General features: G+C 65.8%; 55 protein-coding genes and 1 tRNA gene (2 of these 56 cut by a window edge). 26 read left to right on the forward strand and 30 right to left on the reverse strand.

The genetic code is table 11. The features are described 5' to 3' along the window. The 8 genes from ACZ42P_RS11960 to ACZ42P_RS11995 form a co-directional block, all read left to right on the forward strand. Positions 1 to 22: the final stretch of an ABC transporter ATP-binding protein gene (locus ACZ42P_RS11960; protein ID WP_464897762.1), read on the forward strand. 773 nt of this gene lie to the left of the window's left edge; the window shows 22 of its 795 coding nt (coding positions 774-795); the start codon falls outside the window, past its left edge; the stop codon is at positions 20 to 22. Between the two features lie 13 nt (positions 23 to 35). Next, complete coding sequence (gene nirB, locus ACZ42P_RS11965) at positions 36 to 2474, forward strand: nitrite reductase large subunit NirB (protein ID WP_464897763.1); 2439 nt, start codon at positions 36 to 38, stop codon at positions 2472 to 2474. Continuing rightward, complete coding sequence (nirD, locus tag ACZ42P_RS11970) at positions 2475 to 2783, forward strand: nitrite reductase small subunit NirD (RefSeq protein ID WP_464897764.1); 309 nt, start codon at positions 2475 to 2477, stop codon at positions 2781 to 2783. Next, a complete protein-coding gene (locus ACZ42P_RS11975; RefSeq protein ID WP_464897765.1) occupies positions 2768 to 5515 on the forward strand; it encodes a nitrate reductase in 2748 nt (915 codons plus the stop codon). The genes nirD and ACZ42P_RS11975 overlap by 16 nt, the downstream gene beginning before the upstream one ends. Positions 5516 to 6718: 1203 nt before the next feature. Then, positions 6719 to 7756, forward strand: a complete 1038-nt coding sequence (locus ACZ42P_RS11980) for a DUF2157 domain-containing protein (RefSeq protein ID WP_464897766.1) — start codon at positions 6719 to 6721, stop codon at positions 7754 to 7756. Then, the gene (locus tag ACZ42P_RS11985; RefSeq protein WP_464897767.1) at positions 7753 to 8637 is read left to right on the forward strand and encodes a DUF2157 domain-containing protein; all 885 of its coding nucleotides are present in this window, start codon (positions 7753 to 7755) and stop codon (positions 8635 to 8637) included. The genes ACZ42P_RS11980 and ACZ42P_RS11985 overlap by 4 nt, the downstream gene beginning before the upstream one ends. Beyond that, positions 8634 to 9779 carry a DUF4401 domain-containing protein gene (locus ACZ42P_RS11990; RefSeq protein WP_464897768.1) on the forward strand — a complete coding sequence of 382 codons (1146 nt, stop codon included), beginning with the start codon at positions 8634 to 8636 and terminating at the stop codon, positions 9777 to 9779. The genes ACZ42P_RS11985 and ACZ42P_RS11990 overlap by 4 nt, the downstream gene beginning before the upstream one ends. Then, entirely contained in the window at positions 9769 to 10272 is a 504-nt protein-coding gene (locus ACZ42P_RS11995) for a GDYXXLXY domain-containing protein (protein WP_464897769.1), read from the forward strand. The genes ACZ42P_RS11990 and ACZ42P_RS11995 overlap by 11 nt, the downstream gene beginning before the upstream one ends. A gap of 293 nt (positions 10273 to 10565) precedes the next feature. Here ACZ42P_RS11995 and ACZ42P_RS12000 read toward each other — a convergent pair whose 3' ends face one another. The 3 genes from ACZ42P_RS12000 to ACZ42P_RS12010 all read right to left on the reverse strand — a co-directional run bounded on the left by ACZ42P_RS12000 (position 10566) and on the right by ACZ42P_RS12010 (position 13019). After that, positions 10566 to 10910 carry a SpoIIAA family protein gene (locus ACZ42P_RS12000; RefSeq protein ID WP_464897770.1) on the reverse strand — a complete coding sequence of 115 codons (345 nt, stop codon included), beginning with the start codon at positions 10908 to 10910 and terminating at the stop codon, positions 10566 to 10568. Positions 10911 to 10977: 67 nt separating this feature from the next. Then, positions 10978 to 11823: a DMT family transporter gene (locus ACZ42P_RS12005; RefSeq protein WP_464897771.1), complete on the reverse strand. Its 846-nt coding sequence runs from the start codon at positions 11821 to 11823 to the stop codon at positions 10978 to 10980. Positions 11824 to 11915: 92 nt separating this feature from the next. Continuing rightward, positions 11916 to 13019, reverse strand: a complete 1104-nt coding sequence (locus tag ACZ42P_RS12010) for an aromatic ring-hydroxylating oxygenase subunit alpha (RefSeq protein ID WP_464897772.1) — start codon at positions 13017 to 13019, stop codon at positions 11916 to 11918. A gap of 256 nt (positions 13020 to 13275) precedes the next feature. Between ACZ42P_RS12010 and ACZ42P_RS12015 the strand changes: the two genes are divergently transcribed. The 4 genes from ACZ42P_RS12015 (at position 13276) to folE2 (ending at position 17168) form a co-directional block, all read left to right on the forward strand. Further along, complete coding sequence (locus tag ACZ42P_RS12015) at positions 13276 to 13509, forward strand: exodeoxyribonuclease VII small subunit (protein WP_464897773.1); 234 nt, start codon at positions 13276 to 13278, stop codon at positions 13507 to 13509. Between the two features lie 62 nt (positions 13510 to 13571). After that, positions 13572 to 14417, forward strand: a complete 846-nt coding sequence (locus tag ACZ42P_RS12020) for a polyprenyl synthetase family protein (protein ID WP_464899407.1) — start codon at positions 13572 to 13574, stop codon at positions 14415 to 14417. Positions 14418 to 14419: 2 nt separating this feature from the next. Further along, complete coding sequence (dxs, locus tag ACZ42P_RS12025; RefSeq protein ID WP_464897774.1) at positions 14420 to 16306, forward strand: 1-deoxy-D-xylulose-5-phosphate synthase; 1887 nt, start codon at positions 14420 to 14422, stop codon at positions 16304 to 16306. Positions 16307 to 16355: 49 nt separating this feature from the next. Continuing rightward, positions 16356 to 17168, forward strand: a complete 813-nt coding sequence (gene folE2 / locus ACZ42P_RS12030) for a GTP cyclohydrolase FolE2 (RefSeq protein ID WP_464897775.1) — start codon at positions 16356 to 16358, stop codon at positions 17166 to 17168. Positions 17169 to 17830: 662 nt separating this feature from the next. Here the strand turns inward: folE2 and ACZ42P_RS12035 are convergent. Both ACZ42P_RS12035 and ACZ42P_RS12040 read right to left on the reverse strand, forming a co-directional pair. Further along, a complete protein-coding gene (locus ACZ42P_RS12035; RefSeq protein ID WP_464897776.1) occupies positions 17831 to 18943 on the reverse strand; it encodes a class I SAM-dependent methyltransferase in 1113 nt (370 codons plus the stop codon). A gap of 49 nt (positions 18944 to 18992) precedes the next feature. Next, the gene (locus ACZ42P_RS12040) at positions 18993 to 19652 is read right to left on the reverse strand and encodes a retropepsin-like aspartic protease family protein (RefSeq protein ID WP_464897777.1); all 660 of its coding nucleotides are present in this window, start codon (positions 19650 to 19652) and stop codon (positions 18993 to 18995) included. A 12-nt stretch (positions 19653 to 19664) separates the two neighbouring features. On the opposite strand from ACZ42P_RS12040, the gene ACZ42P_RS12045 reads away from it, so the two are divergent. After that, the gene (locus ACZ42P_RS12045; protein WP_464897778.1) at positions 19665 to 20372 is read left to right on the forward strand and encodes a type 1 glutamine amidotransferase; all 708 of its coding nucleotides are present in this window, start codon (positions 19665 to 19667) and stop codon (positions 20370 to 20372) included. A gap of 33 nt (positions 20373 to 20405) precedes the next feature. Here ACZ42P_RS12045 and ACZ42P_RS12050 read toward each other — a convergent pair whose 3' ends face one another. The 9 genes from ACZ42P_RS12050 to ACZ42P_RS12090 form a co-directional block, all read right to left on the reverse strand. After that, positions 20406 to 20963 carry a DJ-1 family glyoxalase III gene (locus tag ACZ42P_RS12050; protein ID WP_464897779.1) on the reverse strand — a complete coding sequence of 186 codons (558 nt, stop codon included), beginning with the start codon at positions 20961 to 20963 and terminating at the stop codon, positions 20406 to 20408. A gap of 10 nt (positions 20964 to 20973) precedes the next feature. Next, entirely contained in the window at positions 20974 to 21459 is a 486-nt protein-coding gene (locus ACZ42P_RS12055) for a YajQ family cyclic di-GMP-binding protein (protein ID WP_464897780.1), read from the reverse strand. Between the two features lie 13 nt (positions 21460 to 21472). After that, positions 21473 to 22051 (reverse strand): MFS transporter, encoded by a 579-nt coding sequence (locus tag ACZ42P_RS12060; RefSeq protein WP_464897781.1) that lies wholly within the window; start codon positions 22049 to 22051, stop codon positions 21473 to 21475. Positions 22052 to 22078: 27 nt separating this feature from the next. Further along, positions 22079 to 22390, reverse strand: a complete 312-nt coding sequence (ppnP, locus tag ACZ42P_RS12065) for a pyrimidine/purine nucleoside phosphorylase (RefSeq protein ID WP_464897782.1) — start codon at positions 22388 to 22390, stop codon at positions 22079 to 22081. A 9-nt stretch (positions 22391 to 22399) separates the two neighbouring features. Then, a complete protein-coding gene (locus tag ACZ42P_RS12070) occupies positions 22400 to 23617 on the reverse strand; it encodes an argininosuccinate synthase (RefSeq protein WP_464897783.1) in 1218 nt (405 codons plus the stop codon). Positions 23618 to 23626: 9 nt separating this feature from the next. Further along, positions 23627 to 23860, reverse strand: a complete 234-nt coding sequence (locus ACZ42P_RS12075; protein ID WP_464897784.1) for a DUF2283 domain-containing protein — start codon at positions 23858 to 23860, stop codon at positions 23627 to 23629. Continuing rightward, complete coding sequence (gene argF / locus ACZ42P_RS12080) at positions 23857 to 24795, reverse strand: ornithine carbamoyltransferase (RefSeq protein ID WP_464897785.1); 939 nt, start codon at positions 24793 to 24795, stop codon at positions 23857 to 23859. Before argF ends, ACZ42P_RS12075 begins: the two co-directional genes overlap by 4 nt. A 9-nt stretch (positions 24796 to 24804) precedes the next feature. After that, the gene (locus tag ACZ42P_RS12085) at positions 24805 to 25989 is read right to left on the reverse strand and encodes an acetylornithine transaminase (protein WP_464897786.1); all 1185 of its coding nucleotides are present in this window, start codon (positions 25987 to 25989) and stop codon (positions 24805 to 24807) included. 64 nt (positions 25990 to 26053) lie between these two features. Next, complete coding sequence (locus ACZ42P_RS12090; protein WP_464897787.1) at positions 26054 to 26539, reverse strand: urate hydroxylase PuuD; 486 nt, start codon at positions 26537 to 26539, stop codon at positions 26054 to 26056. A gap of 328 nt (positions 26540 to 26867) precedes the next feature. Between ACZ42P_RS12090 and ACZ42P_RS12095 the strand changes: the two genes are divergently transcribed. Next, complete coding sequence (locus tag ACZ42P_RS12095; RefSeq protein WP_464897788.1) at positions 26868 to 27185, forward strand: DUF3579 domain-containing protein; 318 nt, start codon at positions 26868 to 26870, stop codon at positions 27183 to 27185. A gap of 81 nt (positions 27186 to 27266) precedes the next feature. Here ACZ42P_RS12095 and rpsT read toward each other — a convergent pair whose 3' ends face one another. Continuing rightward, entirely contained in the window at positions 27267 to 27530 is a 264-nt protein-coding gene (rpsT, locus tag ACZ42P_RS12100; RefSeq protein ID WP_464897789.1) for a 30S ribosomal protein S20, read from the reverse strand. Between the two features lie 138 nt (positions 27531 to 27668). Between rpsT and murJ the strand changes: the two genes are divergently transcribed. The 5 genes from murJ to ACZ42P_RS12125 are packed head-to-tail and all read left to right on the forward strand — an operon-like array spanning position 27669 to position 33950. Further along, on the forward strand, positions 27669 to 29207 hold the full coding sequence (murJ, locus tag ACZ42P_RS12105) for a murein biosynthesis integral membrane protein MurJ (protein WP_464897790.1): 1539 nt from the start codon (positions 27669 to 27671) through the stop codon (positions 29205 to 29207). A gap of 36 nt (positions 29208 to 29243) precedes the next feature. Further along, positions 29244 to 30197 (forward strand): bifunctional riboflavin kinase/FAD synthetase, encoded by a 954-nt coding sequence (locus tag ACZ42P_RS12110; protein WP_464897791.1) that lies wholly within the window; start codon positions 29244 to 29246, stop codon positions 30195 to 30197. Positions 30198 to 30245: 48 nt separating this feature from the next. Further along, positions 30246 to 33026, forward strand: coding sequence for an isoleucine--tRNA ligase (gene ileS / locus ACZ42P_RS12115; protein ID WP_464897792.1), 2781 nt, complete (start codon positions 30246 to 30248; stop codon positions 33024 to 33026). After that, complete coding sequence (lspA, locus tag ACZ42P_RS12120; protein WP_464897793.1) at positions 33019 to 33498, forward strand: signal peptidase II; 480 nt, start codon at positions 33019 to 33021, stop codon at positions 33496 to 33498. The genes ileS and lspA overlap by 8 nt, the downstream gene beginning before the upstream one ends. Next, complete coding sequence (locus tag ACZ42P_RS12125; protein WP_464897794.1) at positions 33495 to 33950, forward strand: FKBP-type peptidyl-prolyl cis-trans isomerase; 456 nt, start codon at positions 33495 to 33497, stop codon at positions 33948 to 33950. The genes lspA and ACZ42P_RS12125 overlap by 4 nt, the downstream gene beginning before the upstream one ends. On the opposite strand, the gene ACZ42P_RS12130 is transcribed toward ACZ42P_RS12125, so the two are convergent. Further along, entirely contained in the window at positions 33913 to 34131 is a 219-nt protein-coding gene (locus ACZ42P_RS12130) for a cold-shock protein (protein WP_464897795.1), read from the reverse strand. The two genes, ACZ42P_RS12125 and ACZ42P_RS12130, sit on opposite strands and share 38 nt — an antisense overlap. Before the next feature lie 94 nt (positions 34132 to 34225). On the opposite strand from ACZ42P_RS12130, the gene ispH reads away from it, so the two are divergent. Beyond that, positions 34226 to 35146 carry a 4-hydroxy-3-methylbut-2-enyl diphosphate reductase gene (ispH, locus tag ACZ42P_RS12135; protein ID WP_464897796.1) on the forward strand — a complete coding sequence of 307 codons (921 nt, stop codon included), beginning with the start codon at positions 34226 to 34228 and terminating at the stop codon, positions 35144 to 35146. A 114-nt stretch (positions 35147 to 35260) separates the two neighbouring features. Here ispH and ACZ42P_RS12140 read toward each other — a convergent pair whose 3' ends face one another. Genes ACZ42P_RS12140 through ACZ42P_RS12170 form a run of 7 tightly spaced genes read right to left on the reverse strand, consistent with a single transcriptional unit; the run spans position 35261 to position 41997 of the window. Further along, the gene (locus ACZ42P_RS12140) at positions 35261 to 35671 is read right to left on the reverse strand and encodes a type IV pilin protein (protein ID WP_464897797.1); all 411 of its coding nucleotides are present in this window, start codon (positions 35669 to 35671) and stop codon (positions 35261 to 35263) included. After that, a complete protein-coding gene (locus ACZ42P_RS12145) occupies positions 35652 to 36005 on the reverse strand; it encodes a hypothetical protein (protein ID WP_464897798.1) in 354 nt (117 codons plus the stop codon). Before ACZ42P_RS12145 ends, ACZ42P_RS12140 begins: the two co-directional genes overlap by 20 nt. A 13-nt stretch (positions 36006 to 36018) precedes the next feature. Then, positions 36019 to 39447 (reverse strand): pilus assembly protein, encoded by a 3429-nt coding sequence (locus ACZ42P_RS12150; protein WP_464897799.1) that lies wholly within the window; start codon positions 39445 to 39447, stop codon positions 36019 to 36021. Positions 39448 to 39456: 9 nt separating this feature from the next. After that, entirely contained in the window at positions 39457 to 39990 is a 534-nt protein-coding gene (locus tag ACZ42P_RS12155) for a pilus assembly PilX family protein (RefSeq protein WP_464897800.1), read from the reverse strand. Further along, complete coding sequence (locus ACZ42P_RS12160) at positions 39987 to 41006, reverse strand: PilW family protein (protein WP_464897801.1); 1020 nt, start codon at positions 41004 to 41006, stop codon at positions 39987 to 39989. The genes ACZ42P_RS12155 and ACZ42P_RS12160 overlap by 4 nt, the downstream gene beginning before the upstream one ends. Then, positions 41003 to 41491: a type IV pilus modification protein PilV gene (gene pilV / locus ACZ42P_RS12165; protein ID WP_464897802.1), complete on the reverse strand. Its 489-nt coding sequence runs from the start codon at positions 41489 to 41491 to the stop codon at positions 41003 to 41005. Before pilV ends, ACZ42P_RS12160 begins: the two co-directional genes overlap by 4 nt. Then, entirely contained in the window at positions 41485 to 41997 is a 513-nt protein-coding gene (locus tag ACZ42P_RS12170; RefSeq protein ID WP_464897803.1) for a GspH/FimT family pseudopilin, read from the reverse strand. The genes pilV and ACZ42P_RS12170 overlap by 7 nt, the downstream gene beginning before the upstream one ends. Before the next feature lie 222 nt (positions 41998 to 42219). Between ACZ42P_RS12170 and thiO the strand changes: the two genes are divergently transcribed. From thiO to ACZ42P_RS12195, 5 genes are all read left to right on the forward strand, one after another. Further along, the gene (thiO, locus tag ACZ42P_RS12175) at positions 42220 to 43329 is read left to right on the forward strand and encodes a glycine oxidase ThiO (RefSeq protein ID WP_464897804.1); all 1110 of its coding nucleotides are present in this window, start codon (positions 42220 to 42222) and stop codon (positions 43327 to 43329) included. A gap of 37 nt (positions 43330 to 43366) precedes the next feature. Beyond that, positions 43367 to 43786, forward strand: coding sequence for a Fur family transcriptional regulator (locus ACZ42P_RS12180; protein WP_464897805.1), 420 nt, complete (start codon positions 43367 to 43369; stop codon positions 43784 to 43786). A gap of 47 nt (positions 43787 to 43833) precedes the next feature. Beyond that, positions 43834 to 43909: transfer RNA gene (locus ACZ42P_RS12185), tRNA-Thr, on the forward strand. Positions 43910 to 43992: 83 nt separating this feature from the next. Then, positions 43993 to 44427 (forward strand): CBS domain-containing protein, encoded by a 435-nt coding sequence (locus ACZ42P_RS12190; protein ID WP_464897806.1) that lies wholly within the window; start codon positions 43993 to 43995, stop codon positions 44425 to 44427. 162 nt (positions 44428 to 44589) lie between these two features. Continuing rightward, positions 44590 to 46299 (forward strand): hypothetical protein, encoded by a 1710-nt coding sequence (locus tag ACZ42P_RS12195; protein ID WP_464897807.1) that lies wholly within the window; start codon positions 44590 to 44592, stop codon positions 46297 to 46299. 1 nt (position 46300) lies between these two features. Here ACZ42P_RS12195 and ACZ42P_RS12200 read toward each other — a convergent pair whose 3' ends face one another. The 7 genes from ACZ42P_RS12200 to yjgA form a co-directional block, all read right to left on the reverse strand. Next, on the reverse strand, positions 46301 to 46969 hold the full coding sequence (locus tag ACZ42P_RS12200) for an alpha/beta hydrolase (RefSeq protein ID WP_464897808.1): 669 nt from the start codon (positions 46967 to 46969) through the stop codon (positions 46301 to 46303). Between the two features lie 49 nt (positions 46970 to 47018). After that, positions 47019 to 48653, reverse strand: a complete 1635-nt coding sequence (locus ACZ42P_RS12205) for a hypothetical protein (protein WP_464897809.1) — start codon at positions 48651 to 48653, stop codon at positions 47019 to 47021. A gap of 58 nt (positions 48654 to 48711) precedes the next feature. Beyond that, complete coding sequence (locus ACZ42P_RS12210; protein ID WP_464897810.1) at positions 48712 to 50097, reverse strand: T6SS immunity protein Tli4 family protein; 1386 nt, start codon at positions 50095 to 50097, stop codon at positions 48712 to 48714. A 14-nt stretch (positions 50098 to 50111) separates the two neighbouring features. Then, a complete protein-coding gene (locus tag ACZ42P_RS12215) occupies positions 50112 to 52691 on the reverse strand; it encodes a type VI secretion system Vgr family protein (protein WP_464897811.1) in 2580 nt (859 codons plus the stop codon). A 90-nt stretch (positions 52692 to 52781) separates the two neighbouring features. Next, on the reverse strand, positions 52782 to 53549 hold the full coding sequence (locus ACZ42P_RS12220) for an N-acyl amino acid synthase FeeM domain-containing protein (protein WP_464897812.1): 768 nt from the start codon (positions 53547 to 53549) through the stop codon (positions 52782 to 52784). Then, positions 53546 to 54115, reverse strand: coding sequence for a molybdopterin adenylyltransferase (gene mog, locus ACZ42P_RS12225; RefSeq protein WP_464897813.1), 570 nt, complete (start codon positions 54113 to 54115; stop codon positions 53546 to 53548). Before mog ends, ACZ42P_RS12220 begins: the two co-directional genes overlap by 4 nt. A 53-nt stretch (positions 54116 to 54168) precedes the next feature. Beyond that, positions 54169 to 54702, reverse strand: a complete 534-nt coding sequence (gene yjgA, locus ACZ42P_RS12230) for a ribosome biogenesis factor YjgA (RefSeq protein WP_464897814.1) — start codon at positions 54700 to 54702, stop codon at positions 54169 to 54171. A gap of 92 nt (positions 54703 to 54794) precedes the next feature. Here yjgA and pmbA point away from each other — a divergent pair, with 92 nt between their 5' ends. Beyond that, on the forward strand, positions 54795 to 55817 hold the 5' portion of the coding sequence (gene pmbA, locus ACZ42P_RS12235; RefSeq protein ID WP_464899408.1) for a metalloprotease PmbA. It continues 327 nt past the right edge of the window; 1023 of the gene's 1350 nt are visible here — the first part of the coding sequence; it begins with the start codon at positions 54795 to 54797; its stop codon lies off the right edge, out of view.

Below are 55817 nucleotides of genomic sequence, written 5' to 3' on the forward strand. Positions count from 1 at the left end.
GTCCCATCCGCTGGCGGCCTGACGGAGAGAGAGCAATGAAGAAACAGAAACTGGTGATGGTCGGCAACGGCATGGCCGGCTGCCGTACCCTCGAAGAACTCTTGAAGCTCGCCCCAGACCTTTACGAAATCACGGTGTTTGGCGCCGAGCCGCATCCGAACTACAACCGCATCATGCTCTCGCCGGTGTTGGCAGGCGAAGCGAAATTCGAGGACATCGTCCTCAACGACATCGCCTGGTACCGCGACAATGGCATCGTCCTGCATCTCGGCAAGCAGGTCGTGAAGATCGACCGCAAGGCCCAGAAGGTGGTCGCCGCCGACGGCACCGAGGTCAGCTACGACAGGCTGCTGCTGGCCACCGGCTCGTCGCCCTTCATCCTGCCGGTGCCGGGCAAGGACCTGCCGGGCGTGCTCGCCTTCCGGGACATCGCCGATACCGAGGCGATGATCGAGGCCGCCAAGCATCACAGCCATGCCGTCGTGATCGGCGCCGGCCTGCTCGGGCTGGAAGCCGCCAACGGCCTCGCACTGCGCGGCATGGATGTGACCATCGTGCACCTGGCCGACTGGATCATGGAGCGCCAGCTCGACAAGACCGCCGCCGACCTGCTGCAAAAATCGCTCGAGGCCAAGGGGCTCAAATTCCTGCTCGGTAAGCAGACCAGCGAACTGGTGGCCGGAGAAAGCGGTCGCGTGGCCGCCGTTCGCTTCAACGACGGGACGAGCATCCCAGCCGATCTCGTGGTGATGGCTGTCGGCATTCGCCCGAACATCGCGCTTGCGCAAAGCGCAGGCCTCCATTGCCAGCGCGGCATCGTCGTCTCCGACACGATGCAAACCTACGACCCGAAGATCTATGCGGTGGGCGAATGCGTCGAACATCGCGGCGTGACATATGGTCTGGTCGCTCCGCTGTTCGACCAGGCCAAGGTTTGCGCAAACCACCTGGCGCGCATCGGCCTCGCCCGCTATACCGGCTCGGTGACCTCTACCAAACTCAAAGTCACGGGCATCGACGTATTTTCGGCCGGCAACTTTATGGGGGGTGAGGGCTGCGAGGACATCGTGCTCGCCGATCCCGCCGGCGGCATATACAAAAAGCTGGTCATCAAGAACGACAGGCTGGTCGGCGCCGTGCTCTACGGCGACACCGGCGACGGCACCTGGTATTTCCAGCTTTTGAAGGACCAGCAGAACATCGCCGACATTCGCGACCACCTGATGTTTGGCAGTCATCATGTCGGCGACGCGGGTCACGGCGGCCAGAACAAAGCCGCCGCGATGCCCGACAACGCCGAGGTTTGCGGCTGCAATGGCGTCTGCAAGGGCGACATTGTCAAGGCGATCAAGACCCACGGCCTGTTCACGCTGGAGGACGTGCGCAAGCACACCAAGGCATCGTCCTCCTGCGGCTCCTGCACCGGACTGGTCGAACAGATCCTGGCTTCCACCATCGGCGGCGCCTACCAGCCGGCCGACATCCACGACAGGCCGATTTGCGGTTGCACGGAACATTCACACGGCGTCGTGCGGGCCGCAATCCGCGAGAAGAAGCTGTTGTCAATCCCCGCCGTAATGCGTGAGCTCGGCTGGAAGACGCCCAACGGCTGCGCTACCTGCCGCCCAGCCCTCAACTATTACCTGATCTCCACCTGGCCGCACGAGGCCGAGGATGATCCGCAGTCCCGCTTCATCAACGAGCGTGCCCACGCCAACATCCAGAAGGACGGCACCTTCAGCGTCGTGCCGCGCATGTGGGGTGGCCTGACCACGCCGGCAGAACTGCGCGCGATCGCCGACGTGGCGGAAAAATACAGGGTGCCCACTGTCAAGATGACCGGCGGCGCACGCATTGATCTGCTGGGAATCCGCAAGGAGGATCTCCCCAAAGTTTGGGCCGATCTTGGCAAGGCCGGCCTCGTCTCGGGGCATGCCTACGGCAAGTCGATCCGCACGGTGAAAACCTGCGTCGGTGCCGAGCATTGCCGCTTCGGTACGCAGCGCTCGATGGACATGGGCGTCAAGCTGGAGAAGATGCTGTTCGGCATGTGGGCGCCGCATAAAGTGAAACTCGCGGTGTCCGGCTGCCCGCGCAACTGTGCCGAAGCGGGCATCAAGGACGTAGGCGTGATCGGGGTGGACTCGGGCTACGAGATTTATATCGCCGGCAATGGTGGCATCAAGACCGAGGTCGCCCAGTTTCTCTGCAAGGTGAAATCGGACGCCGAGGTACTCGAATTCGCTGGGGCCTTCCTGCAGCTCTACCGCGAGGAGGGCTGGTATTTGGAGCGCACGTGCCACTTCGTCGCCCGCGTCGGCCTGGACTACGTCAAGGCACAGGTCGTCGACAATGCCGCCCGCCGCACCGAGCTCTACGAGCGCCTGCTCTACGCCCTGCAGGGTTACGAAGACCCCTGGGCGGCGGCGGTGAAGCAGCAGCCAGCAGAATATATCGCATTGGAGGTGACCTGAATGAACGAGTGGAGAAAAGTCTGCCCCCTGGAAGAAATCCCCCGTCTCGGCAGCCGCCAGATAAACAGCGCAGGCGGCACGATCGCGGTGTTTCGCACCGCCGATGACGAAGTCTTTGCCCTGCATGACAGGTGCCCCCACAAAGGCGGCCCGCTGTCGCAAGGACTCGTGGCCGGCAAGGTTGTCACCTGCCCGCTTCACTCCTGGAAGATCCAGCTCGAAAACGGCGAGGCGGTCGTCCCGGACAAGGGCTGCGCGAAGGTCTATCCGACCAAGGTCGAAGGCGGGATGGTATGGATTGCACTCTGACCGAGACGCGCAGCGTCTGCTGCTACTGCGGGACCGGCTGCGGCGTCATCGTTCAGGCCGTCGGCGACAGGATCGTCGGCGTGCGGGGCGACCCCGATCATCCGGCCAATTTCGGCAAGCTCTGCTCCAAGGGCAACACGCTGCATCTGGCGGCCGTGCGTACGGGGCGGGCCACCGTACCGCTGCTGCGGGAAAGCCGCACCGCCCGGGCGGTGCCGACTTCCTGGGAAAACGCTCTGGAGGTCGCGGCCGAGCGTTTCGCCGCGATCATTCAGGAGCACGGCCCAGACGCCGTCGCCTTCTACGTCTCCGGCCAGCTCCTGACCGAGGACTACTACGTCTTCAACAAGCTGGCGCGCGCACTCGTCGGCACCAACAACATCGACTCCAACTCGCGCCTGTGCATGTCTTCGGCGGTTGCCGCCTACAAAGCGACATTGGGTAGCGACGCTGTACCCTGTTGTTACGAGGATATCGATCTGGCCGATCTGATCCTGATCGCCGGTTCCAACACCGCCTACACCCATCCCATCGTCTTCCGCCGCATCGAGGGCGCGCGTGAGAAGAATCCCGATCTCAAGATGATCGTCGTCGACCCGCGCCGCACCGACACCGCCGCGGCTGCAGACCTGCACCTGGCCATCGCGCCGGGCAGCGATGCCCTACTCTATTCGGCCATGCTCCATGTGCTGCTTTGGGAGGGGCTGATCGACAACGCCTTCATCAAGGAGCACACCTGCGGATTCAACGCATTGCGCGCCCAACTCGCCGAACTCACCCCCGGCGCTGTCGCCGCCGCCTGCGGCTTGAAGCCCGAGGAAATCGTTACCGCCGCGCGCATGTTCGGCCACGCGAAGGCCCCGCTCTCCTTCTGGTGCCAGGGTCTCAATCAGTCGATCCATGGCACTGCCAATGGCGCCGCACTCATCCACCTGCATCTTGCCAGCGGCAAGATCGGCAAGCCCGGCATGGGCCCCTTTTCACTCACCGGCCAACCCAACGCCATGGGTGGGCGCGAAACTGGCACCATGGCGAACCTGCTGCCCGGCCACCGCGACATCAACAATCCCGACGACCGCGCCGAGCTTGCCGTACTGTGGGGTATTCCCGCTTTGCCCGATCGTCCCGGCAAGACAGCGGTGGAAATGTTTGACGCACTTGCCGAGGGCAGCATCAAGGCGGTGTGGATCGCCTGCACCAACCCGGCCCACTCACTGCCTGATCTCGCGAAAGTGAAACAGGCCCTCACCAGAGCCGAGTTCGTCGTAGTGCAAGATGCCTGGGCAGACACCGAGACGGCTGCCTTTGCCGACCTCCTGCTACCGGCCGCTACCTGGGGGGAGAAGGACGGCACCGTCACCAACTCCGAGCGCCGCATTTCCCGCGTGCGGGCCGCCGTGCCGCCACCCGGAGAGGCCCGTGCCGACTGGCGCATCGCCCGCGACTTTGCACTCAAGCTCTCTGAAAAATTCGGCGCTGGCAGGACGGCAAGCTTTGACTTCCATTCGGTCGAAGAGGTCTTCGCCGAGTACGTCAAAACGACTTCGGGCCGCGATCTCGACATCAGTACTCTGTCACACGATGCGCTCGACCAGCTCGGCCCGTTACAGTGGCCCGTGATCGAGAACAAAGGCACGCAGCGCCTCTACTCCGACCACCACTTCGCCTTCCCCGACGGCAAGGCGAGGTTTATTCCCATCGACACGCGCCTTACCGCCGAGGCGCCCGACGCCCGCCATCCCTTTCGCCTCATCACCGGCCGCCTCCGCGACCAGTGGCACGGAATGAGCCGCACCGGCCGCGTGCCGCGCCTCTACAGCCACGAGCCCGAGCCGCGCATCCAGTTGCACCCCTCCGACCTAAACCGCCGCGGCTGGCAGGAAGGTCAGCTGATGCGCGTGAAGAGCCGGCGCGGCGAGATCGTGCTGCCCATCGCCGCCAGCGAGGAAGTGCGCCCGGGGCAGGCCTTCGTCGCCATGCACTGGGGCGCGCGCAGCCTGTCGCACGACGGCATCAACGTGCTGACCATCCCGGCCTTCGACCCAGTCTCGAAGCAGCCCGAACTCAAGCACGCCGCGCTGCGCGTCGAGCCGGCCACCCTACCGTGGCGGCTGGTGGCGCTGCGCTCGCCGGGCCTGGCGGCAGACGCGCACGAAACCGTGCTGGCCTGGCGCGCGCACCTCGCGCCGCTGCTGGCCGGGTTTGAATATGCCACGCTGACCCTCGACGGCCGCGAACGCCCCCTGGTCGCCCTGCGCGTGGCAACGGCCGAGCCGCTGCCCACCGAGCGCATCGAACAGATCGCCAGTGTGCTGGAGATGCCCGAGGCCGCCTGCCTTGCCTACCGGGATCCGGCCAAAAACGTGATCAAACGCGCAAGGATCGAGGACGAACGGCTGGCCGGCCTCCTGCTCGCCGGCGAAGATCAGGCCTCGAATTGGCTGCGCGCGGCGATGAAGGACGGCGTGCCCATCGATGCCCTGCGCCGCTGGCTCTTCGCCCCGCGCGCCGAACCGCCCGTGGCGGTGGTCGCGCCGCGCAAGGTGATCTGCAACTGCCTCGACGTCAGCGAGGATGAGATCAGACACGAAATCGCTGCCGGCGCAGATTTCGTCGCACTCCAGGAGAAACTGCGCTGCGGTACGGTCTGCGGCTCCTGCGTGCCGGGAATCAAAAGAATCCTGCTGAAGTCGCCGAAGGGCGTCCAACATCCATCCCTTGCGGCCGAATAACCATGGACCACAAAACGATACCCGGTGAATTGGACAACTCGTTGCATACACAGGATGAAGATGAAGGACTTACGGAAGCGGATGTTTGCAATGCAATGCAACACATTCAATGCTATATAGACATTTCGATAAATGACTTCCTCGAAATCTATCGCCTTGCCCGATAATGCGCCCGGCAGTGCTAGTCAGGATCCGCCGATCTTTGGAATCGTCAGGCTAAACGGACGTTCCCAGCGGGTTCGTGAACAGTCGTTCTGCGGCGTAATGCCTCGTGGGGCCCTGTTCAGATGCAGTCGGAAGGCCAACTGGGCGGCTCTCCCGGCCATTCCCCCGCCTTTGGGCGGAATCCGGCGAATTTCGCCTTACACATGATGCGCATCCCACCGGCCGGAGAAGTGGCCAATGCGAAACGGGTTGCAGGCAAAAACACGAAGGCGCCTGGCCCGCCAACCTTGCCCGCCCAATGAAGCGCATTTTGCACACGCGACCCACTGTCTTTAGCCAGAGGGCTTCCTCAATCCGTTTACGTGCCTTCAGCGAGATCTGGTCGCCGGTATGCCGCGTCGTCGGCCCGGCAATCGCGGAACCCGTCTTCTTCTGCACCAGGTGCGGTGTGATGCCCAGCTACCGGCAGCCTGCCACAAAGTCCGCTGTGTCATAGCGCCCACCGTCGAGCTGCGTCTGGCGTGCCTAGCGAGAAGCTCCAAGGCCGCCTGGCGTTTCGCTTTGCCGTTTGCTTCGGTGGTGACCACATCCACCACTAGGCCGTTGCGGTTCTCCATCAGCACGTGGCTCATGTGACACAACCGGGAGCCCGTGCCTTCAGCTTTCTTGAACAGCCGGGCGTCCGGGTCGGTGACCGCGGCCTCTCAGCGGCCGGCGGCTGGTTCTTGCTCGGTGAAAGTGACTATTTCCTGAACCGTGGCTGATTCGGGTCAGGCGCGACTTCAACCGGCTGGCGCCCAATGAATGGTGTCCCACCGGAACTGGGGCAATGAGGCGCTGTCGGCGATCGCCCAAGCGTGGTCCGCGCAACGGGCCCGCAATCCCGGGCCAGGGTGTTTCCACCGGGAGCTTTCGTCCCCTGGTCCATGCAGGCCGATTCCTGCCCGCCCGGGTATTCCGTTGGCATTTGGCTTGCGCTTGGCGTATATTCTCCGCGTGGCCCTTTGCCATGACAATCGGGTAACAGGGAGGAACCCCGTGCAAGCACTTCACCAGCCCGCCACGGCGCGCCGTCTGCGGGACCTCTATCACGCCGGCGTCCTCGACGCGGACGCCTTCGAGCGCGCCCTCGAGCTCGCCGGCATCACCCCCGATGCGGCCGCCTGGCGCCGTTTTCTCGACTGGCTGCTGGCCGGGCTGGGAGCGGTGCTGGTGCTTGCCGGCATCGTGCATTTCTTCGCCTACAACTGGGCGGCACTCCATCGCTTCGCCAAATTTGCCGTGGTGGAGGCGGCATTGCTCGCCGCGGTCGCGCTGGCCGGGCGCCTGGGGCCGGATTCCCGGGGCGGGCGTGTCGCGTTGCTGGGCGCGGCGGTGCTGCCGGGCGTGCTGCTGGCCCTCTACGGCCGGACCTACCAGACCGGCGCCAACTTCTACGATCTGTTTTTCACCTGGGGGCTGCTCATCACGCCCTGGGTATTCATCGGCCGCTCCGCAGCCCTGTGGCTGCTGTGGCTGGTGCTTGCCAATCTGGCGTTTGTGGGGTGGCTGGTGCCCGACCATGTATTGACGATTGGTGATTTCTTGCTGGCGTGGGCAACACTGGGGATGCCGGCGGCGCTCAATATCGCGGCGCTGGCAGCCTGCGAACTCTCTGCGGCTCGCAGGCCGTGGCTGTGCGGGCGCTGGATGCCCCGGGTGATCGCGCTGATGGTCCTCGGCAACCTCACGCCCTGGGTGGTGGTGTGGGGGATGGCGGTGTGGGTCTTCTACCAGGAGGACACGCTGCTGGTGCCCTTTTTCTACACGCTGCTGGTGCCCTTTTTCTGGCTCGGCATCACCGCGTTCGGCGTATGGGTGTACCGCACCTGGCGGCGCGACCTGTTCATGCTGACCGTGCTGGCGCTACAGGCCATCGTCGTCGTTACCGTCTTTGTGGGTCGTGGCATGTTTGCATACGGATGGCTTGACATTGGGTCCAGGCTGCTGTTATTGGCGCTGCTGGTGATGCTGATGACGGGCGCCGTGGTTTCGTGGCTGCGGCGGACCGCCCGCGGCTGGGAGGAGGAGGCATGAGCGCACGCAGCATCAATGCGGCGCTGGTCGGGTTGGGGGCGGTGCTTGCCGGCATCGTGTACTTCTTCGCCTACCATTGGACGGCACTCCATCGCTTCGCCAAGTTTGCCTTGGTGGAGGCGGCATTGCTCGGCGCGGTCGCGCGGGCCTGGCGCCTGGGGCCGGGTTCCCGGGGCGGGCGTGTCGCGCTGCTGGGCGCGGCGGTGCTGCCGGGCGTGCTACTGGCTCTCCACGCCCGAACCTACTATACCGAGCCGGATCTCTACCTGCATTTCACCTGGGGGTTGCTCATCACGCCATGGCTGGTCATCGCCCGCTCCGCAGCCCTGTGGCTGCTGTGGCTGGTGCTTGTCAATATGTGGTTGCTGCGGTGGTATCCCGGCTACCGCGATCTCTCCGATGTCCTGCTGTGGATAGCCTGGCCGATGGGTTTCCTTGTATTCACAATCGATATCGCAGCGCTGGCTGCCTGCGAACTGCTTGCGGGCCGCTGGCCCCGACTGTCCGGGCGCTGGCTGCCCCGCCTGATCGCCCTCTTGGTCCTCGGGATCCTGATACTCTGGATGACATCGTGGCTTCTCCATCCTGATTACAGCGGGCTGTGGGGGCCGCTGCTCTGGCTCGGCATCACCGCGTTCGGTGTGTGGGTGTACAGCACTTGGCGGCGCGACCTGTTCATCTTTCTTGCATTGGCGGTTCACGTCATCGTCTTCGCCTTCATTGCCTATGGTGGTGAGAACAAAATCGTTGAAGGTGAATACCACCTCGGCATAGGTGGGCTGTTTTTACTGCTGCTGGTGCTGGGGGCGCAGGCAATCCTGTTAACGGGCGCTGCGCTCGCGTGGCTGTGGCGGGCCGGCCGGGGCGGGGAGGAGCCATGAACGCAACCAGCATGAACGCGGTGCTGGCTGCGCTGGTCGGGGAAGGCCGGCTCGATGCATCTGGTGCGGCCCGGGCGGCGGAGGCGTTGTCCAGTCCCGCCACGGCCATGCCCTGGTACCTGCGGATGCTGGCGGGATTCGGCGGGTGGCTGGCGGCGCTGTTCCTTATGGCCTTTTTCCTGGTGATGCTTTTCCTTTCCGAATCGGGTTTGCGTTCCCTGTCGGATCTGCCGGCTTTCGGTATCCTGCTGCTGGGCGGGGCGATCCTGCTGCGGCGCGCGGAGCGGGGTACTTTTTCCAATCAGATGGCGCTCGCCGTGAGCCTCACCGGGCAGGTGCTGGTGGTGGTCGGCGTGCAGCCAATCAGCACGGCGGGCTCCGCGCTGCTGGTACTGGTGATGCAGGTCTTCCTCATGGTGCTCTACGTCGACCAGATCCACCGTGTCCTGTCGACCCTGGTTGCCGTCTTCGCCATCCCGGTGCTGTTATTTGACTCCGTCCGGTGGTGGCATGATTTGCCGTTGGCCAGCGTTGGCGGCGCGCTCCTGGTCGTGACTGTCTTGGCGCTGCCAGGCGTGCTCGGCCTCGTGTCGATGCGCCTCTGGCTCAGGGAGACCGCCTCCGCCCGCCCCGGTCTTGCGCGGTTGCTGCGGCCCATTGCCTATGGCCTGGTCATGGGGATGTTCGGCCTGCTGCTGCCGCCGGCATACCTGTTCCAGTACGGCTGGCCGGGGTGGGGCATGTTCTTCTGGGAGCCAATGTGGCCAAGCGCAATCCTCCTCGGCGCCGGGCTGCTGTACCTGGTGCACACGCTGTTGAAGGAGCGCGGCTTGCCGCCCTTTGGTGCCTTTGCGCTGTCCGCCTATGGCGCGGTATTGCTGCTGCTTTGGCCCGCCCTGCACGCGCCGGGGCTCATTGCCGCCGTGACCGTGCTGCTGCTGGGCTTCCGCCGCGGCGACCGGCTGCTCATGGGGATCGCGCTGGTGTTTCTGGCGGTATTCCTCAGCGCCTACTACTACAGCCTGTCCCTGTCCCCACTGCTGAAATCGCTGGCCCTGGTGGGCAGTGGCGCGGGGCTGCTTGGCCTGCGCTGGGTGCTTCTGAAACAGCTTTCGGGAAGGGAGACTCTACATGCGCACTAAACTGCTGTGGGGCACGGCCTTGGTCGTGCTCCTGGTGGTGAACTACGGCATCTGGAAACAGGAACGACTGCTGTCTGGGGGACGTACCGTCCTCCTGGAACTCGCGCCGCTCGACCCGAGCTGGCAGATTAAGGGCGACTCCATGCCTCTGATGTACCGGCTCACCGACGACATTCGCGCCCAACTGCCCCCCCAATTCCCCGGCGACGGACTGGCGGTGGTGCGGCTGGACGGCGCGGGCCGGGCGGCGTTCGACCACGTTTATCGGGTGGGCGAAGCGCTGCGGCCGGATCAGGCGCTGATCCGATTCGGGAAGAGCGGCGAGACTGTGTTCGTCAACCCCGACAGGTTCTTCTTCCAGAAGGGGCAGAGGCATATCTATGAGGCGGCCAGGTGGGCTGAACTAAAGGTCTCGCCGGAAGGGGAGGCGGTCCTCAACGGCCTGCGCGACGCTGCGCTGGCGCCCTTGGGCCCACGCCTGGTGGAACGCTAAGGGCGCTGTACCGGCATCCCGCGGCCCGTACCGGGCGGGATGCTGCGAAAAAAACCGGCGGGAATAACGTAACCGCTTGCCCGCCTGTCTCTCTACGCCTCGTGGGGAGAGTCAGGGGGGCAATGCCGGCGGAGCCCTATCGCGACAGCGCGCAACCGCCCAGGCCGCCGGTCGTGCTGCTCGGGGTTGTGGGTCGAGACCGCGCGCATCGTGGCGAAGCTCAAGGGCGGCCCGCCTTCTTGCCGGCCTCGGTCACCTGTACCCATGCCCCAGGCGCGGCTGGTGCCGGACGGTCACTCTCCGGCCACCCAGGCCATGGCCTCGTCGTAGTCCCCGAATACCTCGATGTCCGCATCCACGAACAGGCGCTGCAGCCAGGCGCTCCACGCCAACCACTGGTTGTCCGTCACCACAGCCACCTTGTCGAAGTCGTACTGGTGCGCCCGGGAGAACTTGATTTCCTCCCACACCACGTCCAGGGTATAACCCACCATGTCCCGCAGGTCGATGAGCAGGTTGACCGGCCCCAGCTTCGAGGCATACAGCACGTGCTCCTCGAACTGTCTGAAATCGTCGAGGGTGAATTCACCCAGAACCGAGAGGATGACGACGTTTTTGTCCACGGAGATGCTGATCATGGGGGCTGCCTGGTGGAGAAGCGACAGGCCATTGTATGAAGCCGGACCCCGGCCCGGCAAGCACAGGTCAGTCCGGCCTGCGGCTGGTGACGGCGCTGCTGATGGCGCCGCTGGCGACGATCAGGGCGATGGCCAGCCACGACACGGGCGCTAGCACCTCACCCCACAGGACGATGCCGAACAGGCTGGCGAAGACCACCGTGCTGTAGGCCAGGCTGCCCACCGCCAGGGGATGGCCCAGCCGGTAGGCGCGGGTCATGGCCAGTTGCGCCAGGGTGGCGGTCAGCCCGAGGCCCAGCAGCAGGGGCAGGTCGCCCCAGCCAAGCCCGTGGAACTCGTGCACCAGCATCCAGAAGCCCGCGCCAACGGTGCACACCAGGGTGAAGTAGAACACCACACGCCATTCCGGTTCGCCCGCTGCGCCCAGTTGCCGGACGTTGAGGTAGGCCACGCCGGCGAGGAAGCCCGATGCCAGGCCCAGCACACGGGGCAGGAAGTCCGTTCCGTCGAAACGGGGATTGAGCAGGAGCACCACTCCCACGAACCCCAGCAACAGGGCCGCGGTCAGCCACCAGGCCGGCTTCCGGCGCAGGACCAGGCTGAGCAGCAGGGCCAAAAACAGGGGCGAGGTGTAGTTGAGAGTGATGGCGGTGGCGAGCGGCAGGGTGCTGATGGCATAGAAGAACAGCATCAGGGCCAGGAAGCCGGACAGCCCCCGCCAGAGGTGCAGGCGCAGATGGGGCGTGGCCAGGCTCAGACGCTGCTGGCGCACGATCGCGTAGATAACGGCGAGGCCGATCAGGGAGCGGTAGAACACCAGCTCCGCCGCCGAAAAATGGCGCGCGCCCAGTTTGACGAATACGCCCATCAGGGCGAACAGAAACCCGGCCACCAGCATCCAGCCGGATTTCATGGGGCTTCAGCGCGCAGACAGACGGGCACGGAAAGGGCGGGCGCGGCTCGTGGCGATTCCGGTATTCCCGGCGTCAAGGCGCGGCGGGCGCGTTACAGATGGGGCTCGAGCTGGCGCCGCAGGAACTCGTGGAAATGCAGCATGCCGTCCTCGGTGGGGGACTGGTAGGGTCCCACCTCGTCGGCACCCCGCAGCCAGAGGGCCTTGCGGCCATCCTGCATGCGCTGGCAGATTTCCTCGTCCTCCACGGCCGTCTCCTGGTAGGCGGCCTGCTCGGCTTCCACGTACTCCCGCTCGAACAGCACGATGTCCTCGGGATAGTAGAACTCCACCACGTTCACGCAGGATTCGATGCCGGTGGGCCAGACGGTGCTCACCACCAGGGTGTGGGGATACCACTCCACCATGATGTTGGGGTAGTAGGTGAGCCAGATGGCGCCATGGGCGGGCAGCCGGCCCTCGTCGTAGCGCAGCACCTGTTCGTGCCACTTGCGGTACACCGGCGTGCCGGGCTTGGCGAGGGCGTCGGCGATCCCCACCGTCTGCACGCTGTACCACTCGCCGAATTCCCATTTGAGCTCGTCGCAGTTGACGAAATGGCCGAGCCCCGGGTGGAAGGGCACCACGTGGTAATCCTCGAGATAGACCTCGATGAAGGTCTTCCAGCTGAAGTTGTAGGGCTGGATGTGGACCCGGTCCAGCATGTAGCCCTCGAAGCTCAGCTCGGCTGCCACGCCCAGCCCGGCCAGATCGCGCGCCACGTCGCGCGGGCCCGCGAACAGCATGCCGTTCCAGTTGGCAAGGGGCGTGCGTTCCAGGTTCAGGCAGGGATTGCCGGCGAAGTGGGGCGCGCCCATGAGCCTGCCCGAGAGATCGTAGGTCCAGCGGTGCAGCGGGCAGACGATGTTGCGTGTGTTGCCCCGGCCGTTGAGCATCACGGCCTGGCGGTGGCGGCAGACATTGGACAGCAGTTCGATGCCCTGTCCGGTGTTGACCAGCACCTTGCCCTTGTTCATCCAGTCCAGCACCTGGTAATCGCCCGCATTGGGCACCATCAGCGCGTGGCCCACATAGCCGGGCCCCTGGTCGAACAGGAGTTTCTTCTCCAGCTCGTAGATCTTCGGATCGAAATACCAGTCGATGGGCAGCTGGGTGGGGGTGCGCTTGAGCGCGCTGCTGGCGGAAAGGTCGGACATAGGCCCCTGACGGAATGAACGCGTTGGATCAATACCCCGGGCGGCCGGCGCAGCCGGACCGTAAGGCGACCATTATGTCCGAATTTTCTGACCCGGGCAAGGGCGATGTCGCGAATAGTGTTGCAAAATCAAGACCCGGGTTTGGTTGGGACACCCGTGCCCGGGGCGGCTGCGGAGCAGGCCCGCGCCGCTCGCTCGATTGACCGGCGCCCCCCGCTTGGGGTACTTTTAGTCCCTTTTCTGTGCAGGGCCCGTGATGAGCAAATCGTCCAAAGCGCCGAGTTTCGAGGCCGCGCTGGCGGAGCTGGAGAAGATCGTCGCCAGCATGGAGAGCGGGCAGCTTTCCCTGGAGGATTCCCTGGCCGCCTACAAGCGCGGCACCGAGCTGCTCAAACTGTGTCAGCAGCAGTTGCAGGATGCGGAGCAGCAGGTGCGCATCCTCACCGAATCCGGCGGGCTGGAGCCCTTCTCCGGCGAAGCAGCCAAGTGAACGACGCCCGCGTGATCGTCTCCCCCGCCTTCGAAGACTGGGCCCATCGCCTGCAGGCACGCATGGAGGCGGCCCTGGCACGCCATCTGCCTGCCTCCGACATCGCCCCGGTGCGCCTGCACGAGGCCATGCGCTATGCCGTGCTGGGGGGCGGCAAGCGGGTGCGGCCGCTCTTGGCCTTTGGCGCAGGCGAGGTGGCCGGCGCCCATCCGGACCGGGTGGAGGTGGTGGCCTGCGCGGTGGAGCTGATCCACGCCTATTCCCTGGTGCACGACGACCTGCCCTGCATGGACGACGATGTGCTGCGCCGGGGCAAGCCCACCGTGCACGTGGAATTCGACGAGGCCACGGCCCTGCTGGTGGGCGATGCCCTGCAGAGCCTGGCCTTCCAGCTGCTGGCCCAGTATCCCCTGGCCGACGATCCCCAGCGCCAGCTGGAGATGGTGGCGCTGCTGGCGGTGGCCGCGGGTTCCCGCGGCATGGCCGGCGGCCAGGCCATCGATCTCGCCAGCGTGGGCAAGCATCTCACCCTGCCCGAGCTGGAGTTCATGCACGTGCACAAGACCGGCGCGCTGATCCGCGCCTCGGTCATGCTGGGCGCCCTGTGCGGGGATCTCGCCGAGGGCGACGTGGGCCGCCTCGACCACTTCGCCAAGTTCGTCGGGCTGGCCTTCCAGGTGGTGGACGACGTGCTGGACGCCGAAGCCAGCACCGCCACCCTGGGCAAGACCGCCGGCAAGGACGCCGAGCAGAACAAGCCCACCTACGTGAGCCTGCTGGGCCGTGCCGAAGCCCGCCGGCTGGCCCAGGAAATGCGCGACGAGGCCGTCGCCGCCCTGGCCCCCTTCGGAAAGCGCGCAGAGCGCCTGCGCGAAATCGCCGATTTCATCGTGCTGCGCCGTTTCTGAACATGCCGGAATCCCTGCTCAAGCGCATCGACGATCCGGCCCAGCTGCGCCGGCTGGAGCGCCGGGAGCTGCCGCGGCTCGCCGCCGAGCTGCGCGAATTCCTGGTGGAGAGCGTCTCGCGCACCGGCGGCCATCTCGCCTCCAATCTCGGTGCGGTGGAACTCACCATCGCCCTGCATTACGTGTTCAACACGCCGGAAGACCGCCTGGTGTGGGACGTGGGGCACCAGAGCTACGCCCACAAGATCCTCACCGGCCGGCGCGAGGCCATGGCCACCCTGCGTCAGCGGGGCGGCATCGCCGGCTTTCCCAAGCGTGAGGAAAGCCCCTACGACACCTTCGGCACCGGTCATTCCAGCACCTCCATCTCCGCGGCGCTGGGCATGGCAGTGGCGGCGAAGCGCGCCGGCTCGGAGCGCCGCACCGTGGCCATCATCGGCGACGGGGCGCTCACCGGTGGCATGGCCTTCGAGGCACTCAACAACGCGGGGGCGTCCGACGCCAACCTCCTGGTCATCCTCAACGACAACGAGATGTCCATCTCGCCCAACGTGGGCGCTCTCACCAACTATCTGGCGCGGCTGCTCTCCAGCCGTTTCTATACCGAGGTGCGGCGCCGCGGCGGCGAGGTGCTGAAGGCGCTGCCCCCCATCCGCGAATTCGCGCGGCGCGCCGAGGAGCACTTCAAGGGCATGGTCACGCCCGGCACCCTGTTCGAGGAATTCGGCTTCAACTACGTGGGGCCCATCGACGGCCACGATCTGGACGTGCTGATCGACACCCTGTCCAACATCCGGCGGCTGGAAGGTCCCCAGTTCCTGCACGTGGTCACGAGGAAGGGGCAGGGCTACAAGCTGGCGGAGGACGATCCCTGCCTCTACCACGGTGTGGCGCGCTTCAATCCGCGGCAGGGGGTGGCGGGCAAGGCGTCCGCCCCGCGCACCTACACCCAGGTGTTCGGCGACTGGCTGTGCGACATGGCGGAACAGGATCCGCGCCTGGTGGCCATCACCCCGGCCATGCGCGAGGGGTCCGGCATGGTGGCCTTCTCCGAACGCTTCCCGGAACGCTTCCACGACGTGGGCATCGCCGAACAGCATGCCCTCACGTTCGCGGCGGGACTCGCGTGCGAGGGCCTGAAGCCGGTGGTGGCCATCTATTCCACCTTCCTGCAGCGCGCCTACGACCAGCTCATCCATGACATCGCCCTGCAGAACCTGCCCGTGATGCTGGCCATCGACCGCGCGGGACTGGTGGGGGCGGACGGCCCCACCCATGCCGGCGCCTTCGACCTGTCCTTCCTGCGCTGCATCCCCAACCTGACCATCCTCGCGCCCTCCGACGAGGACGAATGCCGGCAGATGCTCTACACCGCCTATACCCTGGACGGTCCCACGGCGGTGCGCTATCCCCGCGGTGCGGGGGTGGGGGTGCCGGAGCGACGGCAGATGCAGGCTTTGCCGGTGGGCAGGGGGGAAGTCCGGCGGGAGGGCAGGAAAATCGCCCTGCTCGCCTTCGGCAGCATGCTGGCGCCGGCCCTGGCCGCGGGGGCGGAACTCGACGCCACCGTGGTCAACATGCGCTTCGTGAAGCCCCTGGACGACGACCTGGTGCGGGAGGTGGCGCAGTCCCATGACCTGCTGGTCACCCTGGAGGAGAACGTGATCCAGGGTGGGGCCGGCAGCGCGGTCCTGGAATCCCTTCAGAAACAGGGAATTGTGAAGCGGGTCCTGCAGCTGGGGCTGCCCGACCGGTTCGTGGAGCATGGGGATCCGGCGGGGCTGCTGGCCGAGTTGGGACTGGATGCCGCCGGGGTCGTGGCCGCCGTGAAAAATCATACCCGAGCTATTTACTCGGGTATTGAGCTCGCTTATACTGTCAACTCGTGAGCTCGTCCGGGCGCTGCCCGGGTCCGCCCATCAGCAGAAGGATTCCCCCATGAACCAGTGCGAAACCCTGCCCATGGCCGACGTCCAGTCCTCGGCCGACACCCGCCAGATCGCCATCGACAAGGTGGGCGTCAAGTCCGTGCGCCATCCCATCCGGGTGGCCGACAAGAGCGCCGGCGTGCAGCACACCGTGGCCGTGTTCAACATGTACGTCTATCTGCCCCACCACTTCAAGGGCACCCACATGTCCCGCTTCCTGGAGATCCTCAACGGCTACGAGCGGGAAATCTCCGTGGAGAACTTCGAGCACATGCTGCGGGAGATGGTCACGCGCCTGGAGGCGGAATCCGGCTACATCGAAATGACCTTCCCCTATTTCGTCAACAAGACCGCGCCCGTGTCCGGCGTGCAGAGCCTCATGGACTACGAGGTCACCTTCATCGGCGCCATCGAAAAGGGCGTGTTCCGCCAGACCATGAAGGTGGTGGTGCCCGTCACCAGCCTGTGCCCCTGTTCCAAGAAGATTTCCGACTACGGCGCCCACAATCAGCGCTCCCACGTCACCATCACCGCACGCGCCAACACTTTCGTTTGGATCGAAGATCTGATCCGTGTGGCGGAGGAGCAGGCGTCCTGCGAACTTTTCGGCCTGCTCAAGCGGCCGGACGAGAAATGGGTCACGGAACGGGCCTACGACAATCCCAAGTTCGTGGAGGACATCGTGCGCGACGTGGCCGCCGCCCTCAACCGCGATCCGCGCATCGATGCCTACGTGGTGGAGGCGGAGAACTTCGAGTCCATTCACAATCACTCGGCCTACGCGCTGATCGAACGGGACAAGACCAAGCGGCTCGCTGCGTGACTCGAAGCCCCCGCCGGCGGGGTCGCATCCCCGCTTCGCGGGGCCCCTGCTCCGCCCGCCGGCGGGGGGACTTCTCCTCCATTCCCAATCACTCGGCCTACGCGCTGATCGAACGGGACAAGACCAAGCGGCTCGCTGCGTGACTCGAAGCCCCCGCCGGCGGGGTCGCATCCCCGCTTCGCGGGGCCCCTGCTCCGCCCCCCGGCGGGGGGACTTCTCCTCCATTCCCAATCACCCGGCCTATGCCCTGATCGAACGGGACAAGACCAAGCGGCTTGCTGCGTGACTCGAAGCTCCCGCCGGCGGGGTCGCATCCCCGCCAGGGCGGGGCCCCTGCTCCGCCCGCCGGCGGGGGACTTCTCCTCCATTCACAATCACTCGGCGTGTGCCCTGATCGAACGGGACAAGACCAGGCGGCTCGCTGCGTGACTCGAAGCTCCCGCCGGCGGGGTCGCATCCCCGCCAGGGCGGGGCCCCTGCTCCGCCCGCCGGCGGGGGACGTCGCTTCCCACACCTTGTGGGAGCGGCTTCAGCCGCGACAGACGATTGGGTGCCTGCCGATGGGCGCCAGAGGCTGTTTCGCCCTCTCGCATTCTCTTGCCAAAGGGGCGCAGGTTCGCGCCAGCCGCCTCGGCCCGGAACGGAACGGCCTGCCATTGCAGTCAGGCGCTGCCCCAGGCCGCGAACAGGGGGTCGCTGAAGTCACGCTGGCCGCTGTAGGGGTCGTCCACCGGGCGACGCAGGCCCCGCAGGGTCTCGGTATGGAGCCCGGCGAAGCCGGCCTGCTCCAGCAGCCACCGGACCAGGCCCAGGCGCTCGAAGGGATGCAGCTCGCTCCACACCCGGATCGCCTTGGTCGGGAACCAGCGGTCGGAAAAGGTCACCACGAACCGGCCGCCGGGCCTGAGCACGCGTCGCACCTCGGCGAACACCGCAGCCGGATGGGTCAGGTATTCCACGGAGGCTGTGCAAAGGACGAGGTCGAAGCGGGCGTTGGCGAAGGGCAACTGCGGCACCCGGTTGAGGTCGTGCACCACCCGCTGGATAAGCCTGGGATTGGCTGCCAGCTCGGCAGCGTTCATGCCCAGCCCGGTGACATCGAGGTCGGCCGGGCTTTCGGGCAGGTGGCTCTCCCAGCTGGACATGAGGTCCAGCACGCGTGCGCCCGGTTCGAGAAACCGGGCGTACAGCTGCGCCAGCGCGCCCCGGCAGGCGGCGTCGAGATGATGCACCAGCCGCGGCCGGCCGTAGAAGACCGCATCCGGCCCTGCGTCCTCGCGGTCCAGGGCGCCCTCGGGAAAGTAACAGGCGGCGGGCTGGACAGGAGGCGCCTGCATGCCGGGGCCGGTGAAGAGTTCCGGAAAGCGTGAGGCAGCCGCTTCCCGGTCGCTTCCCTGCAGGATGAGCTGCACGGCCCGTCCTGCCAGGGGATGGTTGAGGTCCACCACGAGAGCCGTCTCGTCACACGCCAGCAGCCGGCAGGGGCGCAAGTCCCGCCGGCCTTCCGCCAGGCCGTGGAAGGCCAGGCGGGGGTAATGGCGCCCCGCGAGGGGCGCGACCCCCAGGCGAAACTCCCCGCGCGGGAGGGTGTGGGGCGGCAGTCCCAGCGGCATGATCCAGGGCTGCGGGTCGAGTGTGACCTGCGGCAGGGATGCCATGGCCGCGCGCGCCTGGATCAGCGCGGCGCCGCTGGCCAATGCCCATTCCGGCAGGATCAGCCGGTCGCGGTGTGTGGCCTGCCCATCCTCCCACCGGAGCACCGCTTCGAGACTCATGGGAATGGGGCTCCCCGGTGAGGCGTGGCACGGGCCACGGGCGCTGCCTTCAGTAAGTCTGCGTCAGGGTCAGCACGTTGCCTTCGCGGTTCATCTGCACCCGCGACAGGAAGCTGTTGCCCAGGAGGGCGAAGCCGTCCGGGAGATTGTCCACCACCGTGGCCTCGACGAAATTGAGGGAAATGGCGCCGACCTTCACGTTGTCCAGGGTGACCTTCCACGCCCGCACCATGCCGCCGGCGGTGGAGACCATGCCCTGGGGCGCGCGCGCGAGATCGATGCCGAACTGGCGCGCGGTGTTGCTGCTGAAGGACACCATGGTGGCGCCGGTGTCCACCAGGAAACGGATGGGCCGGCCGTTGATGGAACCCATGGTGGAGAAATGGCCGCCGCTGTCCGCGACGAGCTTCACCGTGGGTTTGCCGCCCCCGGCGAAGCTGGTGGCGATGCGCTGGCCCATGCCCACCTTCCTGCGCTGACCCTCCACCTCGAACACGGCACCGCCGGAATCGGCACTGATGAGTTTCACGCCCTCGGGCGAGGTCTGGCCCGCACTCATCACCCGCGGCGGGCCGCCATTGATGGAGACCATGGCCTTGTTGGCGAACAGTCCCGTGACTTCGATGTCCGTGGCCCACGCCGGCGCACTGGCCGCCAGCAGCCAGGTCAGGATCGACAGCGTAAAATGGCGGCTTGCCTGCGTTCCCATGAAAGGTCTCCCGTGAAACCGGTTGCAGTGTTCCGTCATGCGCCCACCGAGGGCCCGGGCTATTTTGCCAGCTTTCTTTCGGCGCGGGGCCTGCCCATGAGGCTGATTCCCATCGACGCGGGCGCGCCCGTCCCCGGGGAGGTCTCGGCCTTTTCGGGCCTCGTGTTCATGGGCGGGCCCATGAGCGTCAACGATGACCTGCCCTGGATTGTCCCCGTGCTGCGCCTCATTCGCCAGGCAGTGGAGCGGGGCGTGCCGGTGTTGGGCCATTGCCTGGGCGGCCAGCTCATGGCCCGGGCCCTGGGTGCCAGCGTAGGACCGAACCCGGTGAAGGAAATCGGTTGGGGCGAGGTTCGGGTTCTCGACAATCCCGAGGCGCGTCGGTGGTTCGGCGATGCGCCCCGGCGTTTTCTGGCCTTCCACTGGCACGGCGAGACTTTCACCCTGCCCGAGGGGGCGACCCGCATCCTGGAATCCCCCTTTTGCGCCAACCAGGCCTACGTGCTGGGTCCCCACCTCGGCATGCAATGTCACGTGGAAATGACGCGGGAAATGGTGGAAACCTGGTGCACGGTGGGGGCTGGGGAGATCGCCGCAGCGGGCGGGCCGGCGGTGCAGACGCCGGAGGCGATCCGCGCGGATCTGGACGAGCGTATCGCCCAGCTCAACGCCATCGCCGAGCGCCTCTACAGTCGCTGGATCGCCGGGCTCACCCCCTGAGGGCAGCCCTGGCGCGGCACGCTCTGCCCGCTCTCAATGCGCGGGGCGCAGCAGGGCGGCTTCCACTTCCTGGCGTTTCGCCGGCCCGGCCAGCACTTCGATCAGGGTCAGGGCGAAGTCCATGGCGGTGCCCGGTCCGCGCGAGGTGATGACCTTGCCGTCCTGCACCACCGGCTCGTTCACGTAGGTCACGTCCGGCAGCCCCATCCTGTCCACGAAGCCCGGGTAGCTCGTGGCCCGGCGGCCGCGCAGCAGTCCCGCTTCCGCCAGTACCATGGGCGCGGCGCAAATGGCGCCCGTGAACTTGCCGGCATCGGCCATGCGCCGCAGCAGAGCCTTCACGCGGGCATCCTCGTTGAGGTGTTTCGCGCCGGGCATGCCGCCGGGCAGCACCACCATGTCGTAGTCCTCCCCGAGGGCCTGGTCGAGGGTGGTGTCCGGCACGAGCACGGTGCCGCGGCTGGCCTTCACCGGGCCGGGCTGAAACCCCGCGGTGACTACCTCCACGCCGGCGCGGCGCAGCAGATCGATGATGGTGACGGCCTCCAGTTCCTCGAAACCTTCGGCAAGCGGTACCAGCACGCGGGCCATGATGCCTCCTTCAGTCGCGGAAGTTGGTGAACTGCAGCGGAAAATCGGTGATGGAGCGGCGCACCAGGGCGATGGTTTCCTGCAGCGTGTCCTTCTTGGGGCCGGACACGCGCACCGTGTCGCCCTGGATGCTGGCCTGCACCTTGAGCTTGCTGTCCTTGATGAGCTTGACGATCTTCTTGGCGAGCTCGGTTTCGATGCCGGTTCTCACCGTGACCGTGCGCTTGACCTTGTTGCCGCTGATTTTCTCGGGCTTGCCCAGCTCCAGGCATTTGATGTCGATGCCGCGCTTGATCAGCTTGGCATTCAGGATGTCCTGCACCTGGTCCAGCTTGAATTCGTCATCGGCATAGACGGTCAGCACGTAGTCGGCCTGCTCGACGCGGGCATCCGAACCCTTGAAGTCGAAGCGGTTGGCGACTTCCTTGTTGGTCTGGTCCACGGCATTGCGGACTTCCTGCTTGTTGACTTCCGAAACGATGTCGAAGGAAGGCATGGCTCCTCCTGGATCAGCGGCGTGCCTCTTTGAGCACGTGACTGGTGATGGGCGCCCCCGTGCTGTCGTCGAACTCGATGGCGCACTCGATGGCAAGCCGCGCCAGGGCGTGGGCATCCAGCTTGGGATTGTCGTAGGACGCCCAGAGCGCGCCCATGGCGTATTCGCTGCCCGCGCCGTAGGCGTAGAAGCGGGAAAACTCCTGCACCGTGCGATGGGCGCCGACACCGAAGATACCGTGGGGATTGGCGATGAGCACATGGATGCGCGAGCTTTCCAGATCGTCTTCCTTGTCCTCCGTGGGGTTGAGGAAGTAGCGTTCCTTCATGGCCGCATGGAGTTCCTGCCAGGTGCGGAAGATGGCCTGCACGGAATCGAGACGGGGCGGCGCGTCCAGGCCCGCGAAGTAGTCACGCAGGATGAGGTTGAAGGTGGTGGTGCCGGTGATGGCGATGTAGCTGTCGCCGACGCGAATGATCTTGTCGTGGTTGGCGATGTAGGTCGCGGATTCCTTGGTGGTGCCCCACTTGGTGAGGGTATCCGCCGCAATGGCGATCTGGCCTTTCTTTTTGACAACCGCGAGCGTGGTCATGATTGTCTCCTGTCAGGCAGCGATCCTCTATCCGAAGTGACAGACGTAATCCAGTGTCTCCAGGGTCTCGATGTCGAACTGGCTGTTGCCGGGCACCTCGAACGACTCCCCGGCACGATAGGTTTTCCACTCGTCCTCGCCGGCGAGGCGCACCCGGCACACACCGGCGTTGATTTCCATGCGCTCCGGCGCGCCGGTGGTGAAGGTGAGGGTGCTGGGAAAAATCACGCCACAGGTCTTGCGCGTGCCATCCGGAAACAGCACCGTGTGGGAGACGCACTTGCCGTCGAAGTAGATGTTGGCCTTCTTGACCACGGAAACGTTGTCGAACCGGGACATGGCTGATCCTCAGCGTTGTTTGCGCTTGGCCGCGATACGCATGCGCAGCGCATTGAGGCGGATGAAGCCGCTGGCGTCCGCCTGGTTGTAGGCGCCCTGATCGTCCTCGAAGGTGGCGATGGCGGGATCGAACAGGGAGTCGGTGGGGGAATCCCGGCCGACGACCATGGCGCTGCCCTTGTACAGCTTCAGGCGCACCCAGCCGTTGACGCGTTCCTGGGTGTGGTCGATCAGGGTCTGCAGCGCCTTGCGCTCCGGCGACCACCAGTAGCCGTTGTAGATCAGGCTGGCGTAGCGCGGCATCAGGTCGTCCTTGAGATGGGCCACTTCCCGGTCCAGGGTGATGGACTCGATGGCCCGGTGTGCCTTGAGCAGGATGGTGCCGCCCGGCGTTTCGTAGCAGCCCCGGGATTTCATACCCACGTAGCGGTTCTCCACCAGGTCCAGGCGGCCGATGCCGTGTTTGCCGCCCAGGCGGTTGAGCTCCGCCAGCAGTGCGGCCGGCGACAGGCGCTGGCCGTTGACGGCCACCGGATCGCCCTGTTCGAATTCGATTTCCACGTATTCCGGCTGGTCGGGGGCCTTTTCCGGCGAGACCGTCCAGCGCCACATGTCCTCTTCCGGTTCGGCGGCGGGGTTTTCCAGGTGCCGGCCCTCGTAGGAGATGTGCAGCAGGTTGGCGTCCATGGAGTAGGGCGAGCCGCCGGCCTTGTGTTTCATCTCCACGGGGATGCCGTGCTGCTCCGCGTAGGCCAGGAGCTTCTCGCGCGAGTTGAGATCCCATTCACGCCAGGGCGCGATGATCTTGATGTCCGGGTTGAGGGCGTAGGCGCCCAGCTCGAAGCGCACCTGGTCGTTGCCCTTGCCGGTGGCGCCGTGGGCGATGGCATCGGCGCCGGTGAGGGCGGCGATCTCGATCAGGCGCTTGGCGATCAGCGGACGGGCGATGGAGGTTCCCAGCAGATATTCGCCCTCATAGACCGTGTTGGCCCGAAACATGGGAAACACGAAGTCGCGCACGAATTCCTCGCGCAGATCGTCGATGAAGATTTCCTTCACGCCCAGTTTCCGGGCCTTTTCCCGTGCGGGCTCCAGCTCCTCCCCCTGACCGATGTCGGCGGTGAAGGTGACGACCTCGCATTGATAGCGGTCCTGCAGCCATTTCAGGATCACCGAGGTGTCCAGGCCGCCGGAGTAGGCAAGAACGACTTTTCGGATGCTGCTCATGGCATAGCCTCAGTGGGTGGGATTCTGTTTGGTCAGCACGTCCACCTGGCCGGGGAAGTTGCCGACGTTGAGATAATCCAGGTTCACGCGCTCGCTGGCCTGGTCGATCTGGATGCCCACGGGTTCGCCGTTGGCGGCATAGTTAATGGTGATGCCGGGTGCCGGTTCCCAGGCGGTTTCCGCCTCGCGGGGTTTGAGCTCGATGTAGAGGGCATCCATGTCGCGGAAATAGACGATGTTCATTTCGGGGTCTCGATGCGGCCGAGGAGGAGGTATTCCAAAAGCGCCTTCTGGGTGTGCAGGCGGTTTTCGGCCTCATCCCACACCACGCTTTGCGGGCCGTCGATGACCTCCGCCGCCACTTCTTCGCCCCGGTGGGCGGGCAGGCAGTGCATGAACAGGGCATCGGGCTTGGCCACGCGCATCATGTCCGCGTCCACCTGCCAGTCGGCGAAGGCGCGGCGCCGTTCCTCGTCCTCCGCCTCGAAGCCCATGCTGGTCCACACGTCGGTGGTCACCAGATCGGCGCCCCGGGCGGCCTCCATGGGATCGGCGAACTGCTCGTAGTGGTCGGTCCCGTACAGGCCGGCGCGCTCCGGCTCCACTTCGTAGCCGGGCGGGGTGGAGACGTGGACGTTGAAATCGAACACCTCGGCCGCCTGCAGCCAGGTGTTGCACACATTGTTGGAATCGCCGATCCAGGCCACCGTTTTGCCCTGGATGGGACCGCGGTGCTCGATATAGGTGTAGATGTCGGCCAGGATCTGGCAGGGATGGTATTCATTGGTGAGGCCGTTGATCACGGGCACCCGGGAATGGCGCGCGAAGCGCTCGATGATCTCCTGCTCGAAGGTGCGGATCATGACGATGTCCGACATGCGGGAGATCACCTGTGCCGCGTCCTCCACTGGCTCGCCGCGGCCCAGCTGGGAGTCGCGCGTGTTGAGGTAGATGGCGGCACCGCCCAGCTGGTGCATGCCGGCCTCGAAGGACAGGCGTGTGCGCGTGCTCGCCTTCTCGAAGATCATCACCAGGGTGCGGTCGTGCAGCGGGTGATAGGTCTTGTAGGCCTTGAACTGTTCCTTGATCCAGCGCGTGCGCTGGAACAGGTATTCGAACTCCTCGCGGGTGAAATCCTTGAACTGCAGAAAATGCTTGATCGGCTGCTGTTGTGGCATGGCGCCTCCTCAGGCCGTGGTGGCTGTGCCCGGAAACGCGCGGATCACGGGCACCAGGCCGTCGATGAGATGTTGCGCCTCGGCTTCGCGCAGGATCAGGGGCGGCACCAGGCGCACGATGCGGTCCGAGGTGACGTTGACCAGCAGCCCCTGCTCCAGGGCGCGCGTGACGATCTCGCCGCACGGCCGGTCCAGCTCGATGCCCACCATCAGGCCGTGGCCGCGCACCTGCACCACTCCCGGCAGGTCCTTGAGCCCGGCCGCCAGCCCGTCACGCAGGTAGCTGCCCACGCGCACCACGTTCTCCAGCAGCTTCTCCTCCTCGATGACGCGCAGCACCGTCAAGCCCGCCGCGCAGGCCAGGGGATTGCCGCCGAAGGTGGAACCGTGGTTGCCCGGCTTGAATACCTCCGCTGCCGGTCCCCGGGCGAGGCAGGCGCCGATGGGCACCCCGCCGCCCAGGCCCTTGGCCAGTGCCATCACGTCGGGTTTGATGCCCGCGTGCTGGTGGGCAAACCAGGTGCCGGTGCGGGCGATGCCGCTTTGCACCTCGTCCAGCATGAGCAGCAGACCCTTCTCGTCGCAGAGCTGGCGCAGTCCGGTGAGATAGTCCGGGCTGGGAATGTTGATGCCGCCCTCACCCTGCACCGGCTCCACCAGAATGGCGACGATGTTGGGATTGTGGTCCACCGCATGGCGCGCCGCTTCCACGTCGTTGTAGGGCACGCGCGCGAAACCCGTGACCAGGGGCTCGAAGCCGGCCTGGACCTTGCGGCTGCCGCTGGCGGTGAGGGTGGCCAGGGTGCGGCCGTGGAAGCTTTTCTCCATGACCAGGATGGTGGGCAGGTCGATGCCCTTCTGGTGGCCGTAGAGGCGCGCCAGCTTGATGGCCGCCTCGTTGGCCTCCGCGCCGGAGTTGCAGAAGAAGGCGCGGTCCATGCCCGAAAGCTCGCACAGCCGGGTGGCCAGCGCCTCCTGCAGGGGCACCTGGTAGAGGTTGGAGGTGTGGATGAGTTTCTGCGCCTGCTCGCACAGCGTGGCGGCGAGCTTGGGATGGGCATGGCCCAGGGTATTGACCGCCACGCCCGCCACGGCATCCAGATAGCGCTTGCCGGTGGTGTCCCACAGCCAGACGCCTTCGCCCCGTTCGAAGGCGACGGGCAGGCGGGCGTAGGTGTTCATGAGGTGCGACATTTTCGATCCACCAAAAAGCACACGGCGGCCAGAGCCGCCGTGCGTGTCCGCGGAAAGGCCTAGTTTAGCCGAAAACCACGCCGCTGTGCTGCCAGCCGTAGGCCATGAAGAACAGCATGGGCATGGACAGCATGGTGTTGAAGCGGGAGGCCAGGAAGGCCACGCGACGGGCCCTGGCCTTCTCCTCGTCGCTGGCCGGGGCCAGACCCAGGATCTTCTTCTGGTTGGGCCAGATCAGCACCCAGACGTTGAACAGCATGATGGTGCCGAGCCAGGCCCCCAGGCCGATTCCGGCAAAACCCGGCTGCAGGGTGAACGCCGGCACGAAATGCTGGCCCAACAGCGCCGCGCCGGCCAGCCAGGTGACCACCGCGGCCCAGCGGAAGAACAGCAGGGCACGCGGCGCCACGTGTTTGGTGATGCCGGCGGCGGTGCCGTCCTCGGTGGCGGCCTTGAGGGCGGCGACCTGGACGAAGTTGAAATAGTAGAGCAGGCCGATCCACATGACTCCGGCCAGGATATGGATCCAGCGGGCGAGTACGAGTTCCATGGGGTCTCCTCCCTTACATGAGAAAGTTTTTGACGATGACGTAGAGCACCAGGGTCAGCACGAGCCCGGAAATGACCGTGCCCCACAGGGAGTCCAGCGGGTTTTTCATTGTTCGTTCCTCCTCGGATGTTGGGATGGTCGGGAAAAACTAAGCAATTCCCTCGGATATTTTTCAGGAAAGTGCGGTCTCATGCAATGAAACGGCGGGGCGTGACGGGCTCACGGGCCGGAAGGCCCTCAAGGAACGCCGGCCCGAACCGAAATTTTCCTTTGACTCCATGAAAATTTTTGCTGGCCGGCCAACCAAATGTGATAGAATCCGAATATTATGAAAATCTCAACGAACGATCTCATCATCAAGGGTGTCACCACGTCCGGACGCAGGTTCCGGCCGAGTGACTGGGCAGAACGTCTGGCCGGTGCGCTGGCCGCCTTCGGGGACGACAACCGGGTGAGTTATTCCCCCTACGTGCGGCCGGTCACCCTGGAGGGGGTGGGCTGCGTCGTGGTGTCGCGCGCCCTCAAGGACGTGGACCCCCGTGCCTATGAGTTTCTCGTGGGTTTTGCGCGGGACAACGACCTCACCGTGATCGACGGGGCGGTGTGGGTGACCACCCGCGGCGCCGAAGTGGCTGCGGGCGACTGAAGCGGGACACGGCAGCCGCAGGCTGCCTCCGGGCACAAAAAAGCCGACGCTTGCGTCGGCTTTTTTGCGTGATGGGCTGGTTCAGGCCATGGCCTTGATGGCGGCGGACAGGCGGCTTTTGTCGCGGGCGGCCTTGTTCTTGTGCACGATCTTCTTGTCGGCGATACGGTCGATCACGCGCTGGGCCTCCCGGAAGACTTCCTGGGCGGCAGCCTTGTCGCCGGCGGCAATGGCCTTGCGGACCTTCTTGATGGCGGTGCGCAGGCTCGAGCGCAGGCTCGCATTGTGCATGCGGGCTTTCTCCGACTGGCGCGCGCGCTTGCGGGCTTGTGCTGAGTTGGCCATGTGAACTCCTGAAGATGCGAACTGGAAAAGGCGGCAATTCTACGGGAGCCCGGCACGATTTGCAATGCCGCCAGGGGCTTGCGCCTCGCCGCGGCGGGGCAAAGGGGCTACCATACAGGCTTTTTCTGCCGCCCGTCCATGAATCTGCTCAAAGCCCTGGCCGCCGTGGGTTCCATGACCCTGCTGTCGCGCATCCTGGGCTTCGTGCGCGATGCCGTCATCGCGCGTGCCTTCGGCGCCGGCGCGATGACGGACGCCTTTTTCGTGGCCTTCCGGATTCCCAACCTGCTGCGGCGGCTGTTCGCGGAAGGGGCCTTTTCCCAGGCCTTCGTGCCCATCCTGGGGGAATACCGCGCCACGCGCACCCCGGAGCAGACGCGGCTGCTGGTGGATCACGTGGCCGGCATGCTCCTGCTGGCGCTGTTCGTCGTCACCCTGCTGGGCGTGCTGGCCGCGCCCTGGGTGGTGTACGTGAGCGCACCCGGCTTCAGGGACGAACCGGACAAGTTCGCCCTCACCGTGGCCATGCTGCGCATTACCTTTCCCTACATCCTGTTCATTTCCCTGGTGGCGCTGGCGGGGGGCATTCTCAACACCTACAGCCGTTTTTCGGTGCCCGCCTTCACGCCGGTCCTGCTCAACCTGGCCATGATCGCGGGGGCCCTGTGGCTCGCTCCCCATCTGGATCCGCCGGTGCTGGCCCTTGCCTGGGGGGTGTTCCTGGGCGGGGTGCTCCAGCTTGCTTTCCAGCTGCCCCACCTGGCACGGCTCAAGCTTTTGCCGCGGCCCCGGCTGGATTTCCGGGACGAGGGGGTGTGGCGCATCCTCAGGCTCATGGGCCCGGCGGTGTTCGGTGTGTCCATTGCCCAGCTGTCCCTGCTCATCAACACCATCTTTGCCTCGTTCCTGGCGACCGGCAGCGTTTCCTGGCTTTACTACGCCGACCGGCTGATGGAATTCCCCACCGGCATGTTGGGGGTGGCCCTGGGGACCATCCTGCTGCCCAGCCTGTCGCGCCACCACGCCACCGCCTCCCATGAGGAATACGCCAAGCTCCTGGACTGGGGCTTGCGGCTCACCCTTTTGCTCGCCCTGCCCGCGACGCTGGCCCTGGCGCTCCTTGCCGTGCCCCTGATCACCACTCTGTTCCATTACGGCGAGTTTTCCGCCCACGACGTGTGGATGACGCGCGAGGCCCTGGTGGCCTACAGCCTGGGGCTGCTCGGCCTGATCATGGTCAAGGTGCTGGCACCCGGCTTCTACGCCCGCCAGAACATCCGGACGCCGGTAAAAATCGCCGTGTTCACCCTGCTTGCCACCCAGGCCATGAACCTGGCCTTCATCGGCCCCCTCAAACACGCCGGACTGGCCCTGGCCATCGGCCTGGGCGCCTGCATCAACGCGGGACTGCTGTACCACCATCTGCGGCGGGCGCAAATCTACCGGCCCCAGCCGGGCTGGGGTGCCTTCCTTGCGCGGGTGCTGTTGGCCCTGGCCGTCATGGGGGCGGTGCTGGCCGGGCTCACGGGACCGGCGGCGGACTGGCTCGCCGCCCCGGCCTGGCGGCGGGCGGCGCATCTTGGGCTGCTGGTGGCGGCCGGCGCCGGAGCCTATTTCGGAGTGCTGTTCGCCCTGGGCATGCGGCTCAAGGACTTCGTGCGGCGCGCCGCCGAATAGACCGCGGCGGCGGCTCGCGGCTAGAATCGGGTGCTTATGCTGAATGTGCTGAAACTGACCGAGCGTGCTTGCCGCGCGGACGCAGGCGTGGCGCTCACCATCGGCAATTTCGACGGCGTGCACCGCGGCCACCAGGCCATGCTGGCGCGTCTGAAGGAAGCCGCGGCGCAGCGCGGATTGCCCGCCGCGGTGATGACCTTCGAACCCCATCCGCGGGAATTCTTCACGCCGGATCAGGCGCCCGCGCGGCTCACCAGCCTGCGCGAGAAACTGGAACTGATGCAGGCACTGGGGGTGGACCTGGTCTATCTGTGCCGGTTTGGTCCGCGCTTTGCCGCCCTGACCGCCGAGGAGTTCATCGCCCGCATCCTGCACGAGACGGTGCACGCGAAATGGGTGCTGGTGGGCGACGATTTCCGCTTCGGCGCGCGCCGGGCCGGCGACTTTCCATTGCTGCGCGCCGCGGGACAGCGTTACGGTTTCGAGGCGGAAACCCTGCCCAGCGTGCGGGTGGACGGCACGCGCGTGTCGTCCACGGCGGTGCGTGAGGCGCTGGCCGCGGGCGACATGGAATGGGCAGCGAAACTCCTGGGACGGCCCTACAGCATCAGCGGCCGTGTGGTGCATGGCGACAAGCTGGGCAAGGCGCTGGGTTTCCCCACCGCCAACATCCAGATGAAGCACAACCGGCCGCCGTTGACCGGCATCTTTGCGGTAGAATTGTGCGGTCTCGACGGGGCCTGCCTGCCCGGCGTGGCCAGCCTGGGCGTGCGGCCCACGGTCAAGGACAATGGTGCGCCCACCCTCGAGGTTCATGTCTTCGATTTCCACGAACGCATCTACGGCGCCCACGTGCGGGTGAATTTTCTGCACAAGCTGCGCGACGAGGCGAAATACCCCACGCTGGAAGCCCTCATCGCCCAGATCGAGCGCGACGTGGCGGAGGCAAAGCGTTTTTTTCTCGCAAGGACGCAAAGTGCGCAGGGATAGGACCGCTTACCCCCGGCGCTCTTTGCGTCTTTTGCGTCTGGATCCTCTATGGCCGATTACAAGCACACGCTGAATCTCCCGGACACACCCTTCCCCATGCGGGGCGACCTGGCCCGGCGCGAACCCGCCATGCTGGCCCGCTGGCAACAGCACCGCCTCTATCAGCGTATCCGCGAAGCGGCGAAGGGCCGCCCCCGGTTCATCCTGCACGATGGACCGCCTTACGCCAACGGCGACATCCACATCGGCCATGCGGTGAACAAGGTGCTCAAGGACATCATCGTCAAGAGCAAGACCCTGGCCGGCTTCGATGCGCCTTATGTTCCGGGCTGGGACTGCCATGGCCTGCCCATCGAGCTGCAGGTGGAAAAGGAACACGGCAAGGACATCGACCCGGCGCGCTTCCGGGAACTGTGCCGGGCCTACGCCGCGAGCCAGATCGAACGCCAGAAGAAGGATTTCATCCGCCTCGGCGTGCTGGGAGACTGGGACCATCCCTATCTCACCATGGATTACCGCTTCGAGGCGGACATCATGCGTGTGCTGGGCCAGGTGCTGGAGAACGGCTACCTCTACCAGGGCCTCAAGCCGGTGCACTGGTGCGTGGACTGCGCTTCCGCCCTGGCCGAGGCGGAAGTGGAATACGAGGACAAGACCTCGCCCGCCATCGACGTGGCGTTTCCGGTGAAGGATCCCGCGGCCCTGGCCGGGCGTGTGGGCCTCGCCACCCTGCCGGAAGCCACCTACGCCGTGATCTGGACCACCACGCCCTGGACCCTCCCGGCCAATCAGGCCATCAGTGCCCATCCGGATCTCTACTATGACCTGGTGCAGACGCCAAAAGGCGTGCTGCTCATCGCCCGCGATCTGGTGGAAGCCTGCATGGCACGTTACGGCATCGCGACTTGGGAGGTGCTGGCCAGCGTGAAGGGCGTGGCGCTGGAGGGCGTGCTGTTCCGCCATCCCTTCTATGGGCGCGAAGTGCCCATGATCCTGGGCGAGCACGTGACCCTGGAAGCGGGCACGGGCCTGGTGCACACCGCGCCCGGCCATGGTCTGGAGGACTACCTGGTGGGCCTGCGCTACGGCCTGCCGGTGGACAATCCCGTGGGCGACGATGGGCGCTTCCTTGCCGACACGCCGCTCGTGGGCGGCCAGTCCGTGTGGGCGGCCAACCAGACGGTGACCGAAACCCTCTCAGCCGCCGGGCTGCTCCTGTGCCAGCAGAGCCTGAAGCACAGCTATCCCCATTGCTGGCGCCACAAGACGCCCATCATCTTCCGCGCCACGCGCCAGTGGTTCATTGGCATGGACCGGGCGGGGCAGGGCGGCCAGACCCTGCGCCACCGTGCGCTGGCGGAGGTGGCGCACACCCGCTTTTTCCCCGCCTGGGGCCGTCCGCGGCTGGAAGCCATGATCCGCAACCGGCCCGACTGGTGCGTGTCGCGCCAGCGCAACTGGGGGGTGCCGCTGCCTCTGTTCGTGCACCGGCAGACCGGCGAACTGCATCCCCGCACCCGGGAGCTGATCGAGGAGGCTGCACGCCGCGTGGAGCAGGCCGGCATCGAGGCCTGGTTCAGCCTCGATCCCCGGGAGCTCCTGGGCGAGGAGGCGGCCCATTACCACAAGGTCACGGATACCCTCGATGTGTGGTTCGACTCCGGTGTGACCCACGCCTGCGTGCTCAAGCGGCGGCCGGAGCTAGCCCATCCCGCGGATCTCTACCTGGAAGGCTCGGACCAGCACCGGGGCTGGTTCCAGTCCTCCCTCCTCACCGGCTGCGCCACCGACGGTCACGCGCCTTTCCGAGCCCTGCTCACCCACGGCTTTGTGGTGGACGGCCAGGGGCACAAAATGAGCAAATCCCGCGGCAACGTGGTCGCGCCCCAAAAGGTGATCGACACCCTGGGTGCGGACATCCTGCGACTGTGGGTGGCGGCCACTGACTATTCCGGTGAGCTCTCCATCTCGGACGAGATTCTCAAGCGGGTGGTGGAAGCCTACCGCCGCCTGCGCAACACCCTGCGCTTCCTGCTGGCCAACCTGGCGGACTTCGACATCGCGCGCGACGGTTTGCCGGTGGACGAGTGGTTCGACCTGGACCGCTATGCCTGGGTGATGACCGGCGACCTGCAGGCGGAGCTGGAACGGCACTACGACGAGTTCGAATTCCACCATGTGGTGCAGAAGCTGCAGACCTTCTGTTCCGAGGATCTGGGCGGCTTCTACCTGGACATCCTCAAGGACCGGCTTTACACCAGCGGCCAGAACTCCCGCGCGCGCCGTTCCGCCCAGAACGCGCTCTACCACATCACCCACACCCTCACGCGGCTGCTGGCACCGGTGCTTTCCTTCACCGGCGAGGAAGTCTGGGCGGTGCTCACGGGACGCGAGGACGACAGTGTCTTTTTGCACACCTGGTACCGCCATCCCCTGCCCAGGGATGCCGCGGCCCTGCGGGCCAAGTGGCAGGCCATCCGCGAGGTGAAGGCCGCGGTGCAGAAGCGGCTGGAGGAGGTCCGCGCGGCAGGCGGCATCGGTTCCTCCCTCCAGGCCGAGGTGACGATCCACGCCAGCGGCGCCAAATACGCGGTGCTGCGCGAACTGGAGGACGATCTGCGCTTCGTGCTCATCACCTCCCGCGCCGAGGTGATCGAGGTGCCGGATGCCGCCCTGGAACGCATCGAGGTCACCCCCAGCCCCCATCCCAAATGCGAGCGCTGCTGGCACTGGCGGGCCGACGTGGGCAGCGACCCGAGCCATCCCACCCTGTGCGGCCGCTGTCTGGCCAACCTGTTCGGTGGCGGGGAGCTGCGCCGTCATGCCTGAGGCGCGACTGCTGCGCTGGTACGGTCTGGCCCTTCTCATCATCCTGCTGGACCAGGGGAGCAAGGCCTGGGTGAGCAGTCACTTCCTGCTGGGGGAGCAGCGTGCCGTGACCCCCTTCTTCAACCTGGTGCTGGCCCACAACACCGGCGCGGCCTTCAGCCTGCTGGCCCAGGCCGGCGGCTGGCAGCGGCTGTTCTTCATTGGCGTCGCCCTGGTGGCGACCACGGTGATCGTCTGGCTCCTGCACCGGCACCGCCAGGAATCCCGCTTCTGCCTCGCCCTCGCCGGCATCCTGGGCGGCGCCCTGGGCAATCTCATCGACCGGGTGCGCCTGGGCTACGTGGTGGATTTCCTGGATTTCCATGCCGCGGGCTGGCACTGGCCAGCCTTCAACGTCGCCGACATGGCCATCACGGGTGGGGCGGTGCTCCTGGTGTGGGACAGCCTGCGCCGCGGCGCGCGTGGGAAATGAAGCGCGTGAGCCTGGGGGACACCATCGCCCTGCACTACCGCCTGACGGCGGGGGGCCAGGTGGTGGAGAGCACCTTCGACGAGGAACCGGCCTTGGTCACCCTGGGTGCGGGGGCGCTCGCGGAGAATCTGGAACGCTGCCTGATCGGCCTCGCGCCGGGTGATACCCACGTGTTCCTGCTGGAGCCGGCGCAGGCCTTTGGGGCCTGCGACCCGGCGCGGGTGCACCGCCTGCCTCTCTCCACCTTTCCGCCGGACATGGCGGTGACGCCGCGGGCGTTGATCGAGTTTGCCCTGCCCAATGGCAGCCGGTTATTGGGTACGGTGCTGGAACGGGACGCAACCCACGCCGTGGTGGACTTCAACCACCCCCTGTGCGACTGCCCCGTTCAGTTCGAGGTGCAGGTGCTGGAGATCAGGCCGCCGGAGAATCCGGAGCCGGCACCACGTTGATGGCGTGGGCGCCCTTCTCGCCGTGGGAGATGTCGAAGGTGACCCGCTGCCCGCCACGGAGCGTGCGGTAGCCCTCCATCAGGATGGACGAGTAGTGGACGAACAGGTCCTCCCCCTGCTCGGGCTGGATGAAACCGTAGCCCTTGCTGTTGTTGAACCATTTGACGATGCCCGTGGCCATGGCGGTCTCCTCCTATACTTTTTCGACAGTCCGGCGGATGCCGTAAAAGCTTGTTATTATTGAAAACTGCGTATTTAAAACATTCGGGGCGAATATGCAAGTGATTCTGGCCAACCCGCGGGGCTTCTGCGCCGGCGTGGACCGGGCCATCGAGATCGTGGAACGGGCGCTGGACCGTTTCGGCGCGCCCATCTACGTCCGCCACGAGGTGGTGCACAACCGCTTCGTGGTGGAGAGCCTCAGGGCGCGCGGGGCGGTGTTCGTGGACGAACTGTCCGAGGTGCCCGCCGGCGCCACCGTGATCTTCAGCGCCCATGGTGTTTCGCGCGCCGTGCGCGAGGAGGCGGAAGCGCGGGGGCTGCGCGTGTTCGATGCCACCTGCCCGCTGGTGACCAAGGTCCACGTGGAAGTGGCGCGCATGCACGCAGCAGGCAGGGAGATCATCATGATCGGCCACCAGGGCCACCCCGAGGTGGAAGGCACCATGGGGCAGGCCGACGGTGGCATGTATCTGGTGGAAAGCCCCGAGGACGTGGCGCGGCTGGAGGTGAAGGACCCGGACAACCTCGCCTTCGTCACCCAGACCACCCTGTCCGTGGACGATGCCGCGAAGGTGATCGAAGCCCTGCGGGCACGCTTCCCCCGCATCCAGGGACCCAGGAAGGACGACATCTGCTACGCCACGCAAAACCGCCAGGATGCCGTCAAACGCCTTGCGCGCGAGTGCGACCTGGTGATCGTGGTGGGCTCGAAAAACAGCTCCAACTCCAACCGCCTGCGGGAAGTGGCGGAGAACCTGGGCACCCCCGCCTACCTGGTGGACGGTGCCGCCGACCTCGACCCCGCCTGGTTCGTAGGCAGAACCCGCATCGGCGTGACCGCCGGCGCCTCGGCGCCGGAGACGCTGGTGCAGGAAGTCGTGGCCTGGCTGCAGGCGCGCGGCGCACGGGTGTGCGAGCTCGAGTCCCCCCCCGAAGTGGTGCACTTCCCCCTGCCCAGGGCGCTGGCGGGATAGACAGCTGCGGCTTGGGCCTGCAACAGCGTCCCATCGGGAAGACGCGGGCAAGCGGCCAGACAGGGAAGGGACACATTCGCCCCCGGCTCCCGTGCCCCTGGGGAAGGGCCGGTCCTACCAGCAATCGGCCACAGAGAGAGTGCCGCCCGAGACGGATTTGACGCCTTGTTCGTCGATCTGAAAACTTCCACAGGCATCGCCAGCCTGGGGCCCCACCGGGGTGGCCGTTAGCCGGTACGAGGTTGCCGTGGGGGTGACCAAGGTCAGGGTGTAGAACCCGTGTTCGGACCTGTCGGGAAAGATGCCTCCGCTCCCCAGCGTGGCAGTCGCGTAAGTGTTGCGCTCGGTGTAATAACGTTCCAGAGCCTGGACCGCCCCCGAGAGCGCAGCCCTGGCCTCCGCGCGGCGGGACTTTTGCAAGTACTGAACGTAGGACGGATAGGCAATGGCCGCCAGAATGCCGATGATCGCGACGACGATCATCAGTTCGATCAGGGTAAATCCTTTATTTTTCCAGCCAGACATTTTTCGCTTCCCCCGTTTTCAGATCGACGTCCGCGCTGACAACGAGGCCCGGCCGCAACTCGTAGCGGGAGCTCTGCCGTCCGTCGGCGAAAACCTTCGTGCGGGCCACCACGCGAAAAGTCGCGCCACTCTGGAGACGGACCAAACCGCTGTTGCTGTCGGTCGTGCCGACGATCCCGCGCAAGTGGGCCAAATCCCCGGAAGGGAGTGAGCGGGGATTGGTGGGCGCCGACCCTGCTGCGGGCGTCGGGGCGGGACCGACGGCCTGCATGGCCCAGGTGGGACAGGCTAACAGCATCAGGATACCGAAAAAGGGGAGATAGTGCTTCATCATGGCCGTGCTCCGATCAATCCTTGAAGATTTCAACCCAGGAGGTGCGCCCCTGTCTTACGTTGCCCCCTGTCTCCTTGACGGATTCGACATTGCCGGCGGAGGTGTTGACATATTTGTTCTCGGTCGGGTTGATTCCCGGCTGTAACCTGTCGCGCAGAAAGCCCGGCATCATCGGGATGCCTGCAATCTTTCTGCCGGACACATGTCCACCTGCGATCATGTCGGCACTCGTAATGAGTCCGTCTCGGTTCACGTCGAACACGCCGCTGGTGATGCGGTTGCCGGTATAGATATCGAATTCCTGGATCCAGCCATCTCCGCCATAGGAGCACAATACGGTGCTTGGAATCACGGTGGCAAAAATGCTTCGACCCGCCCGTATCACCGGGTCAGACACCACCCTTTCGGCAATCGCCCCTGGGCCGTATTGGGGCAGTTCCATGAACCAACCCTTCTTGCCTGCGTAATAGGCGCTGGTGGAGATCGTGTTGTCGCCGGTAAAGGTTGCGTCAGTGGGTACACCCACTGCATGAGTTGTCCGCCGGTAGGTGTTCCCATCCGGTCCCGTGTAAGTGCCGATGATGGATTGCTGTACCAGGTCCGAAGGGCTGACTTTGTCGCTCGAGCTTCCCGTGTTCTTGTCCCAGATACCGTAAATGGCCTGTACGTACGTGGTGGTGTTGTCCCCCGTGGCAATGTACGAGCCCGTCCCGAACGTGACGAGATAGCCACCCTGGGGATGTTTCGCGACATCGGGGCGGACCATGATGGGTCTGTTGGCCGCCCCTGTGCTAAAGAGAGGTTGCGGCGTCGAACCGCTCATGAAAGCGGACTTCCAGGTGGAGGGGTTGTTCGCGGTGAGGTCGAATTTCCACAAGTTCCCTTGCAAGTCACCCGCGTAAACGTAGTCCACGATGTAGTCACCATCGACGTCGATCGCAGCCGGAGTGGCCAGGCCGTTGGGTGTCGTCGTCGAACCGGTTTTGGTGGTGATCTTTGCGATCAGCTGTCCGTTTTCGATGTTGACCACATAGAGCACGGCATGCCCCGTGGTGCTGGCTGCGCCGTCGGCCTCCGTGTTGTTGTAGCCATTGCCGAAAATGGCCGCCCACGCGCTGGTGCTGGCTCCGGTGCGCACTTTCACGATGATGGCCTGGCCGTAGGTGTAACCCAGGTCGGAATCATTCGCGTCGGTGAATTCCCAGCGCACGATGTTGCTGGCATTGGCCTCACTGAAGGTGCCGGGGTCGGTGATGTCGAGGGCGAAGATGCCCTGTCCTCCTCCACGCAGGCTGCCCACGAGCACGGTGTGCCAGGCACCGCCGTAAAACACGTCCCCCACCGTGGGCGTGCCGTCCACAAAATAGCGGTGTGAATATGCCGGATCGGTGAAGGCTCCAAAATTCTTGTAAACCGCGGTGGGAATGTATGCGAACAGTTCACGGCCGCTGTTGGCGTCGAACGCATGGAGCATGCCATCATTGGCCCCCACATACAGCACCGGCGTCCTGCTGGCGCGTGCACTGTAGAAGGTCGCGTAATCGACCGACTCGAGTGTCGGGGGATAAGCGAACGGCGGCGGCCCCACGTACACCGGCGATGAGGTGGCGATATCCCCCAGCTTGCTGGTCGGGCGCGGGCGGAAGCGGGGGCTGCAGGTCAGGCACTCCTGCGAGTCGTCGCCACGAATGTATTTCAGACGCAGCTGTCCGTAGCCATCCACGGTACCAGCCATATTCTTGTTCAACCACGTGGTCTGCGCGCTATCAAGCTCGGTAGGGCCGGGGCTGGCCGGATTTGCAGGCCAGCGGAAAGGGATGCCACGGCTTCCGAAAGCAGCCGAGGGTTTGTAGGTAAGGATTTGGCGACCCGTGTCCCAGTTCTGGGTGTTGACGACCTGACCTGCATCCCAGGTGGGGGTGGTGGCGAGCGCGCCGCCGGCGCCGACCGAATAGGCCAGCAGTTGCCCGCTCCAGTCTCCGGAATTGAAACGGGCCTGATAGACAAAGGCGCCCGCGTTCCACGTGCCCGTGTTGAGGGTTACCGCGCTGGCCGCTCCTGTCCGCGAGGTGATGTCCTGGGCAATGGTGGAGAAAGCATTGTTGAGGGCGGTCGGGTCGCTGGCGAAAAAGGCATTGCTCGTGCCTCCGGCCTGGGCCATGGCGTTCATGGCCGCCACTGCGGTGGCGTTGGCGACCGAATCTCCGAGGGCGACCACATAGGTGTTGATGTCGAAGGGCGTGCCGCCGACGCTGACGCTTCTGAGGCTGGTGATCGCGTCGAGCACCCCCTGGACGGCGGGTCTCCAGCTCCAGGTGCCCGTAGCGGGATTGTAGCTGCCGCCCTGGTCCGAAAGGGGCCACATGTCGCCGTTGGTTTTGGCGGTGGGCATGCCGTCGGTGGCCAGCACGACGAAGTTTTTCTGACAGCTTGCCTGGATGGGAGTGCTCCCGCCGGAAAAGTAATTCTTTGCCGAAATCAGGCTGCCCTCCAGGGGGGTAAAGGTCGCCGCGTTCTTGATCTCGGCACTGGTGGGCGTCCCGGGGGTGGTGGCGGGGCTTTCCGTCTCCGGCCCGAGCAATGTCATCAGCGTGTTGAAATGAGCTGTGGAATCGTTCTGTACCGCTTCAAGGAGGGTGCCTCGACCAGTGACGCCGGAGGGGCTGATGTATCCCCAGCCGCGCAGAAGGTTGAGCTGCCGTTGAAAGGGCGCGGCGGTAAAGCCGCAGGCATCGGGTGCGCCATAGGGCGTGGTGGTGAAGCCGGCATCGGTCGGGCAGAAAGCAAGGGTGCCCACTGATGAGCTGAAGTTCGCTGCTGCCCAGCCGCCCCCCGGGTTGTGGGTGCTGTAGGCCCTGTAGGACCTTTCCGTTGGCGCAGCGGAATTGGGGATCAGCCACAGGGAGGAACCGAAATTGGTAGACGTGTAGAGCACGTCCAGGATGTCCACGTCGTCGCTGGCGCGAGCGAAGGTCACATAATTGCCGCCCGGGAACGGCTGGGGATTGGCCAGACAACGCAGACCGCCATGACTTGCCGAGGTGCCGATTCCGTCCGGTCCGATGCCCGTGCAGTCGTCGGTGAATTCCATGGTGCCGGGGTTGCCGAGATAGTAGGGGTAGGTAAACCATTTGCGCGGAGAGCCGGCCAGTTCGAACGTCATGAGCCCCCACCGGAAGGCCGTGCGGTAGTTGTTGATCACCTGCCGCAGAGCCTGGCGGGCGATGTTGCCGCGCGTGTTGGGATCATTGCCATTGATGATCTTTCCGGACATGAGGGCATCCATGGACTGGCTGTTGTCATAGATCACCAGGACATTGGGCGTGACGCTGCTGCTCAGAAAGAGCGGGTACTGGGCCAGGGGAATCGGCGCGCCGGTGGCAGTGCCGGCAAACCCAAGCAATACGGTGAAGACCAAACCGTTGGAAAGCGATGTCCTCATGGCCGTCTCCTATTGTTGGCGAACATAGGTGGATTGAAGCATGACCCGTGTCTCGTTCCGGGCGCCGAACCCCAACGCCGTAATGCGGTAGCCGCTCCGGTTCGCCGCGGGCCTGATTCCCAACGCGGCCGACTCACCCACCGCCGCAGCCAGTGGCGGCAAGCGTTCGATGATGTACCGGGGTTGCTGTGTCACGCCCGCCAGCGGTGGCGCACCGGTGAAAGCGCCATATGTGCGGGTGACGCTGCTGTCTGTCCAGTCAATGGCCAGGTGCTGGGGTATGCCGCTCGTCGCATAGGTGCAGAGTCCGTTGGCACAGGTGGGGGAGAAAACGGTGGCTGTGGTGATGTTGGCATCGATGTCCCGTTCGGCATCCCTCAACGCGGCTTCGGCTGCCTGGAATGCAAGGTTGCGGTCGCGACTGTTGCCAACGATCTTTTCCTGCACAGTGGTAGAGCTTAGTGCAGCCATGGCCAGCACGCCGATGACCACGACGAACAGCAGACCCATGACCAGGGAAAAACCGTGTTCTCGGTCCTTCATGGCGTTCGATTCCTCAGGTTCACCACCACCGAGAACGCGCTGCGGAAGCGCCGATCGGCGGGTGTGATCGTGGTACCGTCAAACGTGTAGGGCTGTGGACTCGTCGTTACGTTGTTTTCCGCACTGACCAGCAGCAGGTTGACGCGCGCTGCCAGCACGTTGTTCCAGTCCGCCACCATTCCGGCTGTACGCCACACATTTATCACCTTGTCCCCATCCGTGTCTTCCCCGTATTGGACTTGGAGATTGTCCACTCCGGTGGCCACTTCTTCCGGTTGCGGCGCACCGGTAAGAGAGGGCACGGAGTAGCGCCACAACGCGTTGATTCCTGGGTGAAGTTGACTGGGCGCAACGTAGTAAGTAATGCTGCTAAGGCGCAAGATGGTGGCATCAGGTCCGAACACGTGCTGCAGGTTCTTCGTGGAGTTGCCGGGCACGCCCAGTCCCATGTTGTGAACCACGCTGCCACTGGTCGAGGGGTTGGCATTGGTAATTTGCATGATGGCGCTCGCGGAACAGTCCTGCACCACCACCACGTCGAATTGCTGCAGCCTGTTTCCAGGGGCCACGTGGATGTCAGCCGAAGTGTTGGGCATGTATGGCTCGGTGACCTGGGCAGCGGCATCGAATGCAGCCCAAACGGTGACCACGTCCCGCCCGGGCAGTGGTGCGGGGGACAGCCCTGATATGGCCGAGTCGAGCGCCGGACTCCAGCTTGCCCCGGAGGCATCGTTCCCCAAGATTGCCTTGCCGTAATCGTAAAGGAACGCACTGCTGTTCAGTGTATTCACCGGCGTGGTATCGGTGCCGCAGCCACGGTATCCGGCGTGGCGGATGTCCCTCGCCATTTCATCAAGCGCAAAACGTGCCTGCTCCTGTAATCTGGCAAGCGCCGCGTTGCTGCGCCAGACCCCCTTGCTGTTGACGTAGACCGTGGCGATGACCGCCGTCAGAAAAAGGCCGATGGCGACCCCGATCATCAATTCCACCAGTCCAAAGCCGCGATAGCGTGTCATGGCCGCACCAGTGCACTGAAGAACTTGAGTTGGCCGGATTTGTCATCCGTCCACCAGACCTTGACCGCCAGGCTGTCGCCGGTTCCATCGCAGGCAGGCGCAGCAGGCGTGCCGTCCTCCGGTGTCGAATCGAGACAGACCACACCGGTGCCATTGGGTAACGCGGCAGAGAGATCTTGACGCCACGCCCAGTAATCGTATTGGGCCACCTGGGTCGGCGTGCATCCGCTGGCAATGCACCCGGGATCGCTGGGCGTGCCGGTAAGGTTCGCGTAGGCGCCTGTGCTGAAACCGCCAATGTTGGCACGCGCGCGATCTCCTATGTCATAGGCCAAGGCAATCGCTTTGGTCCGCAGAACGCCGGATGCATTGTTTTGCATGGACAAGGTAAGGGCGCCCGCCAGACCGAGCAGCCCGAAGGCAATGATCAACACCGTGATCAGCGCTTCCAAAAGGGTGAAACCTTGCGCCGGCCCCCTCAGCATGTGAAGTTCTCCTGCAGATCGACTGTCCCCGCGGGGGTCAAAACGATCCGTCCACCGGTGACACCCGGGCGCCCGTCGCAAACGGTCAAACTCTTCCACGCGCCAATGAGGTAGCCACGTTCGGAGAAGCCGACAGAGGTGAACGTTCCACCGGTCCCGCTGTCCAGCGTCGCGATCACGATGGAGGGCGCGTACGCCTCGTGCTGGCGGATCGTGGGCTCGCCAGCGTCCAGCGTGGCGTTGCGATTGGTGTCTGCCCAAACCCGCCACCCCCCGGCGAATTCGTTGCCCGATGCAGTGCCCAAGGCGGTCACATAGACAGGGGTTCCTCTTTTGAGTGCTTCGCTCTTGGCGAGAGTAAAGGCTCCTGTGAGGTCCGTGCGCGTGGCCTGCAAGCGGTTGTTCATCACCATCGTTCGAAAGGATGGAATCGCAACACCCAACAGGATTGCCAGAACTGCAACCGTTATCATCACCTCAACCAAAGTGAAGCCGCTGATCTTCACGAATCGTCCCCGCGAGCTGTTCATATCGTGCTGCACAATGTCGGCGCCGCTTCACAAGCCTGGGCGGAGGTTAGCCCCGGGACCGTGCTGTGTTCAAGAGCAAGCCGATGGACGGTCAGGACAGCGGAATAAATGGTTGGCTTGCGGCGCAGGATGGGTCCGGGTTGTCGGACGGGGGCTGGGGCGTTGTTAGAATGACGCAACGACCTGGGGGCAAGTTCTTTGAGTTCCGACTTTCTCATCATCGGCGCCGGCGCCATCGGCTGTGCCACGGCCCTGGAGCTGGCTACGGCCGGGGCGCGGGTGACCGTGCTCGAACGGGGCGCCGTGGGCGGCGAGTCGTCCTGGGCGGGGGCGGGGCTGCTGTTTCCCCTGCTGCCCTGGGATTACCGGCCGGAGGTGGCACGGCTCGCCCAGGCGGGGCGCCGCCTGTTTCCGGCCTGGGTGGCGCGGCTGGCGGCGGCGTCCGGCGTGGACCCCGAGTATCTGGAGAGCGGCCTGCTGATCCTACCCCCCTATGACCGCGACGCGGCCTTGGCCTGGGCGGCGCGGGAAGGCGAGGCGCTGGCGGAGGTGAACCCCCGGCTGGTGGAACCCGCCGTGGAGGCGGCCGGTTCCGCCCTGTGGCTGCCGGGCGTGGCGCAGGTGCGCAATCCCCGGTTGCTGGCGGCCCTGCGCGGGAGCCTGGTGGCCCAGGGCGTGGACATCGTCGAACGGGTGGGCGAGGTGCGCCTGCAGGTCGCGGGAAATCGGGTGGAGGCGGTGGCGGGCGAAGGGGGGCGCTGCTGGCAGGCGGGTGCCTACATTCTGAGTACCGGGGCCTGGACTGGCCGCCTGCTCGAGCCGTTGGGGGTGCCTGCGCCCGTGTATCCCGTGCGCGGGCAGATGGTGCTGTTTCGCCTGGCGCCCGGCAGGCTCAACCGGATGCTGCTCAGGGAGGGCCGTTATGTGATTCCCCGGCGGGATGGCCACGTGCTGGTGGGCAGCACCCTGGAGGAGACCGGCTTCGACAAGTCCGTCACCGAAACCGCCCGCAACGCGCTGGTGACGCTGGCCCAAACCCTGGTGCCGGACCTGCGTGGCCAGGCGCCCATCGCCCAGTGGGCGGGGCTGCGGCCGGGCAGCCCGGACAACGTGCCCCTCATCGACCGCCATCCCACCGTGCCCAACCTGTGGGTGCACACGGGCCATTTCCGCTATGGCGTGACCATGGCGCCCGCCTCGGCCCGGCTGCTGGCCGACCTGCTGCTGGGGCGTCCCCCCCTGCTGGACCCGGCGCCCTATGCCTGGCCGCGGGGAGGGGCCTACAGTCTTCCCGTTTCAAGCCGATGAATTAGACACGGTCCAAATCCTCGGCTATCATAAGCGTATGAAAAAGCATTACTATTCCCGCGACGAGATCGCGGGTTTGTTGCGGGCCCACGGCATCAATCCGACCCATCAGCGGATCGAGATTGCCTATGCCCTGTTCGGGCGTCAGGCGCACCTGTCCGCCGACCAGATCATGGCCATCGTCAACGACCGCCACAGCGAGACGTCCAAGGCCACGGTGTACAACACCCTGAACCTGTTCAAGCAGCACAAGCTGATCCGCGAAGTGATCGTGGATCCGAACAAGGTCTTCTACGACCCCAATACCGAGCCCCACCATCACTTCTACAACGTCGCCACCGGCGAGCTCACGGACATCGACGGCGCCGAGGTGCGCATCGAGGGCCTGCCGCCCCTGCCGCCGGGCCTCGCCGCCGAGGGGGTGGACGTCATCGTGCGTATCCGCCCCGCCGCCTGAGCGGGTTTGCCTAAGCCCCGCGCCAAGCCCTATAATCCGCCCTTTCCGCCGGTGTAGCTCAGCTGGTAGAGCAGCGCATTCGTAATGCGCGGGTCGGGAGTTCGAATCTCTTCACCGGCACCAATCCTCCCGCCCTGGCTTTGACAGGGCATTCCCCCTTTGCCTACACTGCGGCGTTGCGACGTCATTCCCGAGCGAGTCCCGCCGTGCTGATCAGTGAAATCCTCTCCCTCAAGGGCAATGAAATCGTCTCCGTGCCCCCGGACTGCACCGTGCAGGAAGCCGTGGCACGCATGGTGGAGAAGGACATCAGTTCCGTCGTCGTGATGGAGGGCGGCACCATGGTGGGGCTGCTCACCGGTCGCGACCTCCTGCGCGGCATGCACGAGCGCGGTTGTGACCTGGGGCGTCTCAAGGTGAGCGAGGTGATGGTGACCGAGCCCATCATCGGCAATCCGGACGACACCGTGGATTACGTGCGCGGCGTCATGACGGAAAACCGCATCACCCATCTGCCGGTGATGGAGGGGGAGCGGCTGCTGGGCATCATTTCCTTTCACGACGTGGCGCGGGCTTGCCTGTCCGAGGCCAGGCTGGAAAACCGTCTGCTCAAGCGCTACATCCGCCACTGGCCCGAGTAGGACCTGTCGGGTTTCCGACAGGGGCGGCGCGCGGACGCCGTCGGCCCCCTACTTCCCTGCAGCAAGTTTCTGATAGACAGCGAGTTTTTGGGTCTGCCCGCCCATGCTGGATGGTGGCATGTTTCCTGCTTCCATGCGGGCGATGCCTCCCCGGAGCGTTCCGTGTTCGAGTTTTTCTCCTTCAAGCGCAAACCGACGGACCCGCTGACCGACGTCCAGTCCGCCACACGCTGGATGCAGGAGCTGCCCCTGGGCGATCTTTATGCCGCCAATGAGCGGCTGGTGCAGACCCTGCGTGAATACAACCGGCAACAGCTGCCGGCAGGCAGGGAGCGCATCGCGGCGCTGCTCACTCTCGACGAGGGCGCCCAGGAGATCCTGCGGGGGCTGCACGGACAGTACCTGCTCAATCCACGCATGTCGCGCGCCGTGGAGAGCCGGCTGTGGAATGCGGTGTTCGCCTACTACCAGGAGATCCTGCATGCCTACCACGCGCTGGTGATGGACTATGTGGGCAATCCCAGCGGCAGCAGGGTGAAGGCTTCCCTTCCGCTCATTCTCGCGCGCACCGTTCATTACATCGGGCTGGATGCCAAGTGGTGCTACTTCCGCTACGAGCGGATCAATCCCAAGCTGTGGAAACGCCTCAACAAGCTTTACCACCTGGCGGAATACGAAGAGATCGAGCGCGAGCCGCTGAAACTCTACGAGACCCATGACGAGCGCGGCACCAGCATCGTCGGGCGCTATCTGCGCATCCTGATGCTGGACGTGATCAACAACGGCACCCTCTTGCCGCGCCAGATCGACCTGGTGGACCAGTGGCTTGCGGACTTCACCCGTGAGCTGGTGCTGGAGAAGGCGTTCAAACCCGCGCGGCACACGTTCTATGTGGATCTGGCGGAGGCGCGCGGCGCGCGCCGGGTGCGTCGCCTGGAACCCTCGGAAACCAAGCGGTACTGGGATACCTTTGCCCTGAAGGCCCATATCGACGGGATTCGCGCCAGGCTCATGGCAGGTGAGGCGCCGGTGCGGCTCGGGCTTACCGAGGACTGCAAGCTACCCGCCTGTCTGGAGCTTCTGGACAAGGTGGCAGCCCTCTGGTCCCCCACCGTGAAGCGGGCCCAGCGCGCCCACGAGCGCAAACGGGTCATGCAGCAGATCGAGGTGGTGCGTGGGCTCGACATGATCTGCGCCAACGTCAAGCTGGACAACGACCAGGTGCAACTGGGCGCCGCGGGCGATGGCCTCACTTACGAGGAGATGCTGGACATGCATCTCTACGGTTTCGTCACCCAGCGCACGCGGATGAAACTCGCGCAGGCGCGGGAGGGCCAGCGGCCGCCCCTGCAGGAGCATGAGCGCTGGATCGTGGAAAACGAAAGCGAGGGCGGTTTCGGCGCCCTGATCAACGTGGAACGGGACGACTGGATTCGCCTGGGCAAGCTGGTGGGCGTGAAGCCGGAACGGCAGGGTCACTGGGTGGTGGCGGTGATCCGGCGCATGGTGCACGTGAGTCCCGACCAGTACGCAGTGGGGCTGCAGATCATCTCCCAGCGGCCGGTGGCGCTCCTGTTGCGGGCCACGCACGAGCAGGGGTCCGGCTACACCATCGATGGTGTGGATGCGGTGGACGTGGTGTTACCCATTCCCGCCCTCTACACCAAAGGTGAGCGGGAGGCCGGCCAGCCCGACAGCCTGATCCTGCCCAGCGCGGAATTCGCCAGTGGCCGCCATTTGTGGTTCAGTCTGCGCGGCACCACCTACCACATCGTCCTCAACCAGGCGTTGGAGCGCGGCGATGACTGGCTGCGCGTGAGCTTTCGCCTCGTCACCAAGGTGCCCGCGGCGGGTGCGGCCGTGCGCGGCTGAGTCAGGCGAGCACCTGCCGCAGCCAGTCGCCGATGTCGGCGATTTCTTGTGCGCACACCGTATGCGCCATGGGATAGGTGTGCCAGGCCACGGGATGGCCCAGGGCCTCGAGCCGCCGGCGGCTGGCCTCGGCCAGGGTGAGGGGGACGATGCCATCCTGGCTGCCGTGGGCCATGAAGATGGGCAGATCCCGGTTGGCAGGCGCCGCCTCATCGGGCAGGGAGGCGGCCAGGGGCAGATAGGTGGAGAGCGCCAGCACTCCGGCCAGGCGCGCCGGATGGCGCAAAGCCGTGAACAGGGCCACTGCGCCGCCCTGGGAAAATCCCGCCAGGACCACCTGCCGCGGCGCGATGCCGCGCCCCACCTCCCTTGCGATCAACGCTTCCACCCGGCGTGCGGAGGCGCGCAGGCCCGCCTCGTCCTCCGGTGCGCCGGGCCCAATGGCGATGATGTCGTACCACGCGGGCATCACGTAACCGTTGTTCCAGGTCACCGGCATCATGGGTGCGTGGGGGAACACGAAACGCAGGTCGGGCAGCCCGTGCAGGTCCAGCTCCCTGACGATGGGCACGAAGTCGTAACCGTCTGCGCCCAGACCGTGCAGCCAAATCACGCTGGCGCCGGGGTGCGGGCCGGTAGTGACCTCGACGGGCGGCGGTGTGTCTGCCATGGCGGAGGGGGTGACGGCGGAACCGGCGCTTGTCCTGGGTGGCCCGCCCTCAGGCGTGATGGCGCGCGAGCACCTCGAAGGTCACCCGTGCATAGTCGTCGCCGACGGCCAGCGCCTTTTGCAGGCGGATGGTATAGGCCTTGCCTTGGGCCTCCAGACGCAGCAGCCGACCGGGCTCGTATTCCTGGCGGGCGAGCAGCAGACTGCGCGGTTGCTGGGCCTCCGGCAATTCCATGAGGTAGATGCCATCGGTGCGCTGGGGCGCATGCTCCCCATTGGGCAGGGTGAGGAGGTCCACCGGAATGGGGGTCTGGCTGAGGGTTTCGATGCCTACGTAGGTCTTGGCCGCAGGATTCTTGTTGATGCGCCGCACCACGCCGATCAGGAAATGGCGCGCGCTGTCCGGCTTGAGTCCCACCAGGGTGCCGATCTTCAGGGGCTGGGCGTTGACATCTGTGGTGGCGCCGCAGCCCGACAGACTCTCGTTTTCCATCACCCACTTTTCGAGCTGCGGCTGAAACAGATGGGGCTCGCTCTGGGTGGTGGCGTCGATGGGGGTACCCCCCACGGTGTAACCCGTGACCTGATAGTCGATCAGCGGCCCCGTGGGGCGGCGCCGGCGTTTTTTGGTTCCCGGCCTGAGCTGGGCCACGATGTCGTGGAAGCCCTGCACGACCTGCACCACCTTCACCTGGGGTTTGCGCTCGTGCTTGCGCTCCACGTTCTTGCGTGACCAGCGGTTCTTGACCAGCTCGATCAGGTCCAGGCACTGGGGCAGCCGGCAGTCTTCGGTGAGCCCAATGCGTGCGGGCACCTCGCCTGCCCTGAGCTGTTCCAGTGCCTTTTCGATTTGCACCAGCAGCAGGCCGACGCCAAAGTAGCGGTATTTCTCCCCCAGCATGTTGCGCCGCAAGGCACGCGCCGGTTTGGTGTCGCCCAGGTTGACCGCATACAGCTGGCGGTGGGGACGGAACTCCTGTTCCAGGGCGACACTCTTGGCCCACTGGTCCAGCCAGCGATCCACCAGGTCGATCTGGGCGGGCAGCAGGCTGTCGGGGCTGACCAGCTGCAGCAACTGCGCGTGCATGTACTGGGCAACGCAGCTGGTTTCCAGATCCGTGTCGGGGAAGGGTCTGTAGAGATTCTTCTCGAAACCCTCGCGCTCCGCGAACAGGTAGAGCCGGTTGAGATTGCGCCACACCGTGGCCTCCACCGGCAGGTAGCGCAGATGCGCCCACTTTGCCTGCATGCCGTAGTAGTACAGCCCACGCAGGGTGATCACGTGGATCTGTGGCCAGAACTTGCTGACCGGCTCCTGGGCGAAGCTGCGGATGCAGATCTGGTAGGCGCTCGCCATTTCCTCCCAGAAGCCGAGAATGGTGGCGAGGTAGCCCTTTTCCGGCGCGTGGGGCAGATCGATCACCGCCAGATAGTCGCGGCAAAGCTGGGCCTGCAGGCCCCGTGCCTTCTCGTCCAGATACATGACCACCCGGATGCGCTCCTTGAGCGACATCTTCCGGTTCTCGTTGAGGGAGGTGAGGGCCTTGACGATCTCCATCTGGGCCTGGTGCACGTCGGCCAGGGGCAATTCCTGCACCCATACCGTGGCGGACTTCAGATTGCCCACCGGGTCGTCGGAACGCTTGCGCAGGATGGCGCTGATCAGACCGCTGAAGTCGAACATGGTGGTGAACGAGCGGGCCGGCTGCTGCGACCGCCTGAATTTTTTGTAACGCGTGAGGTTAGCGCATGCCAAAGGAATAGACAATAGCCGCGCCGGGAAGGGCTGGGCTTTGCCTAGTCTGACTGGGGAAGCAGCCGGCGGGGACGGCAAAAGTGAGGAACTTTCGCTGCGGCTGTCGGGCGCCGCTGTCCGTGTCGCCGTAGTCCACCAGCTGCCAGGTGACCTCGACGGGGGTGTCTTCCGTGCCGCCCAATAGCCCCCTGAGCCCCGGCGCGGGGCGGCTGGCCAGGCCATAGGGCATGGGGGCGCCGCGGGGGATGAAGCGGCGGCGGGGGGTGAGGCTGACGTCTTCGTTCAGACACTGCCACAGGCCGCTTTCGGGGCAGAGGGCGCGGCTGGTGACCCGGGTGCCCAGGGGCAGGCGCGGCGGCGGGGTGGCGGCCGCGCCCTTGCCGGGCCCCGTGGGCCGCAGGCGGATGGAATTGACGATGGCGTCGAACAGGCGGATGGCCTGCTCGTCAGTGAGGGAGGGGGGACGCTCAGGGTCGGGCTCGCCGATGACATAACCCGTCTCCAGCTGCAGGTAGAAGGCCGGGTTGGTCAACGACCGGCGCTCACCCTGGGTGTCCCACACCAGATGGTGAGTGTAGAAACCGCCCTCGGTGGGATAGGCCTGGAGCAGTTCCTCGCCGCGCAGGGGGCCGACGTCGTGCCTGCCGGCGCGCAGGGTCCTGATCCGGCTGGCCAAAGCCAGCAGTTCGGCGGGAAATGGTTTCTTGGTACGGGAGAGCAGGGATTCCTCCAATTTGTCCCCGTTGGTGCGGTAGAAGACCCGGATGCTGACGTCCGGCCACTGGGGGAAACGGAAGTTGATGCTTGCCCGCTCGTAGTGGAACTCATCGCCGGCATCGGCGATGAAGCCCTCCTCGAGGCAGAAGCCCGGCGCGGTGGGGATTTCCTCCGGCAGGCGGTAGCGCAGGTTGGGGAGGAGTTTGGTTTCCAGGCGGGTTATGACCGAGGTCATTTTGGATTCGTCAAATGCCGTCTCCGACATGGAATACAACATGCCCTTGTCCAGTCGGTAGGCCTCGAAGCCATGGGTTGTGTCGTTATCTATCAGCCGTTTGCTTAAGGTGAACACCCGCGCATGGGGAAAGGGACGGCGGGACTCGACTAGGCTAAATTTCTCTTCGTGCTTGCCCGCCCGAAGCTTGGCCTCCCGCTCGGCCATGCGCTGCTCGAACAGGGCGGGACCACCGCCCAGCCGCTCGCTTCGGATCTCTCCGAACATGTACTCGTAGCTTTGGCCGCTCACCACGGCCTCCTGGGGCACGTCGATGAGAAAGCGCCCAAAACAGACGGTGCGCATGCCGGTCATGTCATCAGCGCCCCGGGCGAGGGGGCCGAGGAGGCAGAGGACGAGCCAGCAGAGCCATCGGGACATGGGAAGCGCTCCCTTCAGTCTTCCCGAAAGTCGAGGGTGACGCGCTTCACCTCCTCATCGCGGGCTACGTGGGTGCTGCCGTCGCCTGCCGTGCGTCCCCGGCCCAGCACGCGTCCCGCCGCTTCGGCGATGCGATAGGTCCAGCGCTCCCGTGCCTGTCCACCGCGGCCGGCGACAGCAAACTGCTCGTCGGTTCGGCTTTCGGAGTGGGGCATGTCCGGCAGGTCCAGCCGGGGGGCGGCGGGCCCTGCGAGAACATGCCGGGCGGCGTGCTGGGTATGGGGACCCACGGTTTTGCTGGTGATGGAACCGCCTCCCAGCTGCAGGCTCGCGCCCTCGGCAAGACAGGTGATTTTGGGCGCCTGGAGCACGATCTCCTCCAGGGCAGTGAGACGCACCACCTTGGCGCTGGTGATCTCCACATCATCCCCCTGCGCCTCGATGCGGAGCTTGCCGGCGGCGGCGACGAGGGTGAGGCCCAGGCGCCGGGCGAAGAGGGAGATGGCCTCTTTGGCCCGCACGGCCAGGCGCCGGCCCAGGCTCAGGTTGGCATCCTGCTGGGCGACGAGGTCCAGCTGACCCGCCGCCAGGTTCATGTCCGCCGGTGTGGCCAGGGCCATGCCCCCGGGGCTGCTCGCCGCGATCAGCGGCTGACCCCCGCCCTGGCCTTCGGGGGCGGTGTTGGAGCCCCCCTCCCACTGGCGCAGGGCGTCGTGGAGGCGGTCCTGCAGGCTGGTGTCGGTCTCCCCGGCCCGGTGGGCCTGGGCCTCGCGGGCGAGCGCCCGGGTGAGCGCCGCGGCGGCCTCGAGTTCGGCCAGGAGTCCCGCCCGGGCGAGCTGAGGCCCCTGGCCCCGGGGCTGGGCCTCGGTGGACAGCAGCAACCCCCGCCCGGCCCGGAGGGCGCCACTGGCATCGGTGCGCAGCTCGAAGCCCTCGCCCCGGGGGGTGCCTTCTCCCTCCCGCCGGGGGTGGATGAGCCAGCCCTGTTCCAGACTGGTGGCCCCATGGTCGGTGGCCAGCCGCACCCGCAGCTGGCCGGTGGTGTCGTCGAAGAGGAGTTCACTGGCCCCGCCGCCCCGGTATTCCCGGCTCACCATGCCCGAGAGGGTCTTGTGGGCAGGCAGACTGCCCTGGTGGCTGAAACGGGGCGGGGGCTGGCGGCCGTTGTGCAGCACCCCCACCACCACCGGCCGGTCGATGTCGCCTTCCAGGAAGTCCACCAGCACTTCCTGCCCCACCCGGGGCAGGCTCTGCCAGCCATAGCCGGCCCCGGCCGCGGGCGCGGCCACCCGCACCCAGGTGGAGGCGGTCTCGTCGCGCAGGCCATGGCCGTCTTCGGGCCGCTGCCAGTGGAAACAGATGCGCACCCGGCCCAGGGCATCGGTGTAGATCTCCTCCCCCGGCGGGCCCACCACGGTGGCAGTCTGGGGCCCCCGGCTGGTGGGCTTGGCGTGGGACGGCCCATACTCGGGCACCGCCGCCGTGCCCGCAGGCAGACAGCTGGCCTGCAGGTCATACAGGGGGGTGTCCTTGGCCGTGAGGTTGTTGCGGGCGGCAATCTTCAGCGCCGTGACCAGGAAGCGGCCCGCCTGGACGGGGTGGTCCAGCAGATCGAAGTGCACGCCCACCCCCAGGGCGCGCACGTGGCCGCGGGCGGTAAAGCGCCGGGCAGCGGCCTCACGCGCGGCCTGGCGCAGCCGGGCATAGCGGGCAAGCTCGGCGGCATCGCCATAGTAGAGGGTCTGGGGGTCGTAGGCTTCCAGGTGGGCTTCGATGGGCCGCGCCCGCAGGCTGTCCGCCTCACCCTGGAGGCGGGCCACCTGTTTGTATTCGAAACTCGCCAGGCGACTGGTGCCGCTTTGTACGCGCTGGTCCTCCCAAAAGCCGGTGAGGCCGTCTTCGGTCTCGGCGGCATCCTGGCGGTGAAAGCGCACACCCCCCAGGTGGGGCAGCACCGCCTCGTCGTCGAACAGAATGAGGGTGTGGCGGGGAATCTCGCCGGTGGTGTCGAAGCGGTAGGTGGTGCGGATGCCTTCTTCCCGCAGCAGGCGGTCGAGGAAGGCCAGGTCGCTTTCCCGGTACTGGAGGCAATAGGAGCGCCGGGGGTAGGAGCCGGTGAGTCGGTCTTCCAGGGTGAAACAGGCACCGATCAGGGGCTGGGCCCGGTGTTCAGCCAGCACCGCCGCGACGATCTCGGGCACGCTGCGGTCCTGGAACACCCGGCTGCCCCAGCGCTGGCCGGTAAGCGCCAGGGCAGGCTCCACCACCAGACGGTAGCGCCCGAAGCCGCCGTCGCTGCCCAGCCGGCCGGCTTCGGTGATGAGGCCGCACAGGGGGCGGTGGCGCCCGTCGGGCAGCAGGATGTCCACCCCCAGGGCCTGGCCCAGCCAGGCTTCGGTCTCAAGCCCCGCATCGGGGCTGAGGCAATGGAGCTCATAGCGATAGCCCCGGTTGAAGGCTTCAAAGCCTGCCAGCCGCTCGATGACAAGCCCACCCGGGGCGATGCCCATCCCCGGGCCGCAACGCAGGCCGAGCAGCCGGCCGTGATCGAGGAAAGGACTGGCAAAGTCCGCAAGCAGGGGGGAGAGGTCCATGGGCGCCTCGTTCGAGGCGGCCATTGTCTATGACAACGGGTTATGATGCAAGCATGATGTTCGCATCGCCAGCCGGGACCGGAGGCGGGGTCAGATGGCGAGGCGCAGCAGGCGCTGGGTGATGCCCGCCTCCTCGATTTCACTGAAGGCGTAGGGGTAGAGAGACTTCTCGTCCCGGGCGAGATCGGGCCGGCCGGCGAAACGGGCCAGCTGGCGCTCCACATGGTCGAAGTCCAGGTGCAGCAGGACGGCGGGCGCATGGACGCGCGGGCAGAGTCGTTCCGGGCCGAGAACCTTGAAGCCCAGCGCGCGCTGGTAGAAGCGCACGTGCATGGGGTTGACCTCGATCACCACGTCGGTGGCACCCCGAATGCGCCGCGCGTAAATGTAGGCGATGTGGAACAGGGCGAACAGCACGCGGCGGGCGGCCGCGCCGGGATCGGCGGCGAGCTGGGTGATCTCGCACAGACGGCGGCCCGTCCCGCGCAGGGGGGCGAGCTCCGGGGCATAGAGGCTGTCGGCGGCGAGTCCCTCCGGGCCATCGAATCCCAGGGTGAGCGTCCCCACCACGTGTTCGGCATCCGAAACGGAGAGACTCACGCGATCGGCACCGGCGGCGCCCTCCGGAACACGGTAGCCGCGCCCCGCGTACATCCTGCGAATCAGGACCCGCGCGGCGGGGTGCTGCGGGCCCCCGCGGGCAAGGCGGATTTTCAGGCTGCGCTCGGCGAGGGTTTCCGCCGGCGGGTCCTCGACCGCCAGGGCGAGCGGCCGCAGCCGGCCACAGCCATCCAGTGCCACCAGGGTTTCCTGACCAAGGGGTGAGACGACGGCGCCGGTGGCGGAAGGGCTGGTCATGCTTTCTCCGGCGCGGGCGGTGGGGCGGACTTGGGCCGAAAGGCCTTGATCACTTCCTCGTGGGTGGCAATGCGGGGCCCGCCGATGAGTTCGATGCAGTAGGGCACGGCGGCAAAAATGCCATCCAGGGTTTCCTTGATGGCCTTGGGCTGGCCCGGCAGGTTGAGAATCAGGCAGCGGCCGCGTATCACCCCCACTTGGCGCGACAGGATGGCGGTGGGTACGTATTTCAGGCTCACCGCGCGCATCGCTTCGCCGAAACCGGGCATGACCCGGTGCGCCACGGCGAGGGTGGCATCCGGCGTGACGTCCCGGGGAGCAGGCCCGGTGCCGCCGGTGGTGACCACCAGATGACAGCCCTGGTGGTCCACCAGGTCGATCAGAGTCTGTTCGATGATGGCCTGTTCGTCCGGGATCAGGCGCGTGATGCTGCGCCAGGGAGAGGCGAGGGCGGCACGGAACCATTCCTCCAGCGCGGGGATGCCCCGGTCTTCATACACGCCCTGGCTGGCGCGGTCGCTGGTGCTCACCAGCCCGATGATCAATTCCTGGTCGGTGGGAGTCATAGGCAAGGCTGTACCTGAGTCCATATGTTAAGGCGCGCGCTGCGGCGCCGCCATTACAACTCGTCCATGGGAAGATCGTCGCTTGCGGGCGCGGCCTCCAGCAGCGCCAGCTGCTCGCGCAGGGCCCGGAACAGGGCGCGCGCGGCCCGCGGCGGCTTGCCCTGCTGCGCCTCCCGGCGCGCGTTGCGGATCAAGGTTCGCAGCGGTTGCAGGGCCAGGCCCGGATACGCCTGCGCCAGTGACTCGAGGGCGGCGTCGTCGGCGAGCAACCGGTCGCGCCACTGCTCCAGGCGGTGATGGCGCGCCGTCTCGGCAGCGCTTCGGCTGCGCCAGGCATCGAGCTGGGCGCGGATGGGTGCCGGGTCCACTTGCCGCATCAGACGGCCAATGTACTGCATCTGCCGGCGCAGGGCCTCATGACCGCGCAGGCGCCGTGCGGCTTCGATGGCATCGCGCAGGTTTTCCGGCAGCTCGAGCTGGGCGAGCTGGGCGGCGGTGAGCCGCGTGAGCTGTTCCCCCAGTGCCTGCAGGGCATGCATTTCCTGCTTGCGCCGGGTCTTGCTGACGAAGTCTTCGGTGTCTGCCATGGAGCGTGCCGCAGCCGCCTTCGCGGCGCCGAGCCAAAGTTGCTATCATAACCGCTTTCCCCGCTGCCCCTGCCAACCCACAGGAAACGAGCCTGCCCGTGGCCGACAACGCGCGCTTTTCCTATTCCATCGACACTCTGAAACAGATCACCGAGGACATTCTCGCCCAGGCGGCCAAGGCGGGCGCCACCGGCTGCGAGGCAGAGGTCAACCAGGGCTTCGGCCAGAGCGTGACGGTGCGTCTGGGCCAGGTGGAAACCATCGAATACAACCGCGACAAGGGCCTGGGCGTGACGGTGTATTTCGGCCACAAGCGTGGCCATGCCAGCACGTCCGATTTCTCGCCCCAGGCCATTCGCGACACGGTGGACAAGGCGGTCACCATCGCCCGCTACACCGCGGAAGACGAATACGCAGGCCTGCCGGAGCCGGAGCTGCTGGCACGGGACGTGCCGGATCTCGATCTCTACCATCCCTGGGACCTGTCCGCCGACGATGCGGTGGAGCTGGCGCGGGCCTGTGAGGCCGCCGCCCTGGCGGTGGATCCGCGCATCAACAACTCCGAGGGGGCCACTGTCTCCACCCAGGAATCCGTATTCGTGTTCGGCAACAGCCTGGGGTTCATCGGTGGCTATCCGTCCTCCCGTCACGGCATATCCTGCGCCGTGATCGCCGAGTCGGAATCCGGCATGCAGCGCGATTACTGGTACACCAGCGCGCGTGACCGTGCCGACCTGGAACCGGCGGAGGCGGTGGGACGGCGCGCGGGCGAGCGCACCCTGCGCCGGCTCGATGCGCGCAAGCCCAGGACCTGCCAGGTCCCCGTGATCTTCGAGGCGCCGGTGGCCACCGGGCTCATTGCCAGCTTCGTATCCGCAGTTTCTGGCGGCAATCTCTACCGCGGCACGTCCTTTCTGCTCGACAGCCTGGGCCGGCAGGTGTTCTCGCCGCTGGTGCAGATCGTGGAGCGTCCGCACCTGAAAAAAGGCCTGGCGAGCGCGCCCTTCGATCACGAGGGTGTGGCCACCCGCGACCGTGATGTGGTCCGGGACGGCGTGGTGCAGGGCTATTTCCTGTCCAGCTACTCGGCACGCAAGCTGGGCATGCGTTCCACC

The sequence above is a fragment of the Thiobacter subterraneus genome, from assembly GCF_055379455.1.

Coding starts and splice junctions, on each gene's coding strand:
- ACZ42P_RS12090 (WP_464897787.1), bottom strand. CDS start 26,539: ATGGAACTCGTACTCGCCCGCTGGATCCATATCCTGGCCGGAGTCATG.
- ACZ42P_RS12200 (WP_464897808.1), bottom strand. CDS start 46,969: ATGGCAGACACACCGCCGCCCGTCGAGGTCACTACCGGCCCGCACCCC.
- ACZ42P_RS12125 (WP_464897794.1), top strand. CDS start 33,495: ATGAAGCGCGTGAGCCTGGGGGACACCATCGCCCTGCACTACCGCCTG.
- mog (WP_464897813.1), bottom strand. CDS start 54,115: ATGACTCCCACCGACCAGGAATTGATCATCGGGCTGGTGAGCACCAGC.
- ACZ42P_RS12010 (WP_464897772.1), bottom strand. CDS start 13,019: ATGTCCGACCTTTCCGCCAGCAGCGCGCTCAAGCGCACCCCCACCCAG.
- ACZ42P_RS12085 (WP_464897786.1), bottom strand. CDS start 25,989: ATGTCGCACCTCATGAACACCTACGCCCGCCTGCCCGTCGCCTTCGAA.
- ACZ42P_RS12015 (WP_464897773.1), top strand. CDS start 13,276: ATGAGCAAATCGTCCAAAGCGCCGAGTTTCGAGGCCGCGCTGGCGGAG.
- ACZ42P_RS12055 (WP_464897780.1), bottom strand. CDS start 21,459: ATGCCTTCCTTCGACATCGTTTCGGAAGTCAACAAGCAGGAAGTCCGC.
- nirD (WP_464897764.1), top strand. CDS start 2,475: ATGAACGAGTGGAGAAAAGTCTGCCCCCTGGAAGAAATCCCCCGTCTC.
- ACZ42P_RS12060 (WP_464897781.1), bottom strand. CDS start 22,051: ATGACCACGCTCGCGGTTGTCAAAAAGAAAGGCCAGATCGCCATTGCG.
- ACZ42P_RS12160 (WP_464897801.1), bottom strand. CDS start 41,006: ATGACACGCTATCGCGGCTTTGGACTGGTGGAATTGATGATCGGGGTC.
- ACZ42P_RS12005 (WP_464897771.1), bottom strand. CDS start 11,823: ATGAAATCCGGCTGGATGCTGGTGGCCGGGTTTCTGTTCGCCCTGATG.
- ileS (WP_464897792.1), top strand. CDS start 30,246: ATGGCCGATTACAAGCACACGCTGAATCTCCCGGACACACCCTTCCCC.
- ispH (WP_464897796.1), top strand. CDS start 34,226: ATGCAAGTGATTCTGGCCAACCCGCGGGGCTTCTGCGCCGGCGTGGAC.
- ACZ42P_RS12155 (WP_464897800.1), bottom strand. CDS start 39,990: ATGAAGGACCGAGAACACGGTTTTTCCCTGGTCATGGGTCTGCTGTTC.
- ACZ42P_RS12000 (WP_464897770.1), bottom strand. CDS start 10,910: ATGATCAGCATCTCCGTGGACAAAAACGTCGTCATCCTCTCGGTTCTG.
- ACZ42P_RS12050 (WP_464897779.1), bottom strand. CDS start 20,963: ATGGCCCGCGTGCTGGTACCGCTTGCCGAAGGTTTCGAGGAACTGGAG.
- ACZ42P_RS12095 (WP_464897788.1), top strand. CDS start 26,868: ATGAAAATCTCAACGAACGATCTCATCATCAAGGGTGTCACCACGTCC.
- ACZ42P_RS12220 (WP_464897812.1), bottom strand. CDS start 53,549: ATGACCAGCCCTTCCGCCACCGGCGCCGTCGTCTCACCCCTTGGTCAG.
- ACZ42P_RS12040 (WP_464897777.1), bottom strand. CDS start 19,652: ATGGGAACGCAGGCAAGCCGCCATTTTACGCTGTCGATCCTGACCTGG.
- rpsT (WP_464897789.1), bottom strand. CDS start 27,530: ATGGCCAACTCAGCACAAGCCCGCAAGCGCGCGCGCCAGTCGGAGAAA.
- ACZ42P_RS12150 (WP_464897799.1), bottom strand. CDS start 39,447: ATGAGGACATCGCTTTCCAACGGTTTGGTCTTCACCGTATTGCTTGGG.
- ACZ42P_RS12020 (WP_464899407.1), top strand. CDS start 13,572: ATGGAGGCGGCCCTGGCACGCCATCTGCCTGCCTCCGACATCGCCCCG.
- argF (WP_464897785.1), bottom strand. CDS start 24,795: ATGCCACAACAGCAGCCGATCAAGCATTTTCTGCAGTTCAAGGATTTC.
- dxs (WP_464897774.1), top strand. CDS start 14,420: ATGCCGGAATCCCTGCTCAAGCGCATCGACGATCCGGCCCAGCTGCGC.
- ACZ42P_RS11985 (WP_464897767.1), top strand. CDS start 7,753: ATGAGCGCACGCAGCATCAATGCGGCGCTGGTCGGGTTGGGGGCGGTG.
- ACZ42P_RS11975 (WP_464897765.1), top strand. CDS start 2,768: ATGGATTGCACTCTGACCGAGACGCGCAGCGTCTGCTGCTACTGCGGG.
- ACZ42P_RS12215 (WP_464897811.1), bottom strand. CDS start 52,691: ATGGACCTCTCCCCCCTGCTTGCGGACTTTGCCAGTCCTTTCCTCGAT.
- folE2 (WP_464897775.1), top strand. CDS start 16,356: ATGAACCAGTGCGAAACCCTGCCCATGGCCGACGTCCAGTCCTCGGCC.
- ACZ42P_RS12130 (WP_464897795.1), bottom strand. CDS start 34,131: ATGGCCACGGGCATCGTCAAATGGTTCAACAACAGCAAGGGCTACGGT.
- ACZ42P_RS12075 (WP_464897784.1), bottom strand. CDS start 23,860: ATGAACATCGTCTATTTCCGCGACATGGATGCCCTCTACATCGAGCTC.
- nirB (WP_464897763.1), top strand. CDS start 36: ATGAAGAAACAGAAACTGGTGATGGTCGGCAACGGCATGGCCGGCTGC.
- ACZ42P_RS12070 (WP_464897783.1), bottom strand. CDS start 23,617: ATGAGCAGCATCCGAAAAGTCGTTCTTGCCTACTCCGGCGGCCTGGAC.
- ACZ42P_RS11990 (WP_464897768.1), top strand. CDS start 8,634: ATGAACGCAACCAGCATGAACGCGGTGCTGGCTGCGCTGGTCGGGGAA.
- ACZ42P_RS12210 (WP_464897810.1), bottom strand. CDS start 50,097: ATGTCCCGATGGCTCTGCTGGCTCGTCCTCTGCCTCCTCGGCCCCCTC.
- ACZ42P_RS12140 (WP_464897797.1), bottom strand. CDS start 35,671: ATGTCTGGCTGGAAAAATAAAGGATTTACCCTGATCGAACTGATGATC.
- lspA (WP_464897793.1), top strand. CDS start 33,019: ATGCCTGAGGCGCGACTGCTGCGCTGGTACGGTCTGGCCCTTCTCATC.
- ACZ42P_RS12205 (WP_464897809.1), bottom strand. CDS start 48,653: ATGTTCGACTTCAGCGGTCTGATCAGCGCCATCCTGCGCAAGCGTTCC.
- pilV (WP_464897802.1), bottom strand. CDS start 41,491: ATGCTGAGGGGGCCGGCGCAAGGTTTCACCCTTTTGGAAGCGCTGATC.
- ppnP (WP_464897782.1), bottom strand. CDS start 22,390: ATGTCCCGGTTCGACAACGTTTCCGTGGTCAAGAAGGCCAACATCTAC.
- yjgA (WP_464897814.1), bottom strand. CDS start 54,702: ATGGCAGACACCGAAGACTTCGTCAGCAAGACCCGGCGCAAGCAGGAA.
- murJ (WP_464897790.1), top strand. CDS start 27,669: ATGAATCTGCTCAAAGCCCTGGCCGCCGTGGGTTCCATGACCCTGCTG.
- ACZ42P_RS12180 (WP_464897805.1), top strand. CDS start 43,367: ATGAAAAAGCATTACTATTCCCGCGACGAGATCGCGGGTTTGTTGCGG.
- ACZ42P_RS12110 (WP_464897791.1), top strand. CDS start 29,244: ATGCTGAATGTGCTGAAACTGACCGAGCGTGCTTGCCGCGCGGACGCA.
- ACZ42P_RS12145 (WP_464897798.1), bottom strand. CDS start 36,005: ATGATGAAGCACTATCTCCCCTTTTTCGGTATCCTGATGCTGTTAGCC.
- ACZ42P_RS11995 (WP_464897769.1), top strand. CDS start 9,769: ATGCGCACTAAACTGCTGTGGGGCACGGCCTTGGTCGTGCTCCTGGTG.
- ACZ42P_RS12035 (WP_464897776.1), bottom strand. CDS start 18,943: ATGAGTCTCGAAGCGGTGCTCCGGTGGGAGGATGGGCAGGCCACACAC.